Source organism: Nitrobacter winogradskyi, assembly GCF_006539545.1.
GTDB lineage: Bacteria > Pseudomonadota > Alphaproteobacteria > Rhizobiales > Xanthobacteraceae > Nitrobacter > Nitrobacter winogradskyi_A.
This window is the reverse complement of sequence record NZ_BJNF01000031.1, coordinates 1-51,042: the sequence shown is the minus strand read 5'-3', so window position 1 is coordinate 51,042 and position 51,042 is coordinate 1. Positions and strand designations below refer to the sequence as shown.

At 60.5% G+C, this 51,042-nt stretch carries 53 protein-coding genes, 1 tRNA gene and 1 pseudogene; 47 read left to right on the top strand and 8 right to left on the bottom strand.

Going from position 1 to position 51,042, the window contains the following annotated elements; translation table 11 throughout:
• Positions 1-132: 132 nt before the first annotated feature.
• From NWI01_RS07390 to NWI01_RS07380, 3 genes are all read left to right on the top strand, one after another.
• On the top strand, positions 133-1,077 hold the full coding sequence (locus NWI01_RS07390) for a transglycosylase SLT domain-containing protein (protein ID WP_141383246.1): 945 nt from the start codon (positions 133-135) through the stop codon (positions 1,075-1,077).
• A 31-nt stretch (positions 1,078-1,108) separates the two neighbouring features.
• Positions 1,109-1,843, top strand: a complete 735-nt coding sequence (locus tag NWI01_RS07385) for a hypothetical protein (protein ID WP_141383245.1) — start codon at positions 1,109-1,111, stop codon at positions 1,841-1,843.
• A 400-nt stretch (positions 1,844-2,243) separates the two neighbouring features.
• Positions 2,244-3,749, top strand: coding sequence for a DUF2336 domain-containing protein (locus NWI01_RS07380; RefSeq protein ID WP_375782171.1), 1,506 nt, complete (start codon positions 2,244-2,246; stop codon positions 3,747-3,749).
• An 87-nt stretch (positions 3,750-3,836) separates the two neighbouring features.
• Here the strand turns inward: NWI01_RS07380 and NWI01_RS07375 are convergent, their stop codons facing one another.
• From NWI01_RS07375 to NWI01_RS07365, 3 genes are all read right to left on the bottom strand, one after another.
• Positions 3,837-4,415, bottom strand: coding sequence for an Hpt domain-containing protein (locus NWI01_RS07375; protein WP_141383243.1), 579 nt, complete (start codon positions 4,413-4,415; stop codon positions 3,837-3,839).
• Positions 4,416-4,493: 78 nt separating this feature from the next.
• Complete coding sequence (locus tag NWI01_RS07370; protein ID WP_141383242.1) at positions 4,494-5,039, bottom strand: response regulator; 546 nt, start codon at positions 5,037-5,039, stop codon at positions 4,494-4,496.
• 106 nt (positions 5,040-5,145) lie between these two features.
• A complete protein-coding gene (locus NWI01_RS07365) occupies positions 5,146-5,925 on the bottom strand; it encodes an NAD kinase (RefSeq protein WP_141383241.1) in 780 nt (259 codons plus the stop codon).
• A 318-nt stretch (positions 5,926-6,243) separates the two neighbouring features.
• Here NWI01_RS07365 and NWI01_RS07360 point away from each other — a divergent pair, with 318 nt between their 5' ends.
• Both NWI01_RS07360 and NWI01_RS07355 read left to right on the top strand, forming a co-directional pair.
• Complete coding sequence (locus NWI01_RS07360) at positions 6,244-6,684, top strand: hypothetical protein (protein WP_244613686.1); 441 nt, start codon at positions 6,244-6,246, stop codon at positions 6,682-6,684.
• A 370-nt stretch (positions 6,685-7,054) separates the two neighbouring features.
• Positions 7,055-7,765 carry an outer membrane protein gene (locus NWI01_RS07355; RefSeq protein ID WP_141383239.1) on the top strand — a complete coding sequence of 237 codons (711 nt, stop codon included), beginning with the start codon at positions 7,055-7,057 and terminating at the stop codon, positions 7,763-7,765.
• A gap of 156 nt (positions 7,766-7,921) precedes the next feature.
• Here the strand turns inward: NWI01_RS07355 and NWI01_RS07350 are convergent, their stop codons facing one another.
• The 4 genes from NWI01_RS07350 to NWI01_RS07335 all read right to left on the bottom strand — a co-directional run bounded on the left by NWI01_RS07350 (position 7,922) and on the right by NWI01_RS07335 (position 12,709).
• Positions 7,922-10,366: a TonB-dependent siderophore receptor gene (locus NWI01_RS07350; RefSeq protein ID WP_141383238.1), complete on the bottom strand. Its 2,445-nt coding sequence runs from the start codon at positions 10,364-10,366 to the stop codon at positions 7,922-7,924.
• A gap of 397 nt (positions 10,367-10,763) precedes the next feature.
• The gene (locus tag NWI01_RS07345) at positions 10,764-11,723 is read right to left on the bottom strand and encodes a FecR family protein (RefSeq protein WP_141383237.1); all 960 of its coding nucleotides are present in this window, start codon (positions 11,721-11,723) and stop codon (positions 10,764-10,766) included.
• A gap of 61 nt (positions 11,724-11,784) precedes the next feature.
• The gene (locus tag NWI01_RS07340) at positions 11,785-12,345 is read right to left on the bottom strand and encodes an RNA polymerase sigma factor (RefSeq protein WP_141383236.1); all 561 of its coding nucleotides are present in this window, start codon (positions 12,343-12,345) and stop codon (positions 11,785-11,787) included.
• Positions 12,346-12,633: 288 nt separating this feature from the next.
• Positions 12,634-12,709 (bottom strand) — tRNA-Trp (locus NWI01_RS07335).
• Positions 12,710-13,054: 345 nt separating this feature from the next.
• On the opposite strand from NWI01_RS07335, the gene secE reads away from it, so the two are divergent.
• The 8 genes from secE to rpoC all read left to right on the top strand — a co-directional run bounded on the left by secE (position 13,055) and on the right by rpoC (position 25,975).
• A complete protein-coding gene (gene secE / locus NWI01_RS07330; protein WP_011314623.1) occupies positions 13,055-13,246 on the top strand; it encodes a preprotein translocase subunit SecE in 192 nt (63 codons plus the stop codon).
• Positions 13,247-13,275: 29 nt separating this feature from the next.
• Entirely contained in the window at positions 13,276-13,806 is a 531-nt protein-coding gene (gene nusG / locus NWI01_RS07325) for a transcription termination/antitermination protein NusG (RefSeq protein WP_141383235.1), read from the top strand.
• 274 nt (positions 13,807-14,080) lie between these two features.
• Positions 14,081-14,509 (top strand): 50S ribosomal protein L11, encoded by a 429-nt coding sequence (rplK, locus tag NWI01_RS07320; protein ID WP_141383234.1) that lies wholly within the window; start codon positions 14,081-14,083, stop codon positions 14,507-14,509.
• A gap of 6 nt (positions 14,510-14,515) precedes the next feature.
• A complete protein-coding gene (gene rplA, locus NWI01_RS07315; RefSeq protein ID WP_141383233.1) occupies positions 14,516-15,208 on the top strand; it encodes a 50S ribosomal protein L1 in 693 nt (230 codons plus the stop codon).
• 722 nt (positions 15,209-15,930) lie between these two features.
• The gene (gene rplJ, locus NWI01_RS07310; RefSeq protein WP_141383232.1) at positions 15,931-16,449 is read left to right on the top strand and encodes a 50S ribosomal protein L10; all 519 of its coding nucleotides are present in this window, start codon (positions 15,931-15,933) and stop codon (positions 16,447-16,449) included.
• A gap of 54 nt (positions 16,450-16,503) precedes the next feature.
• Positions 16,504-16,881 (top strand): 50S ribosomal protein L7/L12, encoded by a 378-nt coding sequence (gene rplL, locus NWI01_RS07305; RefSeq protein WP_011314628.1) that lies wholly within the window; start codon positions 16,504-16,506, stop codon positions 16,879-16,881.
• A gap of 593 nt (positions 16,882-17,474) precedes the next feature.
• Entirely contained in the window at positions 17,475-21,617 is a 4,143-nt protein-coding gene (rpoB, locus tag NWI01_RS07300; RefSeq protein ID WP_141383231.1) for a DNA-directed RNA polymerase subunit beta, read from the top strand.
• Between the two features lie 158 nt (positions 21,618-21,775).
• Complete coding sequence (rpoC, locus tag NWI01_RS07295) at positions 21,776-25,975, top strand: DNA-directed RNA polymerase subunit beta' (protein ID WP_141383230.1); 4,200 nt, start codon at positions 21,776-21,778, stop codon at positions 25,973-25,975.
• A gap of 115 nt (positions 25,976-26,090) precedes the next feature.
• Here rpoC and NWI01_RS07290 read toward each other — a convergent pair whose 3' ends face one another.
• Positions 26,091-27,287: an FAD-dependent oxidoreductase gene (locus tag NWI01_RS07290; protein WP_141383229.1), complete on the bottom strand. Its 1,197-nt coding sequence runs from the start codon at positions 27,285-27,287 to the stop codon at positions 26,091-26,093.
• Positions 27,288-27,457: 170 nt separating this feature from the next.
• On the opposite strand from NWI01_RS07290, the gene NWI01_RS07285 reads away from it, so the two are divergent.
• From NWI01_RS07285 to rplQ, 34 genes and pseudogenes are all read left to right on the top strand, one after another.
• Entirely contained in the window at positions 27,458-28,576 is a 1,119-nt protein-coding gene (locus tag NWI01_RS07285; protein WP_141383228.1) for a GNAT family N-acetyltransferase, read from the top strand.
• 161 nt (positions 28,577-28,737) lie between these two features.
• A complete protein-coding gene (locus NWI01_RS07280; RefSeq protein ID WP_141383227.1) occupies positions 28,738-29,448 on the top strand; it encodes a Crp/Fnr family transcriptional regulator in 711 nt (236 codons plus the stop codon).
• An 88-nt stretch (positions 29,449-29,536) separates the two neighbouring features.
• Positions 29,537-29,782: a hypothetical protein gene (locus tag NWI01_RS07275; RefSeq protein WP_141383226.1), complete on the top strand. Its 246-nt coding sequence runs from the start codon at positions 29,537-29,539 to the stop codon at positions 29,780-29,782.
• Positions 29,783-31,217: 1,435 nt separating this feature from the next.
• Positions 31,218-31,589, top strand: a complete 372-nt coding sequence (gene rpsL / locus NWI01_RS07270) for a 30S ribosomal protein S12 (RefSeq protein WP_011314637.1) — start codon at positions 31,218-31,220, stop codon at positions 31,587-31,589.
• Positions 31,590-31,604: 15 nt separating this feature from the next.
• Complete coding sequence (gene rpsG, locus NWI01_RS07265; RefSeq protein ID WP_011314638.1) at positions 31,605-32,075, top strand: 30S ribosomal protein S7; 471 nt, start codon at positions 31,605-31,607, stop codon at positions 32,073-32,075.
• A gap of 33 nt (positions 32,076-32,108) precedes the next feature.
• A complete protein-coding gene (gene fusA, locus NWI01_RS07260) occupies positions 32,109-34,181 on the top strand; it encodes an elongation factor G (RefSeq protein ID WP_141383225.1) in 2,073 nt (690 codons plus the stop codon).
• A gap of 39 nt (positions 34,182-34,220) precedes the next feature.
• Positions 34,221-35,411: an elongation factor Tu gene (gene tuf / locus NWI01_RS07255; protein ID WP_141383224.1), complete on the top strand. Its 1,191-nt coding sequence runs from the start codon at positions 34,221-34,223 to the stop codon at positions 35,409-35,411.
• 101 nt (positions 35,412-35,512) lie between these two features.
• Entirely contained in the window at positions 35,513-35,821 is a 309-nt protein-coding gene (rpsJ, locus tag NWI01_RS07250) for a 30S ribosomal protein S10 (RefSeq protein ID WP_002712302.1), read from the top strand.
• A 105-nt stretch (positions 35,822-35,926) separates the two neighbouring features.
• Positions 35,927-36,670, top strand: coding sequence for a 50S ribosomal protein L3 (gene rplC, locus NWI01_RS07245; RefSeq protein WP_141383223.1), 744 nt, complete (start codon positions 35,927-35,929; stop codon positions 36,668-36,670).
• 1 nt (position 36,671) lies between these two features.
• Complete coding sequence (rplD, locus tag NWI01_RS07240; RefSeq protein ID WP_141383222.1) at positions 36,672-37,292, top strand: 50S ribosomal protein L4; 621 nt, start codon at positions 36,672-36,674, stop codon at positions 37,290-37,292.
• Complete coding sequence (locus NWI01_RS07235) at positions 37,289-37,585, top strand: 50S ribosomal protein L23 (protein ID WP_141383221.1); 297 nt, start codon at positions 37,289-37,291, stop codon at positions 37,583-37,585. Before rplD ends, NWI01_RS07235 begins: the two co-directional genes overlap by 4 nt.
• Positions 37,586-37,612: 27 nt before the next feature.
• Positions 37,613-38,446, top strand: a complete 834-nt coding sequence (gene rplB / locus NWI01_RS07230; RefSeq protein ID WP_079446330.1) for a 50S ribosomal protein L2 — start codon at positions 37,613-37,615, stop codon at positions 38,444-38,446.
• A gap of 15 nt (positions 38,447-38,461) precedes the next feature.
• Positions 38,462-38,740, top strand: coding sequence for a 30S ribosomal protein S19 (rpsS, locus tag NWI01_RS07225; RefSeq protein WP_009797134.1), 279 nt, complete (start codon positions 38,462-38,464; stop codon positions 38,738-38,740).
• Positions 38,741-38,750: 10 nt separating this feature from the next.
• The gene (gene rplV, locus NWI01_RS07220) at positions 38,751-39,137 is read left to right on the top strand and encodes a 50S ribosomal protein L22 (RefSeq protein WP_141383220.1); all 387 of its coding nucleotides are present in this window, start codon (positions 38,751-38,753) and stop codon (positions 39,135-39,137) included.
• An 18-nt stretch (positions 39,138-39,155) separates the two neighbouring features.
• Positions 39,156-39,851 carry a 30S ribosomal protein S3 gene (rpsC, locus tag NWI01_RS07215; protein WP_011314645.1) on the top strand — a complete coding sequence of 232 codons (696 nt, stop codon included), beginning with the start codon at positions 39,156-39,158 and terminating at the stop codon, positions 39,849-39,851.
• Positions 39,852-39,930: 79 nt separating this feature from the next.
• Entirely contained in the window at positions 39,931-40,344 is a 414-nt protein-coding gene (rplP, locus tag NWI01_RS07210) for a 50S ribosomal protein L16 (protein WP_011314646.1), read from the top strand.
• A 5-nt stretch (positions 40,345-40,349) separates the two neighbouring features.
• Complete coding sequence (rpmC, locus tag NWI01_RS07205; protein ID WP_141383219.1) at positions 40,350-40,556, top strand: 50S ribosomal protein L29; 207 nt, start codon at positions 40,350-40,352, stop codon at positions 40,554-40,556.
• Between the two features lie 11 nt (positions 40,557-40,567).
• A complete protein-coding gene (rpsQ, locus tag NWI01_RS07200; protein ID WP_009797129.1) occupies positions 40,568-40,816 on the top strand; it encodes a 30S ribosomal protein S17 in 249 nt (82 codons plus the stop codon).
• A gap of 39 nt (positions 40,817-40,855) precedes the next feature.
• Positions 40,856-41,224 carry a 50S ribosomal protein L14 gene (gene rplN, locus NWI01_RS07195; protein ID WP_009797128.1) on the top strand — a complete coding sequence of 123 codons (369 nt, stop codon included), beginning with the start codon at positions 40,856-40,858 and terminating at the stop codon, positions 41,222-41,224.
• Complete coding sequence (gene rplX, locus NWI01_RS07190) at positions 41,224-41,538, top strand: 50S ribosomal protein L24 (RefSeq protein ID WP_141383218.1); 315 nt, start codon at positions 41,224-41,226, stop codon at positions 41,536-41,538. Before rplN ends, rplX begins: the two co-directional genes overlap by 1 nt.
• Positions 41,531-42,088 (top strand): 50S ribosomal protein L5, encoded by a 558-nt coding sequence (gene rplE / locus NWI01_RS07185; protein WP_141383217.1) that lies wholly within the window; start codon positions 41,531-41,533, stop codon positions 42,086-42,088. The genes rplX and rplE overlap by 8 nt, the downstream gene beginning before the upstream one ends.
• Positions 42,089-42,131: 43 nt before the next feature.
• Complete coding sequence (gene rpsN, locus NWI01_RS07180; RefSeq protein ID WP_141383216.1) at positions 42,132-42,437, top strand: 30S ribosomal protein S14; 306 nt, start codon at positions 42,132-42,134, stop codon at positions 42,435-42,437.
• 13 nt (positions 42,438-42,450) lie between these two features.
• Positions 42,451-42,849 (top strand): 30S ribosomal protein S8, encoded by a 399-nt coding sequence (rpsH, locus tag NWI01_RS07175; RefSeq protein WP_141383215.1) that lies wholly within the window; start codon positions 42,451-42,453, stop codon positions 42,847-42,849.
• A gap of 71 nt (positions 42,850-42,920) precedes the next feature.
• A complete protein-coding gene (rplF, locus tag NWI01_RS07170) occupies positions 42,921-43,454 on the top strand; it encodes a 50S ribosomal protein L6 (protein WP_011314653.1) in 534 nt (177 codons plus the stop codon).
• An 11-nt stretch (positions 43,455-43,465) separates the two neighbouring features.
• Entirely contained in the window at positions 43,466-43,828 is a 363-nt protein-coding gene (rplR, locus tag NWI01_RS07165) for a 50S ribosomal protein L18 (protein WP_141383214.1), read from the top strand.
• Positions 43,829-43,886: 58 nt separating this feature from the next.
• Positions 43,887-44,453: a 30S ribosomal protein S5 gene (gene rpsE / locus NWI01_RS07160; protein ID WP_141383213.1), complete on the top strand. Its 567-nt coding sequence runs from the start codon at positions 43,887-43,889 to the stop codon at positions 44,451-44,453.
• 78 nt (positions 44,454-44,531) lie between these two features.
• On the top strand, positions 44,532-44,726 hold the full coding sequence (gene rpmD, locus NWI01_RS07155; RefSeq protein ID WP_141383212.1) for a 50S ribosomal protein L30: 195 nt from the start codon (positions 44,532-44,534) through the stop codon (positions 44,724-44,726).
• Between the two features lie 120 nt (positions 44,727-44,846).
• Complete coding sequence (gene rplO / locus NWI01_RS07150) at positions 44,847-45,332, top strand: 50S ribosomal protein L15 (protein ID WP_141383211.1); 486 nt, start codon at positions 44,847-44,849, stop codon at positions 45,330-45,332.
• A gap of 148 nt (positions 45,333-45,480) precedes the next feature.
• Positions 45,481-46,812, top strand: coding sequence for a preprotein translocase subunit SecY (secY, locus tag NWI01_RS07145; RefSeq protein WP_141383210.1), 1,332 nt, complete (start codon positions 45,481-45,483; stop codon positions 46,810-46,812).
• Positions 46,813-47,281: 469 nt separating this feature from the next.
• A pseudogene (locus NWI01_RS07135) lies at positions 47,282-47,866 on the top strand (adenylate kinase); the annotation flags it as partial.
• 370 nt (positions 47,867-48,236) lie between these two features.
• Positions 48,237-48,605: a 30S ribosomal protein S13 gene (rpsM, locus tag NWI01_RS07130; protein WP_009797115.1), complete on the top strand. Its 369-nt coding sequence runs from the start codon at positions 48,237-48,239 to the stop codon at positions 48,603-48,605.
• Between the two features lie 108 nt (positions 48,606-48,713).
• Complete coding sequence (gene rpsK / locus NWI01_RS07125) at positions 48,714-49,106, top strand: 30S ribosomal protein S11 (protein ID WP_009797114.1); 393 nt, start codon at positions 48,714-48,716, stop codon at positions 49,104-49,106.
• Positions 49,107-49,202: 96 nt separating this feature from the next.
• The gene (locus tag NWI01_RS07120; protein WP_141383208.1) at positions 49,203-50,234 is read left to right on the top strand and encodes a DNA-directed RNA polymerase subunit alpha; all 1,032 of its coding nucleotides are present in this window, start codon (positions 49,203-49,205) and stop codon (positions 50,232-50,234) included.
• Between the two features lie 116 nt (positions 50,235-50,350).
• The gene (gene rplQ, locus NWI01_RS07115; RefSeq protein ID WP_011314661.1) at positions 50,351-50,767 is read left to right on the top strand and encodes a 50S ribosomal protein L17; all 417 of its coding nucleotides are present in this window, start codon (positions 50,351-50,353) and stop codon (positions 50,765-50,767) included.
• The last annotated feature ends 275 nt before the right edge of the window (positions 50,768-51,042 follow it).

The following is a 51,042-nucleotide window of genomic DNA, read 5'->3' as shown; positions in this document are numbered from 1 at the left end:
GAGCCCGCTTCTGATTCCATCAGAAGCGAAAGGGCTCTAGCGAGCAGCCGTCCGGAGACGTCGGAATAAACGACGGAATTGCCGATGTCGCGCCGGAAGGCGGGCGGCGGGTTTGCGGGAGCGCAGATCAGGATGAACGTTGATTCCGCCAATACCGCCTCCGGACTGAGCGGAGTTTTCGGCGGGATAACCACTGCCATCAGGCGAGCCGCCGAGGCCACGGGAGCGAGCTTCGAATACCTGCTCGCGACGGCGAAGATGGAATCCAATTTCAATCCTCATGCCGCCGCCGGCACGTCGTCCGCCAAGGGTCTCTATCAGTTCATCGAGCAGACCTGGCTCGGCACGGTGAAGGAGGCGGGGCCTGCGCTCGGCTTTACCGGCTATGCCGACGCGATCGGCAGATCGCCATCCGGTAGCTATTCCGTTGCTGATCCGGCGACCCGCGCCGCTATTCTCAAACTGCGTGATGACCCGGCTATCGCGTCGGCCATGGCCGGCGTGCTGACGAAGTCCAACAGTTTCAAGCTGACCGGCCTGATAGGCCGCCGTCCGACCGATAGCGAACTCTACATGGCGCATTTCATGGGTGTCAGCGGAGCGGCGAAACTGATCGCGAATGCCGAAAGCAATCCGCAAGCGTCCGGCGCGCTCCTGTTTCCGAACGCCGCCGCCGCCAACCGTCCGATCTTCTATGATCATAGTGGCCGTGCGCGCAGCGTGTCGGAAGTCTATGCGGATCTGGACCGGCGCTACGCCGTCGCCGCCAATTCGCCGGCGACTCGCATGGCCGCGGCGTCCGGGACGCAGTTCACGACGCCGTCTGATCGCGCGGCCTATCTGTCGCGCTTGCCCGACGTCGGCGGCGTCGTGCCGATCGCCGCATCGTCCTCAGGCGCGCCAAGCCAGCCGATGTTCCGTTCGCTGTTTCAGGTGGGCGAGCGTGCCCAGCCGGTGTCTCCGGTCGTTCAGGAATTGTGGGGCGCGCCATCCACCACGGCACAGAACCCATCCACTTCCGATCCGCGTCCGCCGTTCGATCTATTCAGCGACCGCAGCGGCGCTTATAGCGGGTAGGGGCGCAACTAATGAGGCGGAGTATCCAGGCATGAAGACCCTCGGAATTCTGCTGGCGCTCATCGTCGTTGGGATCATCGCCTATAAGGTGGCCTATCCAACGACGGTCTACCGATTTCGTATCACTGTTAATGTCGACACCCCGCGAGGACTGAAAACGGGTTCAAGCGTATTGGAAGTGCGGCATCGCACTTATCCGGCGTGGACCACGCTCGGTAACAACACGGGGGCAAGCACCTTAACGGGCGAGGCGGTGTTTGTTGATCTCGGTTCAAATCCCGACGGTAGGCCGTTAAATGTTGTCGCGTTGTTGGCGCAAGGGCAGCGGGCGCAACATGTAGATTTTGATCTGTTGCCAGGAATGACCTTCGTTTCACATTGGAAGGGTAAGTACAAACATTTTGGAACGCCTCGGGAAGTCTCGGAGCTGCCAGTCGGGACGCGTGCCGAAGTGCAGAGCAATCTCATTCCGACATTGGTAAGCTTCTCGAATCCAAGCGATCCGAACACAGCGCGTGTGGTGTCACCAAGCGACTTCGAGAGCGTTTTTGGCTCCGGCACACGATTGCGAAATGTAGAGATCGAGATCGTTTCCCCGGGAACATGGCCGCTGACGTTGATTGGCTTTAGCGGTGAGCCGGTAACGAGAGAATTAGAAAAAAAGCTCACGTGGATTTCTCATGTGACCGGATACTTGAATGGTCAATTTAGTTGCAACCCCTCCGCGGAAAGTTGTCTAAACGTAGGACATTTTCGGAGAAAATGATCGTGACAGTTTCAGATGATGTATTTCGCGAGATCTCGGGTTTCCATTTCTAATGAGCTACGGATTCTCCGGTCGATGCGATTGAGGCTGAAGGTCGCCCCTCCCATTAACGAAGTATCAACGAAGGCAAACGGTTATGGTGAACCCTTTGTTAAGCGTCATGGTTTATTTTCTGTGACCGACACCGTTTCGCGATGTCGGTGCGTAGGCCGGAAATACCATGATCGTTCGGCAATTCTTAAGCTGGGTACGGACTGCTCCCGCAGGCGAGCGGGCCGAAGCAACGCGAGCGCTAGCTCGCGCGTGGCTCATATCCGATCTGTCTGATGACGATCGCGCTGCCGCCGAGGGCGGGCTGCTATTGTTGCTCGATGACCCGTCTCCGCTGGTTCGTCGAGCGATGGCGGATGTCTTCGCGCGCAGCGTAAACGCGCCACCGGCCATCGTGCGGGCACTGTCGGTCGATCAGCCGTCGGTCGCTATTCCGATTCTCGAACATTCGCCGCTCCTGATCGATGCGGATATCGTCGACATCGTTGCGACCGGTAGCTGCGAGGTGCAGTGCGCCGTCGCACGCCGCGTTCGCGTGCCGGTGCCGGTCTGCGCAGCCATCGCCGAGGTCGGCTCGGCGGCGGCGGCCCTTGAGCTTATCGAGAATCCGGGCGCCGATCTCGCTCGGGCTTCATGGGATCGCATCGTCGAACGTCACGGTCATGTCCCGGTGATCCGGGAAGCGATGCTGGCGCTCGACGGTCTGCCCGCGGTCACGCGGCTCGCGCTGGCCGCAAAGCTTTCAGACTCGCTGGCGCGGTTCGTTGTCACGCGAGACTGGCTCGGCGCCGAGCGCGCCGGCCGCGCGGTCAGCGACGCCCGCGATCGCTCGATCGTCGATATCGTGGCGGGTGCGCGAGAGGACGAGATGACGTGTCTGGTCGCGCATCTGCGCGCCTCCGGTCAACTCACCGCCGGATTGATGTTGCGCGCGCTGCTGTCGGGAAATCGTGACCTGTTCCACCATGCGCTGGTGGATCTGTCCGGGCTGCCTTTAGGTCGCGTCACCGCGCTTGTTCACGATCGCGGCGGCGCGAGCCTGCCTGCGTTGCTGACGCGGGCAGGGCTGCCAGAATCCACGTTTTCAGCATTTTGCGCCGCGCTGGAAGCGCATGACGAGATTGGTTTCGTGGCGACGGTCGGTGGCGTGACGCGGCTGCGTCGCCGCATGGTCGAACGCGTGCTGACAGTTTGTGAAGCGGCGTCCGCCGGCATCTCGCAGCCTCTGCTGATTTTGTTGCGGCGTTTCGCGACTGAATCGGCGCGCGACGAGGCGCGTGTTTTTTGTGACGAGCTGGTAGCAGAGGCGGCCCGCGCGCCGATGATTGAAGAGGTGCCGGCTTGCGAGCAGGCGCTCCGCGATCTCGAAGTTTGCGAGGAGGTCTACGAACCTGTGCCAGCCATGGCGCTTTCAGGTGAAGTGGATATCAGCTCGCTTGAAGAAGACGCGTCAGATCAGGATGCCGGGGTCGTTTACCGTTTCGGCGAAGGGGTGAAGGCCTCCAGGCCGCGATTTCTCGACCGGCTGGCGCTCAAACCCAGGTTCGCCGAATACGAGCCGCGTGACGCCGAGCTTGACGATGCGACGTCTCTCGATGCCGAACCTTACCAAGGCTTGCCTTACCAAGCCATATCTTACCAAGCCTTGCCTCACGAGGCCTTGCCTTGCGAAGATGAACCTTGCGAAGATTGGCCTTACATCGTTTCGTCCTGTGAACCGGAGCGCGTCGAGCCGAGGTTTGACGAGTCGGCGTCTTACGATTCCTCGGACCGTGAGCCGGGCTTTGGCGAGCCAGGAAACGCTCCGCCAGCATATCGCGAACCGCTGCTCAGCGATCTGCTTGCGGCGGCGTAGTTCGTTCGCGCGCGCGAAGCTATCTGCGGCGGGCGTCCGGCGGAGAACACAATTCGCGGCCGTCTGCAGAAAGCGACCGGGCGCGCGCTATTCCGTCGGCGCAATGCTCGGTGCGAGAATGGCTTCAAGGTGTTCGGGACGGTCCTGATTGACGGCCGCGAGATATTCATCGGCGACGAGACGCAGTTTCCGGTTGATCTCCATCGCCATGGTCTCGGCGCCGGGGGCGGTATGCTCGCGCACGATCGCCTGGATCGCGTTGATGTGATAGGCGATCAGTTCGGCGGGCACCCGGTCGAGAGCCGGAGCATGTTCGATGATGCGGCAAAGGCTTTCGGCGCCGGCGGCGGCGAAGGGATACCCGAAGGTTGCGGCATCGCCCTTGATGTCATGCGCGGCTCGAAACAGTTCATCGCGCGCGGCCGGAGTAAATCCGTTATTGAGAATGGCCGCGTGGGCCACCACAAGGCGGTCTCGCTCGATCGCCATCCACCTGGAGAACTCGTCCGAAAGTCCGGCGAGCGCCTTTTCGGCGCACGCGATCGGATCCTCGAAGTTTTTCTCATCGACAAGTCGAACCGCGTTGCGCAGCCGATTGGGCGGAGTGATGACGTGATGGTCGGCGAATGCCTGAATGGACAGTTCGGAAGTGTCTTCCTTTTGCATGGCCGCGCTTTCCATAGCGTTTTCGAGCGGAGTGGAATCAGGTTCGCGTGAAGAAAAACGCGTCAAAATATAAAGATTCTATCCGGGAGCTCGAGCCTTATCCAGCAGCGACGGCTGCTGGATAACGTCGGGCTCCCTGGTGCCGCGACGCTCGGGGCCGATATAGGCGTTGCTGGTGTTGCGCCTGCGGTCCGGACCGAAATAGTTTTTGGTCTTGATGAAAGGGCGCGGCGAGACCACGACGTTCAGGATTCGTTGATAGAGGCCCTTGGCTGAAATCGGCTTCGCGAGAAACTCGGTGATGCCTGCATCGCGCGCGACCGTGACGCGCCGCTTCTCCGAATGCCCGGTCAGCATGATGATCGGGGCAAACGGGTTTCCTTTGGAGTCGGGCTGGCGGATCATCTGCGTCAGCTCGATCCCATCGAAGATCGGCATCGCCCAGTCGACGATGACGATGTCCGGAACATAATGAGTATACATCTCGAGCGCGGTGGCGCCGTCCTCGGCCTCGTAGACTTCCCGCGCGCCAAACGAATGCAGCAGCGTGCGCAGAATGCGGCGCATGTGCGCGTTGTCATCGCAGACGAGAAACCGCAGCTTGTTGAAGTCGATGCCGTACATGGCGCGGATCCGGTATACCTGCCGTTAACTATATGTCCTTGCCGTTAACGAATGGTTGCCGCTTCTGTCCCCCCGAGATCATCTGAAAATGAGGAGAGGGGGGTGCTCAGTATCCGAATTGCTCCCTGAGGATTCGTTCCTCAAGACTGTGGCCGGGATCGAACAGCATTCGCATCGAGATCGTCCTGTCGGACGAGACCTCGACGCGGCGCACGTTGCGAGCTTCGTCGTGATCGGCGACGGCGGCCACGGGACGCTTTTCGTGCTCAAGTGCCTCGATCGCGACGAGGGCGGTATCCGGCAGCAGCGCGCCGCGCCAGCGACGCGGACGGAACGGGCTGATCGGAGTAAGGGCAAGCAACGCCGCGTTGATCGGTAAAATCGGTCCCTGCGCCGACAGGTTGTAGGCGGTCGATCCGGCCGGCGTGGCAACCATGATGCCGTCGGCAACGAGTTCGGCCATGCGTTCACGCTCGTCGATCAGGATGCGCAGCCGCGCGGCCTGGTGGGTCTGGCGAAACAGCGACACTTCATTGATGGCGTGATGAATGTGGGTCGTACCGTGAATATCGGTCGCGCGCATCAGCAGCGGATGGATAACGGTGTCGGTCGCTGCGGCGAGGCGCGCATGGAGATCGTGCTGGCTGTATTCGTTCATCAGAAACCCGACCGTGCCGCGATGCATCCCGTAAATCGGCTTCCCCGACCGCATGTTCCGATGCAGGGTTTGCAGCATTAACCCGTCGCCGCCGAGCGCCACCAGCACATCGGCGTCCTCGGGATCGCGGTTGCCATAGGTCTTCACCAACTCCGTCAGCGCCTGCCGGGCTTCCGGGCTTGCGCCTCCGACGAAGGCGATGCGGTCATAGGGTCGGGATGAGGTCATGATCGTTCGCAAGCTTCGCGGCTGCCGGTCGCTTCCGGTTACGCCACAGTTATGAGCGGATACTTAACCGCGCTTTGCGGCGGCGTGTCGAGATTCCGATCCATTGATGGTTAGCGGGGAAGACGGCGCTCCGCCGGTGGCTTTTTGAGCGGCTGTTCATCCAGGTGGACGCAGGCCATCGTTGCGCTTCAGCGCTGCGTCACGAGACGCGATTCGCCGCAACCCGAACTTTTACGTCGATAAACGAAATGCGAATTTGATTTCGGCGGCGGACGGTTTAGTGCTTTCCGGAGGAAGACGAACCGGAAAGACGGGCGGGTGTTGGGGGCATCTACAAAATTCGTGGCGATCGCAGTTCTGGCGGCATCGCTCGCGGCCTGCATGACCGACAGCGGCGATCAGGGCCGTGGTCAGGGCGGCCTGGTCTATACCGATGATCGCGGCGTGGCCGATCAACCTTTTCCGGCCGATTATCGTACTCAGGTGCTCGCGTTTCTCAGAACCTACCTCAACAATCCCGCCGGCATTCGCGACGCCGAGATGGCCGAGCCGGTTCAGCGCACCGTCGGCGGCCGGCGGCGGTATGTGAACTGCCTGCGCTATAACGCCCGCGAGATCGACGGCAGCTATCGGGGCGTGGCGCAGCGGGCGATCGTGTACGTCGATGCGCGGCTCGATCGCATGATCGAGAAGACCGACGACCTCTGTGCCGGCGCGGTCTACGCCCCGTTCCCGGAGCTTGAGAAGCTGACGCGCTAGAGTCGTTCATTGCTTCATGGAAGCGGTGAACGACTCTAGCGTTTTGATTTGACGCGTTTTCTTTGCGCGAACCGGATTCCACTTCGCTCGAAAACGCTATAAGCGCCGGGTAGGCCGGGCATCCAGCCGGTTGATCACATTTTGGAGAGGCTGGAACCTTTTTCGTCCGCGTTTTCGCGGCCAAATTGTCCGCGCTTTTGCGGTGAAAGCGACGCACTGTTTTTCCTGACGGCAGTTCCTACATAGAAACAGCGCGTCGTAAGGTAGCACCGAGGCCGCCGCTCTGCCGTCCGGCAACCAAACTCGCGCCACGTTGTTTGTTCAGGTTGATTGAAATGATGATGGTATCCAACGAGAGGGAAAGTCCATCATGAAGAAATTGTTGCTTACGGCTGTTGCCGTTGCGGTATTGGCGACGCCGGCATTCTCGGCTGACATTGCGCCGCGACCTTATACAAAGGCGCCGGTGCCTTATACGCCGCCGCAGGCCGTCTACAACTGGACCGGCTTCTATATTGGCGGCCATCTCGGCGGCGCGTTCGGCGGCAATCTGGGTGGAAGCGATGGCCGCTTCCTCGGCGGCGTGCAGGGCGGCGCCGACTACCAGTTCGCGAACAACTGGGTGCTCGGCATCGAGGCCCAGCATAGCTGGCTCGCCAATTACAGAGAGAACGTGGCCTTTCCGGGCGGCAGCGTTGTGACCGGTGGCAACAGCGGGCTGGGCTCGGTGACCGGCCGGCTCGGCTATAGCTGGGGGCCGGCCCTTCTCTACGCCAAGGGCGGCTATGCGTTCAGGGACGGCGCGTTCGGTGTGACCGATGCAGCCGGTGCGCCGCAGGCTTTCACAACCAACGGCAACCGGAACAGCGGTTACACCGTCGGCGCGGGTCTCGAATACATGTTCGCGCCGAACTGGTCCGCCAAGGCGGAATACCAGTACTTCAATTTCGGCAGGACGACATTCGGCGCGGGTTCGCCGGCCGACGTTGTCGGAGCGAGCTTCCGCAACGACGAGCATACCGTGAAGGCCGGCGTGAACTATCGCTTCGGCTGGGGCGGGCCGCCGGCTCCTCAATATTGAGGATCGCCTCGCGGATCGTTCGACGGGGTTTGAATGACAAGGGCCGGCATCGCGCCGGCCTTTTAGTTGTGTGTGATGCGATCCGCTGTCCGACTGTGGATCAAACGTGGTCGATGCTCAGAAACAATGTCCACAGCGCGGCAGCAGCCGTGTCGATCACCACCTGTAGGAGATGCTTCCAGTGATGCGACGCCGGTCGCCGTAGAAGCATGAGTCTGAAGTCGAGCATGTCGCGACATAGATCGTGTCGGCGACGTTGATGAAATTGACCGCCGCCCGCCAACCGTCCCATTCATAATGAACCGCGAGATCGCCAAGGACCACCGACGGTACTGAAAGATTATTGGCAGTATTCGCAAACGACGATCCGACGTATCGAACACCGCCTCCCAGGCCGAAACCGCTCCACGGTCCTTCGCGGAAGGTGTAGTCAGTCCACAGCGACGCGAGCTGGCGCGGCGTGCTGGTCGGCACCGTTCCGATCAGCGCCGTGTCCAGGTCCCTGCTCACGAAGAGATCCAAATTGGTATAGCTGGCCATAATCTTGAAATCGCGCGTGATGTTGGCAAGGGCCTCCAGTTCCAAACCGCGTGAGGTGACCTCGCCGTTCTGGATCGATAGCTGTGGATTGTTCGGATCGGTAGTCAGCACGTTCCTGCGTTTCAGATCGAATAGCGCAACGCCGAAGCGAGCGTCGAGCCCCGCAGGCTGATACTTCAATCCAATTTCCGCTTGCTGCGCGGTTTCGGGCAGGAAGAGATTTCCCGTGGCGAAATTGATGCCGACGACCGGATTGTAACTGGTTGCATACGAAGCGTAAGGAGCCAGGCCGAAGTCAAAGTTATATATAATGCCTCCGCGACCGGTAAACCTGCTGTCGTTTCTGGTCTGATATGACCGGGCAAGATCGTTATCGACCGTGCCGACCCAATCGTTGCGTCCCGACACAACGAGCGTCAGGCGATCGATCTTGATCTGATCCTGAAGGTAAACCGCGATCTGATTCTGAGTCACATTCGCATCGCGATATGGCGCGCCGCTGAATGGTGCGGTCGGAGAGTAGACAGGATTGACCAGGTTTATGGGCGGGCCATCTTCATAGCCCTGCCAATCAGCGAGGGTGAAGTGTCTCAAGTCGAACCCGGCGAGAACCTTATGAGACGCCGGGCCGGTTGCGAACCGGTACTCGAACTGACTGTCCATATTGGCCTGGTTGGCTTTGCTGCGTACCAAGAAGTTACCTCGATAAAGGTCTGCGGCAGCGGGCGTGGTTAAATATCCGCCCCCGTACAATGTCGCATTATAAACGTCCACATACCCATAACGGGCATTCTGCCGGAACGTCGCATTCTCCGAAAGATGCTTCTCGAATTGATAGCCGATCATCACCTGATCGCGGAGTTGCTTATCCATGCTTGGTTCGCTGGCGAACAGGCTGGTGGGTATCCGGCCGAATGGGGCATTCACGACCGTACCGACATAGGGAAGAAAGTTCAGGCCGCGCGTCATGCTGCGTGACGCCTGAGCGTAGACCGTCAGTCGCGTATCGATGTCCGGCATCCATGTCAGCGACGGCTGGAGGAAATAATTATCGTCGTTGATGAAGTCGACCTGCGTGCCGCCGCGACGGAACTGACCGACCATCCGATAGAAGAGTTTTCCATCGTTTCCATCATTTAGAGCGTCGCCAATATCGAACTGGGTGTAGGCATTGCCGAAGTTATTGACGCCGGCCTCGATATAGTGGACGGGCTCCGCGCGAGCGAACCTGCTGACGGCGTTCACGATGCCGCCAGGACCGGACCCGCCGTAAAGGATGGCCGAGGGGCCGCGCAGAACCTCGACGCGATCCATACCGAACGGTTGGAGTTTCCACGTCGCGAACGACATGGACGACAACTGCAAGCCGTCCAGAAACGTACTTTGTTGCTGTACCTGGAACCCGCGGATTTGAAACCAGTCACTGCGGGGATCACTGCCAGCAGTGCCTCCGAAAACGCCGGCAGTATAGCGTAGCGTCTCGTCGAGCTTGGCGATGACATTCTGATCCCGAATCTGCTCCGCGCCGATCACCGACACGGACTGCGGCGTCTCCAGGATCGGCGTATCGGTCTTGGTGCCTGCCATGCTCCGATTGGCGACATAACCGTTAACAGGGCCCAGTGGGCTCTCACCCTGAATATCGATCGTGTCGAGTGCGATCGCACCGGCGGGAGCGGCGCCCGTGGCGGAAGCGCCCGGTCCAACGATGGTGATCGCGTTCGGGCCGGTCGCCCGCGCGACCAGGCCGGTGCCGTTCAGGATCGCCGACAGCGCTTGGTGTGCTGTCAGCGCGCCTTGCGCGCCGCGCGTCGTCTTGCCTCGCGCAATCGACGCATCGAACAGAACCTGCATTCCCGTCTGCGCGGCCAACTGGTTCAGGGCTGATGTCAGCGGCCCGGCGGGGATGGATATCGTGCGCGCCGCGGACGATGCCGGCGCATTTTGCGCGGTCGCCGGCACGGTGAAACATGTCGCCAGCAGCGTGGCGCTCAACAGAAGCGACCGGGTTCGTAGCCGGATCGGTGATTGCCGCTGTCGCCCCGTTCTTTCCGCCGCCATCGAACTTGTCCCCAAATCGCCGCCGCTCCGCCGGGATGGCAGACAGTCAGCCGTTCATTGAGGTGACGAATGAAGCAGAGGCTTTGGGACTCCGGACGATGAGAAAGCAACTTGGAAGGGTTCAAGTCTTGATGAGAGCGCTGTGTGGCATCATCGCCGATGACCAGCTGGCGACGAGGACAGGAGGTGGCGCGGCAACCCCTCCGCCGTCATGCCCGGCCGTAGCCGTTCGAGGAACGGCGTCGCTTCGCTCACCTGTGTGCCGGGTATCCACGTCTTTGGAATTTCAACGAAGAAAGACGTGGATGGCCGGGACAAGCCCGGCCATGATGAAGAAAAGAAAGGATGTACAACGCGGGTTAAGCCCGCGTGTGACGATGAGGAGGAGGGATGTACTTCACCCCCGCAGCAGGATCAGCGGACCCATCTGGATCACGCTCAGACCCAGAGACTCGCGCAAAAGCGCCAGCGCCGCGTCGGTATCGGTGACGGTAAACGTACCGCTGACGCGGCGGGTGGCAAGGTCCGAATTCGATATGATGATGCGCCCCGCGAAATGGCGGCCGATCTCGGCCACGACATCGGCCACCAGCGCGTTGTCCACCACCAGTTGGCCCCGGCGCCACGCGAGCACGGCATGCGTGTCGGCCTGTCGAACATCCTTCACCTTGCCGTCAGCGTCATAGACGGCCTGCTGGCCCTCGTTCACACGGACCTCAGGCTCGGCGTGCGTATGAGGAGTGACCGATACAGCATGTTCGGTCACCGTCACCTCGGTTGAGTTCTGACCCAGCCGGATATCGAAGGCGGTGCCGAGCGCGGTCGTTCGTCCGCCGTTCGCCTCGACAACGAACGGGCGGTTCGCATCCTTCGCGACCTGGAAGAATGCCTGACCGCGCAGCAGCGTGACCGTGCGCGTTTCCGCCGTAAATCGGTAGGAAATCGCGGAAAAGGCGTTGAGCTGGATGGTCGTGCCATCAGCCAGTTGGATTGTCGGCATCTCTCCCGTGCCCGATATGGCGTTGGCCAGAAGCCGCATCGGGCCATCGGAATAGAAGAAGGCGCCGCCCGCGAGCGCCGCGCCCAGAATCGCGACCGCAAGGGTCTTGGCGATGCGCGGACGCGGTTTGACCTTGAAATTCCGCAGGGCCGGATCGTTCAACATGGCCGTGCGCGCTTCGCCCATCAGCCGCTGGGCCGCCTCGTAAGCCGTTCTGTTGTCCTCGCCGCGGTCGAGCCACTCCTCAAACGCACGGCTTTCGTGCGCGCTTTGATTGATGTCACGATTCTTGAGCACCCAGGCTGCGGCTTCTTCGTGTCGTTTGCGGCTTGCCTGCGCGGATTGGTCGGCTGTCATCGCGACTCCTGATCGCTTCTCACCCATTAAGGAGACGAGTGAATCCTCTTGAGAAGGACTCTTACTCGATACCAAGCAGGCGATCGAGGCAATGCGCGAGTGCCCGCCGAAGGTGGCGGTCGACCATGTTTCGCGAGATATTCAGCTTTCGCGCGATCTGGTCGGGCTCCAGCCGGTGGAGGCGATGCAGGATGAAAATGGCGCGCCGGCGCGCGGGAAGCTCGGTAATGGCCTCACGCAAGACCGCAAGGCGGGCTTCGACATCGAGGCCGTAATCGGGAGCCGCCGTTTCCGCGGGCACGGCCAAAGCCTCAGCCTCGGTGCCTGAAAAGAGATGCTGCTCCAGCCGGGCGCGACGCATCCGGTCGATGCCGAGATTGATCGCCGAGCGGCACAGGAAGCCGCACAGCGAGCGCTTGCCCTTCAAAGCGTCGGGCTGCTCGGCGAGCTTGATGTAGAGGTCGTGGACGATGTCCGAGACGAGGCCCCGCGCGCAGCCGCGCCGCAGCACCGCCGCCTTGATGTCGGCGTAATGCGCTTCGATGGCGCGATCCAGGAGGTTGTCGCTGTCGAGAATGCTGACCGGCGCCACGCTACGATTCCTGTTCGAGTAGGCAGGCATATACAGAGACAATTAACCCGCAGCGCAAGCTCCCAACTTTAGATCGCATCTAAACCTCATCCCCATTCGATGAGGGAAGGGATAAGGTGCTCTGGCCAAGGCGGCAGGGAATTCGGATCTTCAATCCCGGCCAGCGTTCTGGACGGGCTTGCAATGGTGGAGAAGCCGCACTTTGCTGTCCGCGAGGGTGGGCGTCCCATCGCAACAGGTACCGTTGCTTCGATCCTGGAATGATCGAAGCGGAGTGGCGTAGCGTAGCGTTCTGTCGGGGGAGTTCAACTGGCTATCTGGCAGGAGTGGCAGGGCTCGAACCTGCGACCCCCGGTTTTGGAGACCGGTGCTCTACCAATTGAGCTACACTCCTAGTGGATGCTTCTATAGCGAACGTAAAACGCCCCGTCAGCCCCAAAATGCATCGAAGCGACTTCTGAAAAGCGCGCGGGAGGCAGTGAGTAGAAGTTCCTCATCCTGATCCGCCATTCATGGGGGCAGACGCGGCCAAGCCGTACTCTTGACCTTTTCAGCCGCCGGCAGTAGATAGCGGCACCTGCTGTCGGCCCGATTTGACGGATATCCGACGCGGCCCTGAATTCCCGGACAGTCCAGCCCGTTGGGCGGCTACCCTCCAGATAGAGGGTTGGGCGCGCGAGAGAGGCTGTCCGGATTCTGCGAAACCAGACCGGCACAAAACGAACGCGGATCATCAACGATGGCTTTCAGCCCGTTCAAATTCCTGCAGGAAGTGCGCACGGAAACCGCGAAGGTCACCTGGCCGTCCCGCCGCGAAACAACGGTGACGACGATCATGGTGTTCGTGATGGTGGCGCTGGCGTCGATCTTCTTCTTCTTCACGGATCAGATTATCCGCGTTTTCATCACGTTCGTACTCGGTCTTCATTGACAGCACGAATGACGCGCACGGACTGAACAATGAGCATGCGCTGGTATATCGTCCACGCCTATTCGAACTTCGAAAAGAAGGTCTCGGAATCGATTCGGGAGCAGGCCAAGCAGCGGGGGCTCGAGGATCTCTTCGAGCAGGTGCTGGTGCCGACCGAGAAGGTCACGGAAGTCCGGCGCGGCCGCAAGGTCGATACCGAGCGGAAGTTCTTCCCGGGCTACGTGCTGGTGAAGATGAACCTTACCGACGAAGCGTTCCATCTCATCAAGAATACCCCGAAAGTCACCGGCTTCCTCGGCGCTGAAAACAAGCCGATGCCGATATCGGAAGCCGAGGCCATGCATATCCTGCATCAGGTGCAGGAAGGGGTGGAGCGGCCCAAGGCGTCGGTCTCCTTCGAGGTGGGCGAGAATGTCCGCGTGGCGGACGGCCCGTTCGCCTCATTCTCCGGCGTCGTGGAGGAAGTCGACGAGGCGCGCTCGCGCCTAAAAGTCGCGGTGTCGATTTTTGGTCGCGCAACGCCAGTCGAGCTGGAATTCGGTCAGGTCGAAAAGGTTTAGGGCGTTTTCGAGCGAAGTGGACGCCGGTTCGCGTAAAGAAAACGCGACAGAACAAGATCATAGAGCCTGCTTCTGATTCTATCAGCGGAAAGGCTCTACCGTGATGCCGGGCCCCGTGCCGGGCATCCACGTCTTTCGGCGTGGAGCGGTTGTGGAGACGTGGGTGGTCGGGACAAGCCGGGCCATCACGTGCGGAAGGGTTTTCCGCGGAGAGTCGTGGGAGGTGAGGGCGGTTGCCAGCCGCTTGAGCCGTGACCACAAACAGGAGTGACGCATGGCAAAGAAAGTGACCGGATACCTGAAATTGCAGGTGCCGGCCGGTGCGGCGAACCCCTCGCCACCGATCGGTCCCGCGCTTGGTCAGCGCGGTCTCAATATCATGGAGTTCTGCAAGGCCTTCAACGCGCAGACCCAGAAGGAAGAAAAGAACACGCCGATTCCGGTCGTGATTACAATCTACGCGGATCGTTCCTTCACTTTCGAGATGAAGACCCCGCCGATGGCCTACTTCCTCAAGCAGGCTGCGAAGATCCAGTCAGGCTCCAAGGCGCCGGGCCGCGATTCCGCTGGCACCCTGACCAGGGCGCAGGTGCGTGAGATCGCCGAGAAGAAGATGAAGGATCTCAATTGCGACACCGTCGAAGCGGCCATGAGCATGGTCGAGGGCTCCGCCCGTTCGATGGGCCTTCAGGTGGCGGAGTAACGAACCATGGCAACCGGAAAGCGTTTGAAGAAATCCCGCGAGGGGATTGATAGAAATAAGCTTTATCCAATCGCGGAAGCGATCGGGATGGTCAAGGAGCGCGCCACTTCGAAGTTCGATGAGACGATCGAGATTGCGATGAACCTCGGCGTCGATCCGCGTCACGCCGACCAGATGGTGCGCGGCGTCGTCACGCTGCCGAACGGTACTGGCCGCACGCTGCGCGTCGGCGTGTTCGCGCGCGGCGCCAAGGCCGAGGAAGCCAAGGCCGCCGGCGCCGATGTGGTGGGCGCGGAAGATCTGGTTGAGATCGTGCAGGGCGGTACGATCGCATTCGATCGTTGCATCGCCACGCCGGACATGATGCCGTTGGTCGGCCGCCTCGGTAAGGTGCTTGGTCCGCGCGGCATGATGCCGAATCCGAAAATCGGTACCGTGACGATGGATGTCGCTGGCGCCGTCAAGGGCGCCAAGGGCGGATCGGTCGAGTTCCGGGTCGAGAAGGCGGGTATCGTGCAAGCCGGGATCGGCAAGGCCTCTTTCTCCGCGGAGAAGCTGGTCGAGAACGTCAAGGCGTTGGCGGACGCGGTGGCGAAGGCCAAGCCGGCCGGAGCCAAGGGCACTTACGTCCAGCGCATCGCGGTGTCCTCCACGATGGGCCCGGGCGTCAAGGTTGAGCCGGGAACCGTGCTCGGCTGAGATCGGGTGGGTGAGACAATCGAAGCGGGTTCGGAGTTTCCGGGCCCGTTTTGACGTTTTTTGATCGCGCAGGTGAAGTCGGTTCCTGTTGGCGCCGTTGTGCGGGAGGACGCGTGCTTGTTCGAAGCTGGCCGGAAAATTGCATGATTTAGGGCTTGGCAACGCGGCAAAGATTGGTTAAACACCGCGCTCCGGATGCGTGGACTTCTGTTCGCGCTTTCGCGTTCGCTTTCCAAAACCCAACAAGACAGGAGAACCTTGTACCTTCCCCATGGCCATTTCGTATGGTTCGGGAGGGCGGGGCGCCAGTCTGTTGGTTAGTGCGAACGGGGGTCTTCGGACCGTTCCTGGGGACTATTCCCGGGAATGGTGTTGATGATCCCGTCCTGTCCGAGACTGCAGGCGCCGGCGGCAAACAAGCGTTTGTTCAATGGCTTAATTCTATGGCCTGCATAGATGGGTGAAAACCGGATTTCGCTTTTCGTGCCGTGAGCGGAAAGCAGTGGATTGGGTTCGAACCTCGACCCCGGTGCCAAATGGCCGTCAGGCCGTGGGAGCCGGGAGGGCAGGCTGCTGAATGTCGTCACGTCCGACGGTCTTGAGACGGTTGTCTCGGGATCCGGTGGGGCGGGTCGACGGGTGTAACCCGGTGTCTTTGCCTTGGATGTCCTTGCCTTGGGCGTCCTTGCCTTGGCGAAGCCACCAAATGGAAAGAGCTTGCTGTGGAACGAGCGGCAAAAAAAGAAGCGGTCGAACAGCTCAACGAGACTTTCAGTACGACGGGCGTCGCGATCGTTGCTCATTATTCCGGTCTCACCGTGGCTCAAATGCAGACCCTGCGCAAGCAGATGAAGCAGGCGGGCGCCTCGGTGAAGGTCTCGAAGAACCGTCTCGCCAAGATCGCTCTTGAAGGCACGGACGTCGTTGCCATCGGCTCCCTTTTGAAGGGGCCGACCGTGATCGCGACTTCCAGCGATCCGGTGGCGGCGCCGAAGGTCGCTGTCGAATTCGCCAAGACGAACGAGAATTTCGTCGTTCTTGGCGGCTCGATGGGAAAAACCGTCCTGGACGTTGATGGAGTGAAGGCTTTGGCCTCGCTGCCGTCCCTCGATGAACTGCGTGGCAAGCTTGTCGGCCTCCTGGTGGCGCCGGCGACCAAGATCGCCCAGCTCTCGACGGCGCCCGCGGCCAAGCTCGCGCGCGTTGTCCAGGCCTATGCCTCAAAGGACGAAGCGGCGTAAGGCTCTTCGCAAGTCAAATCTGGTTCGAACCGAATACGTTAAAGGAATATATCGATGGCTGATCTGCAGAAGATTGTTGACGACCTCTCGGCGCTGACCGTGCTCGAAGCTGCCGAACTGGCGAAGCTGCTCGAAGAGAAGTGGGGCGTGTCGGCGGCCGCTGCGGTGGCTGTGGCTGCTGCGCCGGGCGCCGGCGGTGGCGCTCCGGCCGCCGAAGAGAAGACCGAGTTCACCGTCGTGCTCGCGGCCGCGGGCGACAAGAAGATCGAGGTCATCAAGGAAGTTCGCGCCATCACCGGGCTCGGCCTCAAGGAAGCCAAGGATTTGGTCGAAGGTGCGCCCAAGCCGGTCAAGGAAGGCGTTGCCAAGGACGAGGCCGAGAAGATCAAGGCTCAGCTTGAGAAGGCTGGCGGCAAGGTTGAACTCAAGTAACTGCGGGAGGTTACCTGCGTCATTGAGACCTCGGTCTTGGCGCACCAGGGCGAGAGCCGGAGACTGCCAAGTTAGGTGGAATCGCTGGGGCAAGTCTTATGTGAGGCCGGCAAAGCCAGCCATGATGCAGGTGATATGAGCGGTATTTCCTTGGCGGGCGCGATTCCATCGCACTCGCCAGGGTGCAACCTGGGGTCTATATCTTACTGGTTGTACACGGAAAGTTGGTTGTACACAGAAAAGTGTGGGAATTCAGGAGAATTACCCCTCGAATCTCCACGATTGCCATCTCATATCGGGATGGCAGCACGAAAAGCGCAGCGGATGCGGGAACGGCGGCGTTCTCCCATAAGCTGTTGGGAGAGCAGCAATTTCGGGCTTTTTGGTCCGCTTGGTTATGATTTTGACGGGCGAGGTGTAGCCATGCACCCCGCGCGTCGTTTTGCGTTCTGCGAGCCCTGCGTTCCTGATCAGGATTGAAGTCCTGATATTTGCGTTCCGCTCTCAAGAGCGTTCCGAGATTCACCCCCGGGGGCGATGCCGATCGCTCTTCGGAAGGTTCGCCCTCACGGGCGACGACATGAGAGGCCACGATGGTGCAGCAGACGTTCACCGGTCGCAAGCGGGTTCGCAAGTTCTTTGGACATATCCGTGAAGTCGCGGAGATGCCGAACCTGATCGAGGTGCAGAAAGCCTCCTACGATCAGTTTTTGATGGTTGACGAGCCGGAGGGCGGCCGCCTGGACGAAGGCTTGCAGGCGGTTTTCAAATCAGTGTTTCCGATCAACGACTTCTCAGGCGCTTCTCAACTCGAATTCGTGCGCTATGAGTTCGAGGCTCCGAAATACGATGTCGACGAATGCCGCCAGCGCGGCATGACCTATGCCGCCCCGCTGAAGGTGACGCTGCGCCTCATCGTATTCGATATCGACGAGGAGACCGGTGCGAAGTCCGTGAAGGACATCAAGGAGCAGGACGTCTACATGGGCGACATTCCGCTCATGACGATGAACGGCACCTTTGTCGTCAACGGCACCGAGCGCGTCATCGTTTCGCAGATGCATCGTTCGCCCGGCGTGTTCTTCGATCACGACAAGGGCAAGACTCATTCGTCAGGCAAGCTGCTGTTTGCCGCGCGCGTGATTCCCTATCGCGGGTCGTGGCTCGACATCGAGTTCGACGCCAAGGACATCGTGTTCGCGCGCATCGACCGTCGCCGCAAGATTCCGGTGACGTCGCTGATGTTCGCCCTCGGCCTCGACGGCGAGGAGATCCTCAGCACGTTCTATAAGAAGATCATCTACAAGCGCGCGAAGTCCGGCGGTGGTTCGGACGGCTGGCGCGTGCCCTATGATCCGGTTCGTTTCCGCGGCTACTCGACGCTGAACGACCTGATCGACGCTGACACCGGCAAAGTCGTGCTCGAGGCCGGCAAGAAATTGACGGTTCGCGCCGCGCGCCAGCTCCAGGAGAAGGGGCTGAAAGCGCTGCGCATGAGCGACGAGGAGCTCGTCGGCATGTATCTGGCCGAAGACCTCGTCAATCCGAAGACCGGCGAGATCTATGCCGAAGCCGGCGAGGAGATTACCGAGAAGTCGCTGAAGGCGCTCAACGAGGAGGGGTACAAGGAGCTGCCGCTGCTCGACATCGACCACGTCAATGTCGGCCCCTACATCCGCAACACGCTGGCCGCCGACAAGAACATGACGCGCGAGGATGCGCTGTTCGACATCTACCGGGTGATGCGTCCGGGCGAGCCGCCGACGCTGGAGTCGGCGCAGAACATGTTCCAGTCTCTGTTCTTCGACGCCGAGCGCTACGACCTGTCCGCCGTCGGCCGGGTCAAGATGAACATGCGCCTCGACCTTGATGCGCCGGATACGTATCGCACGCTCCGCAAGGAGGACATCCTTGCGGTCATCAAGACGCTGGTCGACCTGCGCGACGGCAAGGGTGAGATCGACGATATCGACCACCTCGGCAACCGGCGCGTGCGCTCGGTGGGCGAACTGATGGAAAACCAGTATCGCGTCGGTCTGTTGCGCATGGAGCGGGCCATCAAGGAGCGAATGTCCTCCGTCGACATCGACACCGTGATGCCGCAGGACCTGATCAACGCGAAGCCCGCGGCTGCCGCGGTGCGTGAGTTCTTCGGATCGTCGCAACTCTCGCAATTCATGGATCAGACCAACCCGCTTTCGGAGATCACCCACAAGCGCCGCCTGTCGGCGCTTGGGCCGGGCGGCCTGACGCGCGAGCGCGCGGGCTTCGAGGTGCGCGACGTGCATCCGACGCACTACGGCCGCATCTGCCCGATCGAGACGCCGGAAGGCCCGAACATCGGCCTCATCAACTCGCTCGCGACGTTCGCGCGCGTCAACAAGTACGGTTTCGTCGAGACGCCGTATCGCAAGGTGAAGGACGGCCGCGTCACCGACGAGGTGGTCTATCTCTCGGCGATGGAGGAGGGGCGCTATCATGTCGCGCAGGCCAACCTGCCGCTCGACGCCCGTAGTCGCTTCACAGAGGATCTCGTGGTCTGCCGTCATGCCGGCGAAGTGCTGCCGGTGACGCCGGACAAGGTCGACTTCATGGATGTGTCGCCGAAGCAGCTCGTCTCGGTCGCGGCGGCTTTGATTCCGTTCCTGGAGAACGACGACGCCAACCGCGCGCTGATGGGCTCGAACATGCAGCGGCAGGCGGTGCCGCTGGTGCGCGCCGAGGCGCCGTTCGTCGGTACCGGCATGGAAGGCGTGGTTGCGCGCGACTCCGGCGCGGCGATCGCCGCGCGCCGCTCGGGCGTGATCGACCAGATCGATGCCACCCGCGTCGTCATCCGCGCGACGGAAGATCTCGATCCGACCAAGTCGGGCGTCGATATCTACCGTCTCATGAAGTATCAGCGCTCGAACCAGTCGACCTGCATCAACCAGCGTCCGCTGGTGAAGGTCGGCGACGTCGTCAGGAAGGGCGACATCATCGCGGACGGCCCGTCCACCGATCTCGGCGAGCTCGCGCTCGGCCGCAACGTGCTGGTCGCGTTCATGCCGTGGAACGGCTACAACTTCGAAGACTCGATCCTGCTCTCGGAGCGGATCGTCAAGGAAGATGTTTTCACCTCGATCCATATCGAGGAATTCGAAGTGATGGCCCGCGACACCAAGCTGGGGCCTGAGGAAATCACCCGCGACATTCCGAACGTTTCGGAAGAGGCGCTGAAGAGTCTCGACGAAGCCGGCATCGTCTACATCGGCGCCGAGGTCCGCGCGGGCGACATCCTGGTCGGCAAGATCACGCCGAAGGGCGAAAGCCCGATGACTCCGGAAGAAAAGCTGTTGCGCGCGATCTTCGGCGAGAAGGCTTCCGACGTTCGCGACACCAGTCTGCGCGTGCCTCCGGGCGTGCAGGGCACGATCGTGGAAGTCCGCGTCTTCAACCGTCACGGCGTCGACAAGGATGAGCGTGCGCTGGCGATCGAGCGGGAGGAGATCGAGCGTCTCGCCAAGGACCGCGACGACGAGCAGGCGATTCTCGATCGCAACGTGTACGGCCGTCTCGCTGATTTGCTCGAAAGCCGTCAGGGTATTGCCGGTCCGAAGGGTTTCAAGAAGGATACCAAGATCACCCGATCGGTGCTCGACGAATATCCGAAGTCGCAGTGGTGGCTGTTCGCATCGCCGAACGACAAGCTGATGGCCGAGATCGAGGCCATGCGGAAGCAATATGACGAGTCGAAGAAGGGCCTTGAGCAGCGCTTCCTCGACAAGGTTGAAAAGCTGCAGCGCGGCGACGAACTGCCGCCCGGCGTGATGAAGATGGTCAAGGTCTTTGTCGCCGTGAAGCGCAAGATCCAGCCGGGTGACAAGATGGCTGGCCGTCATGGCAACAAGGGCGTGGTCTCGAAGATCGTTCCGATCGAGGATATGCCGTTCCTCGAGGACGGCACCCACGCCGACATCGTGCTCAACCCGCTCGGCGTGCCCTCGCGCATGAACGTCGGTCAGATTCTCGAAACCCACCTCGGCTGGGCATGTGCCGGCCTTGGCAGGCGGATCGGGCAGGCCGTCGACGCCTATCTCGCGAGCGCGAAGCAGGAAACCAAGCCGCTGAAGGAGACCCTCAAGAAGGTCTACGGCGACAACGAGACCATCAAGTCGCTTGACGATCCCGAACTTGTCGAACTCGGCCGCAATCTGAGACGAGGCGTTCCGATCGCGACGCCGGTGTTCGATGGCGCCAAGGAAACCGATATCGAGCAGATGCTCGAACTCGCGGGCATGGACAAGTCAGGCCAGTCGACGGTGTATGACGGGCGGACCGGCGATCCGTTCGATCGCAAGGTCACGGTGGGCTACATCTACATGCTCAAGCTACACCACCTTGTCGATGACAAGATCCACGCGCGCTCGATCGGACCTTACTCGCTCGTCACCCAGCAACCGCTGGGCGGCAAGGCGCAGTTCGGCGGCCAGCGTTTCGGCGAAATGGAGGTGTGGGCGCTCGAGGCTTACGGTGCGGCTTACACGCTCCAGGAAATGCTGACGGTGAAATCGGATGACGTCGCGGGCCGTACCAAGGTCTATGAGGCGATCGTGCGCGGCGACGATACCTTCGAGGCGGGCATTCCGGAATCATTCAACGTGCTGGTCAAGGAAATGCGCTCACTGGGCCTGAATGTCGATCTGCATAACTCCAAGGTCGGCGACATGATGCCGACGTCCGAAGCAGCCGAGTAGCAGTTTGAGAATGCTTGTTTTCCTGGCGCGACGCATCACGCAGCGAGGCGTCGCAGAACCGGGACCGCAATGAGTTCCGCGGACCGTAGAGGTTTCGGATCGGCAGCGCAGCGGGCGCGCTGCGCAGCATCCGGAACGCGGCCGTCGAGGAGAAGACCATGAACCAAGAAGTAATGAACTTATTCAATCCGACGACTCCGGCCCAGGTCTTCGACCAGATCCGGATTTCGATCGCGTCGCCGGAGAAAATTTTGTCGTGGTCCTACGGCGAGATCAAGAAGCCGGAAACGATCAACTACCGCACGTTCAAGCCGGAGCGTGACGGCCTGTTCTGCGCGCGCATCTTCGGGCCGATCAAGGACTACGAGTGCCTGTGCGGCAAGTACAAGCGGATGAAGTACAAGGGGATCATCTGCGAGAAGTGCTCGGTCGAGGTGACGCTGTCTCGCGTACGCCGCGAGCGCATGGGTCATATCGAGCTGGCTGCGCCCGTCGCCCACATTTGGTTCCTGAAGTCGCTGCCCTCCCGCATCGGCCTTCTGCTCGACATGACGCTGAAGGATCTCGAGCGCATTCTCTATTTCGAATACTACGTCGTTCTGGAGCCCGGCCTCACCGCGCTCAAGGACCGTCAGCTGCTGTCGGAAGAAGAGTACCTTCGCGCGCAGGACGAATACGGCCAGGACAGCTTCACTGCCATGATCGGCGCAGAAGCGATCCGCGAACTGCTGAAGGGACTCGAACTCGAAAGACTGGAGGCCGAGCTCCGCGCGGAGATGCAGGCGACCGAGTCCGACATCAAGCACAAGAAGCTCGCCAAGCGCCTGAAGATCGTCGAAGCCTTTCGCTTTTCCGGCAACAAGCCGGAGTGGATGATCCTCACCGTGGTGCCGGTGATTCCGCCGGATCTGCGTCCGCTGGTGCCGCTCGACGGCGGCCGCTTCGCCACGTCCGACCTCAATGACCTGTATCGCCGCGTCATCAACCGCAACAACCGCCTGAAGCGGCTGATGGAGCTGCGTGCGCCCGACATCATCATCCGCAACGAGAAGCGAATGCTTCAGGAAGCGGTCGATGCGCTGTTCGACAACGGCCGTCGCGGCCGCGTCATCACTGGCGCGAACAAGCGCCCGTTGAAGTCGCTCGCCGACATGCTGAAGGGCAAGCAGGGACGCTTCCGCCAGAACCTCCTCGGCAAGCGCGTCGATTATTCCGGACGCTCCGTCATCGTTGTCGGTCCCGAACTGAAGCTGCATCAGTGCGGCCTGCCGAAGAAGATGGCGCTGGAGCTGTTCAAGCCGTTCATCTATTCGCGGCTTGATGCCAAGGGGCTGTCCACGACGGTGAAGCAGGCCAAAAAACTCGTCGAAAAGGAACGTCCCGAGGTCTGGGACATTCTCGATGAGGTCATTCGCGAACATCCGGTGCTGCTGAACCGCGCGCCGACGCTGCATAGGCTCGGTATTCAGGCGTTCGAACCGACCCTGATCGAGGGCAAGGCGATTCAGCTTCATCCGCTGGTTTGCGCCGCCTTTAACGCCGACTTCGACGGCGACCAGATGGCCGTGCACGTTCCGCTTTCGCTCGAGGCGCAGTTGGAAGCGCGCGTGCTGATGATGTCGACCAACAACATCCTGCACCCGGCGAACGGTCAGCCGATCATCGTTCCCAGCCAGGACATCGTGCTCGGTCTTTATTACCTTTCGATCATGCGTGAAGGCTTGCCCGGTGAGGGTAAGGTGTTCGGCGATATGGCCGAGCTGGAGCACGCGCTGCATTCGGGTGTCATCCATCTTCACACCAGCATCAAGTATCGCTGGGATCAGACCGACGAGAACGGTGAGCCGATCAAGCGTCTGATCGACACGACCGCCGGCCGCGTCATGCTAGGCCAGGTGCTGCCGAAGTCGCAGAAGATATCGTTTGACGCCATCAACAAGCTGATGACCAAGCGCGAAATCTCCGGCGTGATCGATCAGGTCTATCGCCATTGCGGCCAGAAGGAGACGGTGATCTTCTGCGATCGCATCATGGCGCTCGGCTTCTACAACGCGTTCAAGGCCGGCATCTCCTTCGGCAAGGACGACATGGTCGTCCCGCATGGGAAGTGGAAGATCGTCGACACCACGCGCGCGCTGGCGAAGGATTTCGAGCAGCAGTACAACGACGGCCTGATCACGCATGGCGAGAAATACAACAAGGTCGTTGACGCATGGTCCAAGGCGACGGAAGAAATCGCCAAGGAGATGATGAAGGAAATTTCTTCGACCAAGAAGGACGCCAAGGGCATCGAGGCCCAGATCAACTCGATCTACATGATGGCGCATTCCGGCGCGCGAGGCTCGCCCGCCCAGATGCGCCAGCTCGCCGGCATGCGCGGCCTGATGGCGAAGCCGTCGGGCGAGATCATCGAGACGCCGATCATCTCCAACTTCAAGGAGGGGCTGTCGGTTCTCGAATACTTCAACTCGACCCATGGCGCCCGCAAGGGTCTCGCGGACACCGCATTGAAGACGGCGAACTCGGGCTATCTGACCCGCCGCCTGGTCGACGTCGCGCAGGATTGCATCATCACCCAGGATGACTGCGGCACCAAGCTCGGCATCAAGATGCGCGCCATCGTCGATGCCGGCACGGTAGTGGCGTCGCTGGGGTCGCGCATCCTGGGCCGCACGGCCTGCGAAGACATCCGTAATCCCGCGAGCAACGAGGTGCTGATCGAGCGCAACACCTTGATGGAAGAAAGCCATGTCGATCAGATCTCGAAGGCTGGCATCCAGGAGGTCAAGATCCGCTCGGCCTTGACCTGCGAACTGGTCAACGGCATCTGCGGCAAGTGCTACGGCCGTGATCTGGCCCGCGGCACGCCCGTCAATCACGGCGAGGCGGTCGGCGTCATCGCGGCGCAGTCGATCGGTGAGCCCGGCACGCAGCTCACGATGCGCACGTTCCATATCGGCGGCGCCGCGCAGATCAACGAGCAGTCGGTGATCGAGTCGAACTTCGACGGCAAGATCACGATCAGGAACAAGGCGATCGCAAGAAACGGCGAAGGTCATCTGGTTGCGATGGTGCGCAATATGGTGGTCGCGGTTGTCGATGCGGACGGCACCGAACGCGCAACCCACCGTATTCAGTACGGCGCGCGCATGCACGTTGACGAAGGCGACATGGTCAAGCGCGGCCAGCGTATCGCCGAGTGGGATCCCTATACCCGGCCGGTTCTGACAGAGCTTGAGGGCACCATCGGATTCGAAGACCTGATCGAAGGTCAGTCGATCTCCGAGACGCTCGATGAATCCACCGGTATCGCCAAGCGCATCGTCATCGACTGGCGCGGTACGCGTGGCGGGGCGGATCTGCGTCCGGCTATCGTGATCAAGGGCAAGGACGGCAAGGTGCTGAAGCTTCCCCGTGGCGGCGACGCCCGCTACATGCTGTCGGTCGACGCCATTCTGTCGGTCGACGTCGACGCCAAGGTGAAGCCCGGCGATATCCTTGCGCGTATCTCGACCGAGAGCGCCAAGACCCGCGACATCACCGGCGGTCTTCCGCGAGTGGCCGAACTGTTCGAGGCTCGCAAGCCGAAAGATGCGGCAATCATCGCGGAAATCGCCGGTACGATCCGGTTCGGTCGCGATTACAAGAACAAGCGCCGCATCTCGATAGAGCCGGTTGACCAGGAAGAGGAGACCCGCGAGTACCTCATTCCGAAGGGCAAGCATATCCATCTGCAGGACGGCGATATCGTCGAGAAGGGTGACTTTATCGTCGATGGCAATCCCGCGCCGCACGACATCCTGGCGATCAAGGGCATCGAGGAACTCGCTGCCTATCTGGTCAACGAGATCCAGGAAGTCTATCGCTTGCAGGGCGTGCTCATCAACGACAAGCACATCGAGGTGATTGTTCGTCAGATGCTCCAGAAGGTCGAGATTATCGATCAGGGCGAGACCGACATGATCTCGGGCGAGCAGATCGACAAGATCGAGTTCGACCGGCTCAACCTCAAGGCTCAGGAAGAAGGCAAGAAGATCGCCACGGGAACGCCGGTCCTTCTCGGCATCACCAAGGCCAGCCTGCAGACCCGCTCGTTCTTCTCGGCGGCGTCATTCCAGGAGACCACGCGTGTGCTCACCGAGGCCGCCGTCAACGGCAAGGTGGACCCGCTAGAGGGCCTGAAGGAAAACGTCATCGTCGGTCGGCTCATTCCAGCCGGTACCGGCGCGTCGATGGCCAAGATCCGCGAAGTTGCAGTCAAGCGCGACAGGTTGATTCTCGACGAGCGGGAAAAGCAGGCGGCGATCGTGCCGTCCGCCCCCGAAGCCGAACCGCTGGCGCTTCCGCCGGCAGAGTAGGAATCGGTGGATATCAGTTGAAGAAAGGCCGGCGTGAGCCGGCCCTTTTTTAAGGTATACGCCGCTTCAGACCACTACCGCTGAGGCTTTACGGGAAGCCGGTCCTGGTCAGACGTTAAGCCAATCTGCCTTCGGGTGATTGCGGGGGCGGCGGCAGTGCCGGCGGCGGTGTCCGGGATTTTTTCGCCGATCGTATCAGACCCTCAGCCAGCCTTATGATAAATCGCGCCCACCGGCGTGCACGCCACGTCAGGCCGTTGTCGAGCGACAGCGAACGAAGATGCCAGGCCTTCGCTGCCGACGTTGCGTCACATTCTATTTTGACGGGGTCATCGTAAAACATCTCGATCTTGGTGCGGTCCATGCCTTCGGTGGCGAGCCAGTGCGGGATATGGTGGTTGCAAAGCTGCTCGACGTCAGTGAACACCTTGTCTGTGCCGGTGCCCGCGGCCGGGCACGAGGTCGCAAATGCGTCGCCGATGACCACGACCCCGGCCTGTCGATGATTTTCCGTGACGTACAAATCGGCTGGCCGGATCTTGATCTGTCCACTTACCTTGAAGCCGCCGGTTATGCGGTCGAGGCCGGGCATCATCGCGCTCATCGCCGCTTCGGGATTCTCACGAAACTCGTGAAACCAGATGTCGTTCATCGACCGATAGACCATCAAGTTGGCTCGCATGGTATTACCGATCGGAAACAGCGTCAGGTAGGCCATGCGATCGCTCGACCGCTTTGGCCAGTAGGTCAGGGCAGGGAAGGGCAACACCGGGCGATCGATCGGCTCAACGTCAAAGCCGAGCGTCACCGAATGACATTCGCTGATGACACGTCGCCCAAGTCCGAGAAAATGGCGCAGGCTGATGCTGAGCCCGTTAGCGAGCACAATCAGGCGCGCCGAAATTTCTTCGCCATTCGCCAGCACCACGCGCTGACGTTCGTCACTCGTCGCGACTTCGGTGACCTTGGTATAAAACCTCTCGATGCTGGATGGAATCTGCGCGCGCATGGCATTGACCAGAGTGTCGTACATCGCGCCGTACTGATCGCTTGGCTTTCTTGCCACAACGAAACCGAACCGCGCTTCCCACACCTCACCGTCGAGCGCCGTCGCTTGCAGTATCTGCTTGTCGAGACCCGCATTGCGCAGTCGTAGAATTTGACTGCCGTCAAGCTTTTCGCAGCGCAGGTCGGGTAAGTACGTCGCGTGCGGATCGATCAAGATCGCAGGAATACCTGCGCGGCCCAGCATCGCGGCCGCCGTTGAGCCGGCTAATCCGCCGCCAACAATCGCAATGTCGGTGTAGCGCATGGATCCGCCCTTGTTTATCCGGGCTAATCAATGCGCCGCAAAAGCAAACAAACTTTGAAGGTCGCCCGGAGAACGACCGGATCGATCGGGCGTGGCTTAACCAAAAAGAAATCCGGGGAAGGCCAGTATTGCCCACGGGGTGGATCGCCGAGGATGATCCGAGGCGTCTGATGATTTCAGTAAACATTTGTTCACCAACGCCGGACCTGATGGCGCCATGGGACGACCTCGTTCGGCGGGCGTCTTCAAACGTATTCATGAATCCCGTGGCCCTGATGGCCGCGAACGAGAGCGGGTTTGCGAGCATCCGTGTTCTGCTGGCGTGGAATGATAGCGCCGGATTCAAGAAGCTGGTCGGTGTCTGGGCTTTTCAGGTCCGCAAGATTTTGCCGATGTGGCCGGCGGTGCTTGAAGCATTGCCCTACAACTACGCCTTTCTTTCAAACCCCGTCGTCGATCCGGCTTTCGTTCGCGAGGTCATTCCAGCCTTTTTATCGGCGATCCGTGACAGTCGCTCGCTGCCCAAGGTGATCAGCCTGAAATCCCTTGATGCCGAGGCAGAGAACTTCGAAACACTTATCGAGGTGCTGACGGAGCAGGGTTGCGCGTGCCTCAGGATGTCCGACAGCACGCGTCCTTTCGCTACTCCTGAGGCTGGCGTGAAACGGTCGGGCTCGACCCGGAAGAAGCTGCGGCAGGATTGGAACCGGCTCTCCGCCGCAGGCAGTGTCGATATTGTCAATCTCCGTGCTCCGGATACGCGAGAGGCGTTCGAGACGTTTCTCGAACTGGAAGCCGCAAGCTGGAAAGGAGCGCGTGGCACGGCATTGTTGTGCAGGCCGGCGGACGCGGCTTTCGCCAGACAGATGGTTGCCGCGCTCGCCGAACGTGGCGATGCTTCGGTTGCCTTGCTTCGTGTTGATCGGCGCGCCATCGCCGCGCAGGTGCTGATGTATTGCGGCGCCACGGCCTATACGTGGAAAACGGCCTTCGATCCTGGCTACGCGAAATACTCGCCCGGCATGCTGCTGATCGACAGGATCACGGACGATCTGCTGAGCTCCGCGGAGATCAGAGCGATCAATTCCTGCTCCTACGAAGGAAGCTTCATGGGTCAACTCTGGGCGGGGCACCGGAGAATGGCCGATCTGCTGGTCAATGTCGGGCGGGATCGATCTCTGGCCTTCTCGCTGGAGGTCGCCCGCCAACGAGGCTACGAACAGCTTCGCCGTCTTCGCGACCGGGTTCGGAGCTGGTCAGCTTCCGCCAGCCCCAAAGCAAGAAAGTAAGCTTGTGACGCACCGTCTTTGGCCTGCTTCAAAAGCGTGGTCGGGAAATGGAGGCTGCAGGTCGGAGCCGTCAATCCGGTGTGGGTTGCCTTTAGCTACGCAAAGGACGACACTGCAACCGCCGGTTTTGACCTGCCGCAAGAACCGGTGATCGTGGGACCATGGTGCACAGGCCAAAGAACAGCCTTCTGGCGAGCATACCGGATACGGAATGGATCGAAGTTCAGAAGCTGTGTGAGTTTGTCAAACTTCCACTCGGTTGCGTGCTGTATGAGCCGCGCGGCCCGTTCGATTATGTGTACTTCCCTGAAACCGCGATCATCTCCAACGTTGCCCCGCTCAAGGCCGACAAGACAGCCGAGACCTCAACCACGGGACGGGAGGGTATGATCAACATCGGGGCGATCATGGGCGATGATCAATCCATGCATCGCGCCGTCGTCCAGGTGTCCGGTGACAGCATCCGCATCGCCTTTCAGGATTTTCAGGAGTTGCAAGCGCGTCTGCCGGTTTTTCGGCGCAAGCTCAACGCTTACTCGCGGGCGTTTCTTGCGCAGGTGATGCAGTCCGTTGCGTGCAACGCCAGCCATACGCTTCTCCAGCGCTGCGCGCGATGGTTGTTGAAGTCTCACGATCGCGTCGATGGTGACGACCTTCGGCTCACTCAGCAATTCCTTGCCGAAATGCTTGTGGTCAGCCGCGTGGCCGTTAACGCCGAGTTGCAGAAGTTTCAGCAACAGCAGGTTCTCACATATAGCCGAGGTATCATTACCGTGCTGGACCGCAAGCTTCTGGAGCGCACATCCTGCGAATGCTATCGCGCGGTCCGGCGAGAGTACGACAGGCTACTGCCCGGCTCTTTCACCAAATAAAATTGCCAACTATGTAAACTAGTTGGCTATACCGTCGCTGTTTCCATCGGTACACAAAGAAATTCAAAGATAATAGAGGAGCGCACCGATGCCGCGACACATCTCTTTTTACGATGAATCCCTGGGTAAGCAGATCGACGGTTCATACACTTCCGATGGCAAGGTGATCCATGCCGGTTCGGGATCGCTGGGCGCGAAAAGCGCGACCATTGGCCACCTTGGCAACGCCACCACATTTCCGGTTGATCAGGTCGGTCAGGATTTGCTGGCGCAGAGGCTGCTGAGCGAGCTGGCTCAGCGCGAAGCAAAGAACGGCCACGGTCACGGCCACTAAGTCGTCGTCAAACGGATGATGTGAACCGCTCATGCGGTTCACATAGTCTTTTTCTACCGCGGAGGGGCCTTACGTTGGCCCCGCTGCAGGTGGCTGTGGTTTAAGCGGCCACCTTCGAACCTCTGCTCAGGCTTTCGGGCTCTCTTCCGCTTCACGCGTAGCAGGCGGGCCCGGGCTGATCACTCCCGCAGATGTGTTGATCGTTTGAAAGGGCAGAGCGGTAGTCGCCTGCCTTTGACGTCGCAAGGTTTCGGTGTCCGGCACGAGCGAGAAGTAGCGTCGTGTCGCTCAGCTTGTCATCTGCGCGTGAGATTCTGCATCTCTTCCCCATAGCCTTATCGTGCAACGCCATCCTTGGTCTTGATCCAAGAGGGCATCGGTTTGCGTGAAGACAGCGCGTCAGATCAAGTTCATGGGGCCACGCTTCTGATCCCGTTCAGAATCGGAATTGGAAAGGCGCTGGCGATAACTCATCAGCCCCTCGCCGATTGGCAGACAACAACACGGCTCCGCGAATTTCGTGGCGCCGCAAGCCATCTGCCTCGGCCAGTTCCGCCTGAGTCTGTAGATTCGGCTCGATAGATTCGGTTCGATCTGCATCCTGTCCCGCTCATGAGGGCTGACGGCCCCGGCGAAATCGACCTGAGTCGCGCGATGCCGGGGTAGTGCTCTGATTCGCGCTATCGGGATCCAGTCCGGCGATGGGTCGGGCAGGGAGCGGGATTCCGTCGTGTCATTCTGTTGAGCGAGCAGGGGACGGCTACGGCGGTTTTCGCTCGAAACGGATGTTGAATCTTAGAAAAATAACGTAAAAACAATTACTTGGGATTTGTTTCCGATGCAAATTGGGAGCAGAAGAATCTGATGGCGTCGCGGGGCTGTACGCGCTCAAAAGACCATAGTTTCGAACGGCTTCCGGTAGTCGGCGCGCACTCGTTCCTGTTGAAACCGGTTGAGGCGGGGCCGGTCGCATGAAACGGTCAGAAGTGCCTCTGGTGTGGCGGATCAGCCTTGACTTGACGAGTCGCGATGGATAAAACCCGCGCACTTAACGGCAGGCGGTGAGCTACGCCAGCGTCGGAACGGACCACCCTTTCTATCTGGTTTGATTGATAGACGGGCACCAACCTCGACGAATGCTGCTCAGACGCTGCCGCAATAGCCAGGCAATGCCAGGACCATAGTCATCTCTTGAGCGAAATCTCTTGAGGTTGATTTCGGATACATGACCTCGGTAGAGGCTGGCCGGTTCGTTCCGGCTGGCGTTGATCGTGGTCCTCTGTGGTGTCGAAGCGCTTCCCGCTCAGCAGTGAACGGTTGGCGCGGTTTCGTTTTGCGTGAACCGATTCACGCATCGCGAGCGTGTGGGCGGTAGCTCCGGACGAAGTGCGAAACCGATCGGGGTTTTGCGTAAATATAAGGGTGAAGGCGAACGATGCCGACGATCAACCAGCTGATCGCAAGTCCGCGCGTCCTACAAAAGTCGCGCAAGAAGGTGCCAGCGTTGCAGCAATCGCCGCAAAAGCGCGGGGTGTGCACGCGTGTTTACACCACGACGCCGAAGAAGCCGAACTCGGCGCTGCGCAAGGTCGCCAAGGTGCGCCTGACCAATGGCTTCGAGGTCATCGGTTATATTCCGGGTGAAGGCCACAACCTTCAGGAACATTCCGTGGTGATGATTCGCGGCGGCCGCGTGAAGGACTTGCCGGGCGTGCGCTATCACATCCTCCGCGGCGTCCTCGACACGCAGGGCGTCAAGAACCGCAAGCAGCGCCGTTCGAAGTACGGCGCGAAACGTCCGAAGTAAGCGGGAACAGAAACGATGTCACGTCGCCACTCTGCCGAAAAGCGTGAAGTGTTGCCCGACCCGAAGTTCGGAAACGTCGTCATTACGAAGTTCATGAACTCGATCATGTATGCGGGGAAGAAGTCGGTCGCCGAAAGCATCGTCTACGGCGCGCTCGACCTGATCGAGGCCAAGACCAAGCAGGGGCCGCTGACCGTTTTCGAGCAGGCGCTCGAGAACGTGATGCCGACCATCGAAGTGCGGTCCCGCCGCGTTGGCGGCGCCACTTATCAGGTGCCGGTGGAAGTTCGCTCGACTCGCCGTCAGGCGCTGGGCATTCGCTGGCTGATCACAGCTGCGCGGGGGCGCAATGAAAAGACGATGACGGAGCGGCTTTCGGCTGAACTGCTCGACGCGTCGAACAACCGGGGCAGTGCGGTCAAGAAGCGGGAAGACGTGCACAAGATGGCGGAAGCCAACCGTGCGTTCTCGCACTATCGCTGGTAACGGCGACACAACAGGAATTTTAAGGACAGCTCCATGCCCCGCCAACATGCCATCGAGGATTACCGTAACTTCGGTATCATGGCGCATATCGACGCCGGCAAGACCACCACGACCGAGCGTATCCTTTATTACACCGGCAAGAGCCACAAGATCGGCGAGGTGCACGAAGGTGCGGCGACGATGGACTGGATGACGCAGGAGCAGGAGCGCGGCATCACCATCACCTCGGCTGCGACCACCGCGTTCTGGGACGGCAAGCGTCTGAATATCATCGACACTCCGGGTCACGTCGACTTCACCATCGAGGTGGAGCGCTCCTTGCGCGTGCTCGACGGGGCCGTATGCGTGCTCGACTCCAACCAGGGTGTCGAGCCGCAGACCGAAACGGTCTGGCGTCAGGGCGACAAGTACAAGGTGCCGCGCATCGTCTTCTGCAACAAGATGGATAAGACCGGCGCCGACTTCTACAAGTGTCTTGCTGACATCGTCGATCGTCTCGGTGCGCGTCCTGTTGCATTGCAGTTGCCGATTGGCTCCGAAAGCAACTTCAAGGGCATGGTCGACCTCGTCCGCATGAAGGCGCTGGTCTGGAACAACGAAGCGCTGGGCGCGATGTATGACATCGTAGATATCCCGGCTGACCTCGCCGACAAGGCAAAGGAATATCGCGAGAAGCTGGTGGAGGCCGCCGTCGAACTCGATGACGATGCCATGGCTGCCTATCTCGACGGTACCGAGCCCGACGAAGCCACGTTGAAGAAGCTGATCCGCAAGGCAGTGCTGACCGGCGCTTTCTATCCGGTACTGTGCGGCACGGCGTTCAAGAACAAGGGCGTTCAGCCGCTGCTTGATGCCGTGGTCGCCTATCTGCCGTCGCCGCTCGACGTTCCGGCTATCAAGGGCGTTGATGACAAAGGCAACGAAATTGTCCGTCACGCCGACGACAAGGAGCCGATGTCGCTGCTGGCGTTCAAGATCATGGACGACCCCTTCGTCGGTACGATTACGTTCTGCCGTATCTATTCCGGCATTCTTCAGAGCGGCACCGGCGTCGTCAATTCGACCCGCGAGAAGAAAGAGCGCATCGGCCGGATGTTGCTGATGCATGCGAACAATCGTGAAGATATCAAGGAAGCCTATGCCGGCGACATCGTCGCGCTGGCCGGCCTGAAGGAAGCGCGCACCGGCGACACGCTGTGCGATTCCGCTCATCAGGTGATTCTCGAAAAGATGGAGTTTCCTGATCCGGTCATCGAGATTGCGATCGAGCCAAAGTCCAAGGCAGACCAGGAAAAGCTGGGTATCGCGCTGGCGAAACTCGCGGCTGAGGATCCGTCGTTCCGCGTCTCCACCGACCAGGAGTCCGGCCAGACCATCCTCAAGGGCATGGGCGAACTCCATCTCGACATCAAGGTCGATATTCTCAAGCGCACCTACAAGGTCGACGCCAATATCGGCGCGCCGCAGGTGGCGTTCCGCGAGCGCGTCACCAAGCGCGTCGAGCACAGCTACACCCACAAGAAGCAGACCGGCGGCACCGGCCAGTTCGCGGCGGTGACGCTGATCGTCGAGCCGAGCGAACCCGGCAAAGGCTACGAGTTCGAGTCGAAGATCGTCGGCGGCGCCGTGCCGAAGGAATACATCCCCGGCGTGGAGAAGGGCATCGAGAGCGTGCTCAGCTCGGGCGTGGTCGCCGGCTTCCCTGTTGTCGACGTCAAGGTGCAGTTGATCGACGGCAAGTTCCATGATGTCGACTCGTCAGCATTGGCGTTCGAAATTGCAACGCGCGCCTGCTTCCGTGAGGCTCTGCAGAAGGGCAAGTCGGTGCTGCTGGAGCCGATCATGAAGGTCGAGGTGGTGACGCCGGAAGACTATACCGGATCGGTCATCGGCGATCTCAATTCGCGGCGCGGCCAGATCCAGGGTCAGGACATGCGCGGCAACGCCAACGTCATCAACGCGATGGTGCCGCTCATGAACATGTTCGGCTACGTGAACAATCTGCGCTCGATGAGTCAGGGGCGCGCGACCTTTACGATGCAATTCGATCATTACGCGGAAGCGCCGGCGAATGTGTCGGCGGAAGTCCAGAAAAAGTTTGCCTGATTGTCGCTGGCGACAGTCGACGACTGAACGGAGAGTCAAATGGCCAAAGCAAAGTTTGAACGTAACAAGCCGCATTGCAACATTGGTACGATCGGTCACGTCGACCATGGCAAGACCTCATTGACGGCAGCGATCACGAAGGTTCTTGCGGAAGCTGGCGGAGCGACGTTCACGGCATACGACCAGATTGACAAGGCTCCTGAGGAGAAGGCGCGCGGCATCACGATTTCGACGTCGCATGTCGAGTATGAGACGCCGAACCGCCACTACGCCCATGTCGACTGCCCGGGCCATGCCGACTACGTGAAGAACATGATCACGGGCGCGGCGCAGATGGATGGCGCCATTCTGGTCGTGTCGGCTGCGGACGGCCCGATGCCTCAGACGCGCGAGCACATTCTCCTGGCGCGCCAGGTCGGCGTTCCGGCGATCGTGGTGTTTTTGAACAAGTGCGACATGGTCGACGATCCGGAGCTTCTGGAACTGGTCGAGATGGAGGTTCGGGAGCTTTTGTCGAAGTACGAGTTTCCCGGCGACGACATTCCGATCATCAAGGGCTCGGCGCTGGCGGCGCTGGAGGACTCCGATGTCAAGCTTGGCAAGGAAGCGGTGCTTGAACTGATGAAGGCGGTTGACGCCTACATCCCGCAGCCCGAGCGGCCGATCGATCAGCCGTTCCTGATGCCGGTCGAGGACGTGTTCTCGATTTCCGGTCGCGGTACCGTTGTGACCGGACGAGTTGAACGCGGCATTGTCAAGGTCGGCGAGGAAATCGAGATCGTTGGTATTCGCGAGACGCAGAAGACGACGGTGACGGGCGTGGAGATGTTCCGCAAGCTTCTCGATCAGGGGCAGGCGGGCGACAACATCGGGGCGCTGCTGCGCGGCACCAAGCGCGAGGACGTGGAGCGCGGTCAGGTTCTGTGCAAGCCGGGCTCTGTGAAGCCGCACACCAAGTTCAAGGCGGAAGCCTACATCCTGACCAAGGAGGAAGGTGGCCGTCACACGCCGTTTTTCACCAACTATCGGCCGCAGTTCTATTTCCGCACCACGGATGTGACCGGGGTGGTGCACCTTCCGGCCGGCACCGAGATGGTGATGCCGGGCGACAACGTCGCGATGGAGGTGCATCTGATTGTGCCGATCGCCATGGAGGAGAAGCTGCGTTTCGCCATCCGCGAGGGCGGTCGTACCGTCGGCGCGGGCGTCGTCGCCAGCATCATCGAGTAAGGACAAGGGAATTGCGAATAGCGAGTGGCGAATAGAACACCTTCTATTTCGCTATTCGCTACTCACTACTCACTATTCGCTTTTCAAAGAGAGACACGGCAATGAACGGCCAGAATATCCGCATCCGACTCAAGGCGTTCGATCATCGGATCCTTGATACGTCGACCCGCGAGATCGTGAACACCGCGAAACGCACCGGCGCGCAGGTCCGCGGACCGATTCCGCTGCCGACGAGAATCGAGAAATTTACGGTCAACCGTTCGCCGCACGTCGACAAGAAGAGCCGCGAGCAGTTCGAGATGCGGACGCACAAGCGCCTTCTCGATATCGTCGATCCGACGCCTCAGACAGTCGATGCCTTGATGAAGCTTGATCTGGCTGCGGGCGTCGACGTGGAGATCAAGCTCTGACGCAGCAGCTTGCCGCCGTTTTCGGATCGGCGGCATGCGGAAAGTCAGAACGAAGTTTTGGAACAGTCCGATCGTTAGCGGACAGAAAGAACAGGAAGCACGACGATGCGCTCCGGAGTGATCGCACAAAAGGTCGGGATGACGCGGGTCTTTACAGAGGCCGGCGAGCACATCCCTGTGACCGTGCTGAAGCTGAGCAATTGTCAGGTGTTGGGACACCGGACCAGTGAGAAGAACGGCTACGTCGCATTGCAGCTTGGCTCGGGTGCGCGCAAGACGGTCTACATGCCCAAGGCGGAGCGCGGACAATTCGCGGTCGCCAAGGTGGCGCCGAAGCGCAAGGTCGCTGAATTCCGCGTGTCGGAGGATTCGCTGATTCCGGTTGGTGCGGAAATTCAGGCGGACCATTTCGTGGTCGGTCAGTTCGTTGATGTCACCGGTACGTCGGTGGGTAAGGGTTACGCCGGCGGCATGAAACGCTGGAACTTCGGCGGTCTGCGCGCCACCCATGGTGTGTCGATCTCGCATCGTTCGATTGGTTCGACCGGTGGCCGTCAGGATCCGGGCAAGACCTTCAAGAACAAGAAGATGCCCGGTCACATGGGTGTCGATCGCATTACAACTCTAAACCTGCGCGTAGTGCAGACCGACGTCGAGCGCGGCCTGATCCTGGTCGAGGGTGCCGTTCCGGGCTCCAAGGGCGGCTGGATCGCGGTACGTGACGCGGTGAAGAAGCCGTTGCCCAAGGAAGCGCCGAAACCTGGCAAGTTCAAGGTCGTGGGCGATGCGCAGGTTGCGGACGAGGACAAAGCTCCGGCGGATACCCCGGCCGAGAAGGAGGGGGCATAACATGGAACTGAACGTTACCACCCTCGAAGGCAAGGCTGCGGGTTCGGTTCAGCTATCGGACGGCATCTTTGGGCTCGAGCCGCGCAAGGATCTGATTCAGCGTTGCGTGAACTGGCAACTCGCCAAGAGTCAGGCGGGCACCCACAAGACCAAGGGCCGTGCGGAAATCTGGCGCACCGGTAAGAAGCTGTTCAAGCAGAAGGGCACGGGCAACGCCCGTCACGGTTCGGCCCGCGCGCCGCAGTTCCGCGGCGGCGGCCGAGCATTTGGGCCGGTCGTTCGCAGTCATGCGCATGATCTGCCCAAGAAGGTGCGCGCGCTGGCGCTGCGCCATGCGCTTTCGGCGAAGGCCAAGGATGGCGGTTTGATCGTTATCGACAGCGCTGAACTGAAAGAGGCCAAGACCAAGGCTCTGATGGGCCATTTTTCGAGCCTCGGCCTGACCAGTGCGCTGATCGTCGATGGCGCGCAGGTTCATGCCGGGTTCGCCACCGCCGCGCGCAACATTCCGAACATCGACGTGCTGCCGATTCAGGGCATCAACGTCTACGACATTCTGCGCCGTCAGAAGCTGGTGTTGACCAAGGCGGCGGTTGATGCGTTGGAGGCGCGTTTCAAATGACAATCGACGCGAACCATTATGACGTGATTGTCGCTCCGGTGATTACCGAAAAGGCGACAGTAGCCTCTGAGTACAACAAGGTTGTGTTCAAGGTGGCTCGCAAGGCGACCAAGCCGCAGATCAAGGAAGCGATCGAGAAACTGTTCGACGTCAAGGTCAAGAACGTGAACACGCTGGTTCGTAAGGGCAAGACCAGGGTTTTTCGAGGCCGTCTGGGTTCACACTCAGACACCAAGCGCGCGGTTGTGACCCTCGAAGAGGGCCATCGCATCGACGTGACCACGGGTCTCTGAGGCGAAACGGCTTTAAGGCGACAGATTATGGCACTGAAGACTTACAATCCCACGACGCCGGGCCAGCGCCAGTTGGTGATGGTCGATCGCTCGGCCCTTTACAAGGGCAAGCCGGTCAAGACGTTGACCGAAGGCAAGCGCGGCAAGGGCGGTCGCAACAATACCGGGCGCATTACCGTGCGGTTCCGTGGCGGTGGCCACAAGCAAGCCTATCGCAACGTCGATTTCAAGCGCGGTAAGACGGACGTGCCAGCGGTCGTTGAAAGGCTTGAATATGATCCGAACCGCACCGCGTTCATCGCGCTGATCAAGTATCAGGACGGCGAGCAGGCCTATATCCTTGCGCCGCAGCGTCTGGCCGTGGGCGACACTGTCGTGGCGGGGAATTATGTGGACGTTAAGCCGGGTAATGTCATGCCGCTCGGCAATATGCCTGTCGGCACGATCGTCCACAACGTCGAGATGAAGATCGGGAAGGGTGGCCAGCTAGCGCGTTCCGCCGGCACATATGCTCAGATCGTCGGCCGCGATCAGGATTATGTCATCCTGCGTCTGAATTCGGGCGAGCAGCGTCTGGTGCATGGCCGCTGCCGCGGCGCCATCGGCGCGGTATCGAATCCGGATCACATGAACACCTCGATCGGCAAGGCGGGCCGTACCCGTTGGATGGGTCGCCGCCCGCACAACCGCGGCGTGGTCATGAACCCGATCGACCATCCGCATGGCGGCGGCGAAGGCCGGACGTCCGGTGGCCGTCACCCGGTGACGCCGTGGGGCAAGCCGACCAAGGGCAAGAAGACCCGTTCCAACAAGTCGACCAACAAGTTCATTCTCATCAGCCGCCATAAGCGGAAGAAGTAGCAAGGATAGCCGGACATGGTTCGTTCAGTCTGGAAAGGCCCGTTTGTTGAAGGCTCGCTGCTCAAGAAGGCAGATGCCGCGCGAGCGAGTGGCCGTCATGACGTCATCAAGATCTGGAGCCGCCGCTCGACCATTCTGCCGCAGTTCGTCGGGCTGGTGTTCGGTGTCTACAACGGCCAGAAGCACGTGCCCGTGTCGGTCAATGAAGAGATGGTCGGTCACAAGTTCGGCGAGTTCTCGCCGACCCGCACGTTCCACGGCCACTCGGGCGACAAGAAAGCCAAGAGGTCTTGAGGTTCAAGTTATGAGCAAACCAAAGCGCGAACGGAGCCTCCCGGAAAATGAGGCCAAGGCGATTGCCCGGATGCTTCGGGTGAGCCCGCAGAAGCTCAACCTGGTTGCGCAACTGATCCGCGGCCGCAAGGCGTCGGCGGCGCTTGCCGATCTGCAATTCTCGCGCAAGCGGATCGCGGGCGACGTCAAGAAGTGCCTGGAATCGGCGATCGCCAACGCCGAGAACAACCATGACCTCGACGTCGACGAGTTGGTCGTATCGGAGGCGTTTGTCGGCAACGGCATGGTGATGAAGCGTTTCGCGCCGCGCGGCCGTGGCCGTTCGGGCCGTATCTATAAACCGTTCTCGCAACTGACGATCGTGGTGCGTCAGGTCGAGGCCGAGGCGAGCGCTTAAGAGGCGCGGGAGAAAACGATGGGTCAGAAGATCAATCCGATCGGGCTGCGTCTGGGTATCAACCGGACCTGGGATTCCCGTTGGTACGCCGGCAAGGCCGAGTACGGCCGGCTGCTGCATGAGGATGTCAAGATCCGCGAACTCCTGCACAAGGAGCTCAAGCAGGCAGCTGTCGCCCGCATCGTGATCGAGCGGCCGCATAAGAAGTGCCGGGTGACGATCCATTCGGCGCGCCCCGGCGTCGTGATCGGCAAGAAGGGCGCCGATATCGACAAACTGCGCAAAAGAGTTGCCGATATCACTTCGTCGGACGTGGTTCTCAACATCGTTGAGATTCGGAAGCCGGAGCTCGATGCCACGCTGGTCGCCGAGTCGATCGCGCAGCAGCTTGAGCGCCGCGTCGCGTTCCGTCGCGCGATGAAGCGTGCCGTGCAATCGGCGATGCGTCTCGGTGCCGAAGGCATCAGGATCAACTGCTCGGGCCGTCTCGGCGGTGCTGAAATCGCTCGCATGGAGTGGTATCGCGAAGGCCGCGTGCCGTTGCATACGCTGCGCGCCGACGTGGATTACGGCGTTGCCACGGCGTTCACGACATTCGGTACCTGCGGCGTCAAGGTCTGGATATTCAAGGGCGAGATCCTTGAGCATGACCCGATGGCTCAGGATAAACGCCAGGCCGGCGACGACAGCCGTCCTCGCCGCGACGCGGCATGAACGACAGCATGATCCCGAAAGGTGGTCACCGGTTTTTGGACCGGATCATGCGTAAAGAGAAGGTTTGAGGGCGTAAGCCATGATGCAACCGAAGAAGACCAAGTTCCGGAAGGCGCACAAGGGCCGCATCCACGGCGTCGCGTCGTCGGGCGCGACGCTGGCGTTCGGCCAGTTCGGCCTGAAGGCGATGGCGCCCGAGCGCATCACGGCGCGTCAGATCGAAGCCGCGCGGCGGGCGCTGACACGCCACATGAAGCGCGCGGGACGGGTCTGGATCCGCGTCTTCCCGGACGTGCCCGTATCGAAGAAGCCGGCCGAAGTCCGCATGGGCTCGGGCAAGGGCGCGCCGGAGTTGTGGGTGGTGCGGGTCAAGCCCGGCCGGGTGCTTTTCGAGATCGATGGCGTGGCTCCGCAGACTGCGAAGGAAGCGCTGACGCTCGCCGCCGCCAAGCTGCCGATCAAGACGCGCTTCGTCGCGCGTATCGCGGAGTAATCGACATGGCCGCAATGAAGACCGCTGACATCCGCGCGATGACCCCCGACCAGATGGACGACGCCATCACCGGTCTGAAGAAGGAGCGGTTCAATCTGCGCTTTCAGCGCGCGACTGGACAGCTTGAAAACACCTCGCGGATGCGTGAAGCCCGCCGCGATATCGCACGGATCAAGACCATCGCCGCGCAAAAGCGCGACGCGAAGAAGTAAGGGGCTTTAAGATGCCGAAACGTACGCTGCAGGGCGTGGTCGTCAGCGACAAGCAAGCCAAGACGGTTGTGGTGCGCGTCGACCGCCGCTTTACGCATCCGATCTACAAGAAGACCATTCGCCGCTCGAAGAACTACCACGCTCACGACGAGAACAACGAGTTCAAGCCGGGTGACATGGTGTGGATCGAGGAAAGCAAGCCGATCTCGAAGTTGAAGCGCTGGACCGTGGTTCGGGGCGAACAGAAGAAAACCGCTTAGGCGCGATTTTGCGCATCAGAAAGAGGACAAGGTGCATCAATGATTCAGATGCAGACCAACCTCGACGTGGCCGATAATTCAGGCGCACGCCGTGTTATGTGCATCAAGGTGCTTGGGGGCTCCAAGCGCCGCTATGCAACGGTGGGCGACATCATCGTCGTGTCGATCAAGGAAGCCATTCCGCGGGGGAAGGTGAAGAAGGGCGACGTCATGAAGGCGGTGGTGGTGCGGGTCTCCAAGGATATCCGCCGCGCGGACGGTTCGGTGATCCGTTTCGACCGCAATGCGGCCGTTCTGATCAACAATCAGTCGGAGCCTGTCGGCACCCGTATTTTCGGGCCGGTGCCGCGCGAGCTGCGCGCCAAGAACCACATGAAGATCATATCGCTGGCGCCGGAGGTGCTGTGATGGCTGCCAAGATCCGGAAGGGCGACAAGGTTATCGTGTTGTCGGGCCGCGACAAGGGTCGCACCGGCGAAGTGTTCGAGGTCCGCCCCGCGGAAGACAGGGCGCTGGTGCGCGGCGTCAATATCGTGAAGCGCCACCAGAAGCAGACCCAGAATCAGGAAGGCGGCATTCTCTCGAAGGAGTCGCCGATCCACCTGTCCAACATCGCGATCGTCGGCAAGGATGGAAAGCCGACCCGCGTCGGTTTCAAGATTCAGGCAGACGGCACCAAGGTGCGTGTCGCCAAGCGCTCGGGAGCGGAGATCGATGGCTGAGACGGCTTACGTGCCGCGCCTGCGCGCGGAGTATGACAAGAGCATCCGGGCCCGGCTGACCGAGCAGTTCGGCTATATCAACGTCATGCAGGTGCCTCGCCTCGACAAGGTGGTTCTCAACATGGGAATCGGCGAGGCCGTGAACGATCGTAAGAAGGCCGAGGCGGCGGCGGGCGACCTGTCGCTGATCGCGGGCCAGAAGGCGGTCGTGACTTACTCGCGTGTCGCCATTTCGACCTTCAAGCTGCGTGAGAACCAGCCGATCGGCTGCAAGGTGACGCTGCGCAAGACGAAGATGTACGAGTTCATCGATCGTCTCGTGAATGTTGCGCTGCCGCGCGTCCGCGACTTCCGTGGTCTTAATCCGAAGAGCTTCGACGGTCGCGGCAATTACTCGCTCGGCATCAAGGAACACATCATTTTCCCCGAGATCGATTTCGACAAGGTCGGGGAAAGCTGGGGCATGGACGTCACCGTCTGCACGACCGCGCAGACGGACGACGAAGCCCGGGCGCTGCTGACAGCATTCAATTTTCCGTTCCGGCAGTGAGACGCTGAAAGGCGCTCAGACGCGGAAAGGTAAGGAGCCAAGCATGGCAAAGAAGAGTTCGATCGAGAAGAACAACCGGCGCAGGCGGATGAACCGGAACGCGGCTGCGAAGCGCGCGCGGCTGAAGGCTATTATCGCCGACAAGACCAAGCCGATGGAAGAACGCTTCGCCGCGACGCTGAAGCTTGCGGAAATGCCGCGCAACTCGTCCGCGACGCGCATACGAAACCGCTGCGAGCTGACCGGGCGCCCGCGTTCGAACTACCGCAAGAACAAGCTAAGCCGTATCGCGCTGCGCGACCTCGGCTCCAGAGGCCTGGTTCCCGGCCTCGTGAAGTCGAGCTGGTAAGGAGGATCGCCAGATGTCCACGCACGATCCGATCAGCGATCTCATCACCCGCATTCGCAATGCGCAAATGCGCAGCAAGCCCAAGGTTTCGGCTCCCGGCTCAAAGATGCGCGCGAACGTGCTCGAGGTTCTCAAGAGTGAGGGCTATATCCGCGGCTATGCCAGTGTCGAGCATTCCTCGGGTCGCAGCGAGCTGGAGATCGAGCTGAAGTATTTCGACGGGGAGCCTGTGATTCGCGAAATCGAGCGCGTCTCCAGGCCCGGCCGTCGCGTTTACGCCTCGGTGAAGAATCTGCCCCGCGTCAACAACGGGTTGGGAATCTCGGTGCTGTCGACGCCGAAGGGGATCATGGCTGACCACGAGGCGCGAGACGCCAATGTGGGCGGTGAAGTTCTCTTTACGGTGTTCTAGCGCGCGTATCGCGAAAGCGGAAACCGATTTTGCGACAGGAATGCGCGCAGACTAAGATGAAGGATTGAGCCATGTCACGCATTGGCAAGAGGCCAGTCACGGTGCCGTCCGGTGTGACCGCGACCGTCGAAGGGCAGACCGTCAAGATGAAGGGGCCGAAAGGCGAGCTTCGATTCGTTGTCCATGATGACGTCGAGGTGAAGCTTGAGGACGGTGCGGTGAAGGTCGCGCCGCGATATGAGACCAAGCGGGCGCAGGCGCTGTATGGCACCGCGCGCGCGCAGGTCGCGAATCTCGTCGCCGGCGTCACCAAGGGATTCGAGAAGAAGCTCGAGATCATCGGCGTCGGCTATCGTGCCGCGTTGCAAGGCAAGTCGTTGCAGCTTGCGCTCGGCTATAGCCACGATGTCAATTACGCCGTTCCCGAGGGGATCACGATCGCTGTGCCGAAGCCGACCGAAATCACGATCACGGGCAATGATGCACAGCGCGTCGGTCAGGTCGCGGCCGAAATCCGTGGCTATCGTCCGCCGGAGCCCTACAAGGGCAAGGGCGTGAAGTACGCCGACGAAACGATCTTCCGTAAGGAAGGCAAGAAGAAGTAACGGAGCCGGTCATGTCGAAGATGAAGATTACGAATGCCCGGCGCAAGCAACGCGTGAGGCTGTCGTTGCGTCGGACTGCAAATGGCCGTCCGCGCTTGTCGGTGTTCCGCTCGTCGAAGCACATCTATGCCCAGGTCATTGATGATCTGAAAGGCGAGACGCTGGCCTCGGCCTCCTCGCTGGAGAAGGCGATGCGCGACGCGGGCAACACGGGCGCCAATATCGATGCGGCCAAGGCCGTCGGCAAGCTGGTGGCGGAGCGGGCGGTGAAGAACGGCGTCAAGGAAGTTGTTTTCGATCGCGGCGGCTATCTCTATCACGGCCGCGTCAAGGCGCTGGCTGACGCTGCTCGCGAGAGCGGATTGAGCTTCTAAGCGGTATATCGAACGAGTAGGACAGGGGCGAGAGCCTCACAAGGATCGGAAAAACACCATGGCAGGTGAACGCGGACGCGAACGGAGCAGGGATCGCGAGGAGCGCGACAGCGAGTTCGTCGACAAGCTCGTCCACATCAACCGCGTGGCAAAAGTCGTCAAGGGCGGCAAGCGCTTCGGTTTCGCGGCGCTGGTCGTGATCGGCGACCAGAAGGGCCGCGTCGGATTCGGGCACGGCAAGGCGCGTGAGGTTCCGGAAGCGATCCGAAAGGCGACGGAATCGGCGAAGCGCAATCTGACGCGTGTTCCGCTGCGAGAAGGCAGGACGCTGCATCACGACATCGCAGGCCGTCACGGCGCAGGCCGCGTTTATCTGCGCGCGGCGCCGGCCGGCACGGGCATCATCGCCGGCGGCCCGATGCGCGCGGTGTTCGAGACGCTCGGCATCCAGGACGTGGTGGCGAAGTCGGTTGGCTCGTCCAATCCTTATAATATGGTTCGCGCGACCTTCGACGCGCTGAAGCATCAGGATTCACCGCGCTCGGTTTCGGCCCGCCGCAACATCAAGGTCTCCACGCTGCAATCGCGCCGTGTAGGCGGTGATGCGGAGGCTGTTGCCGAATAGCGGCGGTCGAATTGGGGCTAGCGGTGCCGCCGGCCCGTCCGAGACCCGCCGGGCGAGACAGGATTTGGAGTGACGACGATGGCCAAGGCCGCAAAAACAATCAAGGTCGAGCAGACCGGCAGCGCAATCCGCCGCCATCACTCGCAGCGCTCGACGTTGGTCGGGCTCAAGCTCAACAAGATCGGCCGGACTGCGGAGTTGCAGGATACGCCAGAAATTCGCGGCATGATCGCGAAGGTTCGGCATATCGTCCGCGTCATCGACGAGGCGTAACAATTTGCTGTTTATGCCCGGCCTGTGCCGGGAAGCCACGGCTTCGAACACGAGCGGGTTCGGCAAAAGACGTGGAGGCCGGGACGATCCCGGCGCGAGGAACACGATGAGGACGCGACCATGAAACTCAGCGATATCGCCGACAACGCAGGCTCGCGCAAGAAGCGCATGCGGATCGGCCGGGGTATCGGCTCCGGCAAGGGCAAGACCGGCGGCCGTGGCGGAAAGGGACAGACCGCTCGCTCCGGTGTGCGCATCAACGGTTTTGAGGGCGGCCAGATGCCGCTGCACCGGCGGTTGCCGAAGCGCGGCTTCAACAACATCTTCCGCGTCGAGTTCGCCGAGATCAATCTCGATCGGCTTCAGGACGCGATCGATGCCGGCTCGATCGATGCCAACACGACTGTCAACGCCGAGTCGCTGGTGAAATCCGGCGTGGTGCGTCGCGCCAAGGGTGGCGTCCGCCTGCTTGGCCGCGGCGAGATCAAGGCGAAATTGACCGTTGAGGTTCACGGCGCCTCGAAGTCCGCGATTGCGGCGGTTGAGAAGGCGGGCGGCACCGTGAAAATCCTTGCGCCGAAGAAGGACGAAGGTGAGGCGGCGTAACGTTCGCGTCATCGCCCGCTTTGATGCGACAGGGGACTTGCGGATGTTGGATTCATCAAGGATCGAACATCATGAGAGGTCTGGCGGCTGCCGGCCGGCCCGTTCTGGCGGAGCGTGACGGCGCCTTTGGCGCGGGAGAGGGCTGAATATGGTCTCAGCAGCGGAACAACTGGCGGCTAACCTTAACTTTTCGGCGTTTTCAAAAGCCGACGAACTGAAGAAGCGCATCTGGTTCACGCTCGGCGCGTTGCTTGTCTATCGGCTGGGCACTTACATCCCGTTGCCGGGCATCGACCCGACGGTCTGGCAGAAGGTATTCAATTCCCAGGCCGGCGGCATCCTCGGGATGTTCAACATGTTCTCCGGCGGTGGCATCGACCGCATGGCGATTTTCGCCTTGAACATCATGCCGTACATTTCAGCCGCGATTATCCTGCAACTCTTGACCTCCGTCTCGCCCAAGCTTGAGGCTCTCAAGAAGGAGGGCGAAGCCGGCCGTAAGGTCATCAATCAATATACCCGCTATCTCACGGTGGTGCTGGCGTTCTTCCAGTCCTACGGTATTGCCGTCGGCCTCCAGGGCGCGGGCAATGTTGTCACCAATCCGGGCATGTTTTTTCTGCTCTCCACCGCGATCACATTGACCGGCGGCACCATGTTTTTGATGTGGCTCGGCGAGCAGATCACGTCACGAGGCATCGGCAACGGCATTTCCCTCATCATCATGGCGGGTATCGTTGCCGAACTGCCGTCCGCGCTCGCCAGCATGCTCGAACTCGGCCGCCAAGGCGCGCTGTCCACGGGCATCATCCTGATCGTTCTGATCATGGTGGTCGCGGTGATTGCCTTCATCGTGTTCATGGAGCGCGCCCAGCGCAGGCTACTGATCCAGTATCCGAAGCGTCAGGTCGGCAATAAGATGTTTGATGGGCAGTCTTCCCATCTGCCGCTGAAGCTCAACACCTCGGGTGTGATTCCGCCGATCTTCGCGTCGTCGCTGCTGCTGCTGCCGACGACAGTCGCGAACTTCAACGCGGGTAGCGGGCCGGAGTGGTTCCAGTGGATCAATACCCAACTCGGTCACGGCCGGCCGATGTTTTTGATCTTGTACATCGCGCTGATCGTGTTCTTCACCTTCTTCTACACCGCGATCGTCTTCAATCCGACCGAGACAGCCGACAATCTCAAAAAGCACGGCGGCTTCATTCCGGGTATCAGGCCGGGCGAGCGGACCGCAGAGTATATCGACTACGTGCTCTCGCGCATCACGGTGCCAGGGGCGGCCTATCTGGCGATTGTCTGCCTTATCCCTGAGATCCTGATTTCCTACGCGGCCGTACCCTTCTATTTCGGCGGCACCTCGCTGCTGATCGTGGTCAGCGTCACGATGGATACGGTGTCGCAGGTGCAGGGATATCTGCTGGCCCACCAGTATGAAGGCCTGATCAAGAAATCCAAGCTGAGAGGCCGCCGTCGGTGACAGGGCATTTCCTCACTGATCGTAGTCGGTCAGTGAGAAAACGTTCCCAGTGAACAGTTTGCGCGTATTCCGGTTGTGATGACTTTTACGGAAGACGTGTCGGACCGGTAAGGCGCTTCGTTGTTTGCTGGGGTAGTCTTCGTTTGGAATCGTAGACGATATTCGCCCCCACGAACGATCTGCCGCCGCGATAGAGTATGATCCCGACCCGAAGGACCGCGCCAGCGCAAAGTGGGGACCGGTTTTCGGATAAGATCATGCTCAAACAAGAAGATAAGCGACGAGTTTGATTCAACGCAATTGAATCGGATTCAACGCAGTTGAAACAGACTCTAGCCAGAGGCATTGATCGCCCGCGGCGGGGTGCCGTATGAGTTGCCGGAGGGGCGCGGACCGTGTCTTGCTCTGTGCCTGATATCGAAGCGCAGGTGTACGGCTGCTCGTTTCACCCGGTGATGGGGCAATGTTCATGAGACTGATTCTTCTGGGGCCGCCGGGGGCGGGAAAAGGAACGCAGGCGCAACGTCTGGTCCATCATTACGGAATCATTCAGCTTTCAACAGGCGACATGCTTCGCGCCGCCGTGGCCGCCGGCACGCCGGTCGGTCTCAAGGCCAAGGACATCATGGCGAGCGGGGGACTGGTTCCCGACGATGTCGTCATCGGCATCATTTCCGACCGGCTGGAGCAGGCGGACGCGAAGGACGGTTTCATCCTCGACGGCTTTCCGCGCACCGTCCCACAGGCCGAGGCGCTGGATCGTCTGCTTCAATCCAAGGATTTTGCACTTGATGCCGTGATCGAGCTTCGCGTCGACGAAAGCGCATTGCTGCAGCGCGTTGAAAACCGCGTCGCGGAAATGACGGAACGTGGTGAGCAGGTGCGAGCCGATGATAAGCCTGAGGTGCTCTCGCAACGGTTGGCCAGCTACCGCGCGCTGACCGAGCCGCTGATTCGCTACTATTCGGAGCGCAGCAAGCTGCTGACCGTCGACGGCATGATGGCGATCGACGATGTGACACGGGATATCCGCCGGGTCCTGAGGCGATCGGGAGTTCCGATGTCGAAATTCGGAGTTCGTAGATGGTAGAAGCGGGCCAGAATCCCCGATAAGGCGAGAAAAGCCGGTAAATGATCGCTCGGGCGGTGTCTGCCGGTGAGGTGTCTGCCGGTGAAAGGATAGGGGGCGCTCGTTAACGCGGAATGGCGGCCTAGAAGTCACGAAAAAGCGAGCAAAAGCGGTGGAACGGTTGACGGAATGCGACCGAGTCCTTAATAAACGATCATCCAGCGGATCGTTTCAGACGATGCCGGACCCAATCTTACAGAGGGTCGGGCGTCGTTCTTGTGGTTGAGGATACCCGCCGCCTGAAATATCGAAAGAACGGCCGGCTCGACGCGAGTCGGCAACAGGAGAGAAGTCTGTGGCCCGTATTGCCGGCGTGAATATCCCGACCAACAAGCGCGTCGTTATCGCGCTCCAGTATATCCATGGCATTGGTCAAAAGAATGCCGCTGAGATCATCGAGAAAGTCAAGATTCCTGCCGATCGCCGGGTTTCGCAATTGACCGATCAGGAAGTGCTTCAGATCCGGGAAGTGATCGACCGCGATTACCTGGTCGAAGGCGATCTTCGTCGTGAAGTTGGCATCAATATCAAGCGGCTGATGGATCTCGGCTGCTATCGCGGCCTGCGTCATCGCCGCGGCCTGCCGGTGCGCGGCCAGCGCACCCACACCAATGCGCGCACCCGCAAGGGGCCGGCCAAGTCGATTGCCGGTAAGAAGAAGTAAGAGCGCGGACCAAGAAATGGCGCGTAGCGGATAGATCGGGTCGCTGCTCGCTTCGTCGGTGGAGCCGCTGGCATTACGGCGGCGTTGAGATCACAGGAAAGGCTGACAATGGGTAAGGAAGCTACGACACGCGTTCGCCGCCGCGAGCGCAAGAACATCGCGTCCGGCATCGCGCATGTGAATTCGTCGTTCAACAACACCACCATCACCATCACCGATGCGCAGGGCAATACGATCGCCTGGTCATCGGCGGGGACGATGGGTTTCAAGGGCTCGCGCAAGTCGACGCCTTATGCCGCGCAGGTGGCGGCGGAAGACGTTTCCAAGAAGGCGCAGGAGCACGGTATGCGTACCCTCGAGGTCGAGGTGGCCGGCCCGGGTTCGGGTCGCGAATCGGCGCTGCGCGCGCTGCAGGCCGCGGGCTTTACCGTTACCTCGATCCGCGATGTGACCGCGATTCCTCATAATGGTTGCCGTCCGCGCAAGCGCCGGCGCGTCTGATATTCGACAGCGGTGGTTCGTTGTTCCGCCGACTCCGATTTTTTATCTGATTGCGCGGATTGATCCGCGTCCTCCAACGCCAACGATGTTGATGGCATGGGTGAAACAGTGACGATCCAGAAAAATTGGCAAGAGCTTATCCGGCCGAACAAGCTGCAGGTCGTTCCCGGCAGCGATCCTTCGCGCTTTGCGACCCTGATAGCCGAGCCGCTTGAGCGCGGTTTCGGCCAGACGCTCGGCAATGCGTTGCGCCGCATCCTGCTGTCCTCGCTGCAAGGCGCTGCGGTGCAGTCGGTGCACATCGATGGCGTTCTGCACGAATTCTCCTCCATCGCTGGCGTTCGCGAGGATGTCACCGACATCGTGCTGAACATCAAGGACATCGCGATCAAGATGCAGGGCGAAGGCCCCAAGCGCATGGTCGTGAAGAAGCAGGGTCCCGGCACCGTCACCGCAGGTGATATCCAGACCGTTGGCGACGTCGTGGTGCTTAATCCGGACCTTCAGATCTGCACCCTCGACGATGGCGCCGAGATTCGCATGGAGTTCACCGTCGCCTCCGGCAAGGGCTATGTCGCCGCCGAGCGTAATCGGCCCGAGGATGCGCCGATCGGATTGATCCCGGTCGATAGCCTGTATTCGCCGGTGCGTAAGGTTTCCTACAAAGTCGAAAACACCCGTGAGGGTCAGATTCTCGACTACGACAAGCTGACCATGACCATCGAAACCAATGGCGGGGTGACGCCCGAGGATGCTGTGGCCTTCGCCGCGCGCATCCTGCAGGATCAGCTCAACGTTTTCGTCAACTTCGAGGAACCGCGCAAGGAAGTCGCCACCGAGATCATTCCGGATCTGGCGTTCAATCCGGCTTTCCTCAAGAAGGTGGACGAACTGGAACTGTCGGTACGTTCGGCAAACTGCCTGAAGAACGACAATATCGTTTACATCGGCGATCTGGTTCAGAAGTCGGAAGCGGAGATGCTGCGCACCCCGAACTTCGGACGCAAGTCGCTGAACGAGATCAAGGAAGTGCTGGCCCAGATGGGGTTGCACCTCGGTATGGAAGTGCCGGGCTGGCCTCCGGAGAATATCGATGAACTGGCAAAGCGCTTCGAGGACCATTACTGAGCTTTGATTTCCTCCCCGGAGGGGACGGGGAACCAGAGCGGGGCGAACGCAGGCAGCCCACCTGAGCAGCGCGACCGGCGATCGGTCGGTGTCGGACAAGACTGAGGATCACATCTATGCGTCATGGTAAGGTTCACCGTAAGCTCAATCGCACTGCTGAGCACCGCAAGGCGATGTTCGCCAACATGTCGGCGTCGCTTATCAAGCACGAGCAGATCGTCACCACGTTGCCGAAGGCAAAAGAGCTGCGTCCGATCGTCGAAAAATTGGTGACCCTGGGCAAGAAAGGCGGTCTCGCCAAGCGCCGGCAGGCGATCAGCGAGATGCGTGACATCGATCAGGTGAAGAAGCTGTTCGACGTGCTGGCGCCGCGCTACAAGGACCGTCATGGCGGATATACCCGCATCATCAAGGCTGGTTTTCGCTATGGCGACAACGCGCCGATGGCCGTGATCGAGTTTGTCGATCGCGACGTGGAGGCCAAGGGTCAGGACTCCGGGCCGGTGCAGAATGAGGCTTCGGAAGCCGCCTAAGCGTGATATCTTTGAAGCTAAAAAAGGCGGCGCTGCGGGGCGCCGCCTTTTTTATTGGTTCGAGTTCGCGCTGTAAGGTGCTTCAAACGAAGCATATCCTCTGAGCTCGCGTCCGAGGAATGTAATCCGGGTTCGCGGGAAAGCGCGTCAGATCAATTCATGGGAGCCACGATTTGGCCAGAAGCTGAAAGGCGTATCTTGCGTCAAGTTTAGGGATGCGCCACGAGCCGGCCCGGAAGATGCTCTCGTCTGCTGATTGCAAGGGAGCTTAGAGC

Bases quoted from the DNA above. Each gene is read 5' to 3' on its own strand.
- NWI01_RS07370 (WP_141383242.1), bottom strand. From the start codon at position 5,039: ATGTACGGCATCGACTTCAACAAGCTGCGGTTTCTCGTCTGCGATGAC.
- nusG (WP_141383235.1), top strand. From the start codon at position 13,276: ATGAGCATGCGCTGGTATATCGTCCACGCCTATTCGAACTTCGAAAAG.
- rpsQ (WP_009797129.1), top strand. From the start codon at position 40,568: ATGCCGAAACGTACGCTGCAGGGCGTGGTCGTCAGCGACAAGCAAGCC.
- rplE (WP_141383217.1), top strand. From the start codon at position 41,531: ATGGCTGAGACGGCTTACGTGCCGCGCCTGCGCGCGGAGTATGACAAG.
- rplV (WP_141383220.1), top strand. From the start codon at position 38,751: ATGAGCAAACCAAAGCGCGAACGGAGCCTCCCGGAAAATGAGGCCAAG.
- rplF (WP_011314653.1), top strand. From the start codon at position 42,921: ATGTCACGCATTGGCAAGAGGCCAGTCACGGTGCCGTCCGGTGTGACC.
- rplP (WP_011314646.1), top strand. From the start codon at position 39,931: ATGATGCAACCGAAGAAGACCAAGTTCCGGAAGGCGCACAAGGGCCGC.
- rplC (WP_141383223.1), top strand. From the start codon at position 35,927: ATGCGCTCCGGAGTGATCGCACAAAAGGTCGGGATGACGCGGGTCTTT.
- rpsK (WP_009797114.1), top strand. From the start codon at position 48,714: ATGGGTAAGGAAGCTACGACACGCGTTCGCCGCCGCGAGCGCAAGAAC.
- NWI01_RS07375 (WP_141383243.1), bottom strand. From the start codon at position 4,415: ATGCAAAAGGAAGACACTTCCGAACTGTCCATTCAGGCATTCGCCGAC.
- rpmC (WP_141383219.1), top strand. From the start codon at position 40,350: ATGGCCGCAATGAAGACCGCTGACATCCGCGCGATGACCCCCGACCAG.
- rplD (WP_141383222.1), top strand. From the start codon at position 36,672: ATGGAACTGAACGTTACCACCCTCGAAGGCAAGGCTGCGGGTTCGGTT.
- rplK (WP_141383234.1), top strand. From the start codon at position 14,081: ATGGCAAAGAAAGTGACCGGATACCTGAAATTGCAGGTGCCGGCCGGT.
- NWI01_RS07120 (WP_141383208.1), top strand. From the start codon at position 49,203: ATGGGTGAAACAGTGACGATCCAGAAAAATTGGCAAGAGCTTATCCGG.
- fusA (WP_141383225.1), top strand. From the start codon at position 32,109: ATGCCCCGCCAACATGCCATCGAGGATTACCGTAACTTCGGTATCATG.
- tuf (WP_141383224.1), top strand. From the start codon at position 34,221: ATGGCCAAAGCAAAGTTTGAACGTAACAAGCCGCATTGCAACATTGGT.
- NWI01_RS07385 (WP_141383245.1), top strand. From the start codon at position 1,109: ATGAAGACCCTCGGAATTCTGCTGGCGCTCATCGTCGTTGGGATCATC.
- NWI01_RS07340 (WP_141383236.1), bottom strand. From the start codon at position 12,345: ATGCCTGCCTACTCGAACAGGAATCGTAGCGTGGCGCCGGTCAGCATT.
- rplN (WP_009797128.1), top strand. From the start codon at position 40,856: ATGATTCAGATGCAGACCAACCTCGACGTGGCCGATAATTCAGGCGCA.
- rpsG (WP_011314638.1), top strand. From the start codon at position 31,605: ATGTCACGTCGCCACTCTGCCGAAAAGCGTGAAGTGTTGCCCGACCCG.
- NWI01_RS07380 (WP_375782171.1), top strand. From the start codon at position 2,244: ATGGCGGATGTCTTCGCGCGCAGCGTAAACGCGCCACCGGCCATCGTG.
- NWI01_RS07275 (WP_141383226.1), top strand. From the start codon at position 29,537: ATGCCGCGACACATCTCTTTTTACGATGAATCCCTGGGTAAGCAGATC.
- NWI01_RS07235 (WP_141383221.1), top strand. From the start codon at position 37,289: ATGACAATCGACGCGAACCATTATGACGTGATTGTCGCTCCGGTGATT.
- rplB (WP_079446330.1), top strand. From the start codon at position 37,613: ATGGCACTGAAGACTTACAATCCCACGACGCCGGGCCAGCGCCAGTTG.
- NWI01_RS07290 (WP_141383229.1), bottom strand. From the start codon at position 27,287: ATGCGCTACACCGACATTGCGATTGTTGGCGGCGGATTAGCCGGCTCA.
- rpsN (WP_141383216.1), top strand. From the start codon at position 42,132: ATGGCAAAGAAGAGTTCGATCGAGAAGAACAACCGGCGCAGGCGGATG.
- rpmD (WP_141383212.1), top strand. From the start codon at position 44,532: ATGGCCAAGGCCGCAAAAACAATCAAGGTCGAGCAGACCGGCAGCGCA.
- rpsS (WP_009797134.1), top strand. From the start codon at position 38,462: ATGGTTCGTTCAGTCTGGAAAGGCCCGTTTGTTGAAGGCTCGCTGCTC.
- rpsL (WP_011314637.1), top strand. From the start codon at position 31,218: ATGCCGACGATCAACCAGCTGATCGCAAGTCCGCGCGTCCTACAAAAG.
- rplO (WP_141383211.1), top strand. From the start codon at position 44,847: ATGAAACTCAGCGATATCGCCGACAACGCAGGCTCGCGCAAGAAGCGC.
- rplA (WP_141383233.1), top strand. From the start codon at position 14,516: ATGGCAACCGGAAAGCGTTTGAAGAAATCCCGCGAGGGGATTGATAGA.
- secE (WP_011314623.1), top strand. From the start codon at position 13,055: ATGGCTTTCAGCCCGTTCAAATTCCTGCAGGAAGTGCGCACGGAAACC.
- rplL (WP_011314628.1), top strand. From the start codon at position 16,504: ATGGCTGATCTGCAGAAGATTGTTGACGACCTCTCGGCGCTGACCGTG.
- secY (WP_141383210.1), top strand. From the start codon at position 45,481: ATGGTCTCAGCAGCGGAACAACTGGCGGCTAACCTTAACTTTTCGGCG.
- NWI01_RS07365 (WP_141383241.1), bottom strand. From the start codon at position 5,925: ATGACCTCATCCCGACCCTATGACCGCATCGCCTTCGTCGGAGGCGCA.
- rpoC (WP_141383230.1), top strand. From the start codon at position 21,776: ATGAACCAAGAAGTAATGAACTTATTCAATCCGACGACTCCGGCCCAG.
- rpsJ (WP_002712302.1), top strand. From the start codon at position 35,513: ATGAACGGCCAGAATATCCGCATCCGACTCAAGGCGTTCGATCATCGG.
- rpoB (WP_141383231.1), top strand. From the start codon at position 17,475: ATGGTGCAGCAGACGTTCACCGGTCGCAAGCGGGTTCGCAAGTTCTTT.
- NWI01_RS07345 (WP_141383237.1), bottom strand. From the start codon at position 11,723: ATGACAGCCGACCAATCCGCGCAGGCAAGCCGCAAACGACACGAAGAA.
- NWI01_RS07355 (WP_141383239.1), top strand. From the start codon at position 7,055: ATGAAGAAATTGTTGCTTACGGCTGTTGCCGTTGCGGTATTGGCGACG.
- rpsH (WP_141383215.1), top strand. From the start codon at position 42,451: ATGTCCACGCACGATCCGATCAGCGATCTCATCACCCGCATTCGCAAT.
- rplQ (WP_011314661.1), top strand. From the start codon at position 50,351: ATGCGTCATGGTAAGGTTCACCGTAAGCTCAATCGCACTGCTGAGCAC.
- NWI01_RS07280 (WP_141383227.1), top strand. From the start codon at position 28,738: ATGGTGCACAGGCCAAAGAACAGCCTTCTGGCGAGCATACCGGATACG.
- NWI01_RS07285 (WP_141383228.1), top strand. From the start codon at position 27,458: ATGATTTCAGTAAACATTTGTTCACCAACGCCGGACCTGATGGCGCCA.
- NWI01_RS07390 (WP_141383246.1), top strand. From the start codon at position 133: ATGAACGTTGATTCCGCCAATACCGCCTCCGGACTGAGCGGAGTTTTC.
- NWI01_RS07350 (WP_141383238.1), bottom strand. From the start codon at position 10,366: ATGGCGGCGGAAAGAACGGGGCGACAGCGGCAATCACCGATCCGGCTA.
- rplX (WP_141383218.1), top strand. From the start codon at position 41,224: ATGGCTGCCAAGATCCGGAAGGGCGACAAGGTTATCGTGTTGTCGGGC.
- rpsC (WP_011314645.1), top strand. From the start codon at position 39,156: ATGGGTCAGAAGATCAATCCGATCGGGCTGCGTCTGGGTATCAACCGG.
- rpsE (WP_141383213.1), top strand. From the start codon at position 43,887: ATGGCAGGTGAACGCGGACGCGAACGGAGCAGGGATCGCGAGGAGCGC.
- rplR (WP_141383214.1), top strand. From the start codon at position 43,466: ATGTCGAAGATGAAGATTACGAATGCCCGGCGCAAGCAACGCGTGAGG.